The sequence below is a fragment of the Anaerobacillus sp. MEB173 genome, from assembly GCF_052119505.1.
In the GTDB taxonomy this organism is placed as follows: domain Bacteria; phylum Bacillota; class Bacilli; order Bacillales; family JBJMAU01; genus JBJMAU01.
In genome coordinates, this window is the sequence record NZ_JBJMAU010000001.1 from 805,649 (window position 1) to 862,373 (window position 56,725).

The following is a 56,725-nucleotide window of genomic DNA, read 5'->3' on the forward strand; positions in this document are numbered from 1 at the left end:
TTAAGGAACCTATCGCAAGCTTATATACAACCGATCCAAATGTTTTACAGTTAACGCAACACTTTTTGATTTATGCAATCTTTTTCCAATTATCAGATGCCCTTGCAACTCCTATTCAAGGTGCATTGCGAGGCTATAAGGATGTTAATACGGCATTTGTCATTACGTTAATCGCTTATTGGGGCATCGGCTTACCGTCAGGATTCATTATCGCTACCTTTACGTCATTTGGACCGTTTGGTTATTGGCTCGGGTTCATTATTGGACTGGCCTTTGGTGCAACAGGACTTTTATACCGTCTGCTCCTTATCCAAAAACGTGAGAGAAGGAAAATATTCAAAGAATTAAAAACCACGTAGATCGCTACGTGGTTTTTAACATGATTATCTTATCGCAACTTTTACTTCAAGTTCTTCGCACTGCTCTTTTAATCTGGCCTTTTCAAAGGATAAAGCAAACGCTGAGAAATCTGCTGAATTAATCTCTGGTATGTCCTTTATAATTTCTACGAGTTCCCTGCTTAATAGTGCCATCTCTTGACCCTCTAAGAGCTTCTTTTTATAGCGATTAAAACGCTTGTCTAACTGTTCAAGCTTGTCATAGATTCCTTGAATCGTATTATACTGCTGTATTAATGGAAGTGCAGCCTTTTCACCAACTCCTGCAACTCCCGGAATGTTATCACTCTTATCACCAAGCAGTGCTTTTACGTCGATCCATTGATTTGGAGAAATGCCATAGTCATCTTGAAAGTGTTGCAACGTATAGATAACATCACCTTTTTTATTTATCGAAATAATCTGTGAAACATCCTGATTTAAAAGCTGAAGTAAATCACGGTCATTACTGTAAATTAGACATTCTTTGTTATATTCATTACTCCACCTTGACGATAATGCGCCAATTACATCATCAGCTTCATATCTTGGAACCGAAAGTTGAGAGATACCAATCGTCTCAAATACTTTCTTACTCGTTTCATATTGTTGAATAAGCGGCTCTGGCAGTTCCCCTCTTGTCCCTTTATAACCTTCGTACATTTCTTTTCTTATCGTTTCGTTTCTCTTTACATCCCATGCAATCACCATATGTGATGGCTGATGAGAATCTATCAAATTAACAAGCTTCTGAAAGACAACTCTTAGTGCATTCGTATATAATCCATCTTTGTTACGTGACAATTGATCTTCACTTCGCCCATAAGACGTTGCGAAATATCCTCTACTTAACAAATTAAAGCCATCTATTAATAATAAACGATTCGGTTCCATTACCCTGATCTCCCTCTTTCTGTGAAAGACATACAATTGCTAGTATAACAGAATTCGAGAATAATTACTTCATCTTCAACTTGGCATATCTATCCTATGTACGAGCATTTTGATCATAAACTAAAGAGGGAATACAGGTCCATACTGTATTCCCTCTAGTAATTCTTATACTAAATAGTAAATAACCAAGGAGCAGCTGGTTTTCGCTCATCTGCACTACTCTCAGGCGGATATGAAATTACTTGTTCATATGGCGGTGGTGGTAATATTGCATGTTTATTATTTCGATATGGAACATCTAACTTTTTTCGACTTGAATCCCGTTGTTTACTAATTAATGAAACAATGTGCTTTCCAATCTGTCTGCCTAATCGAAGACCTTCATGATTATCGACTGGAAAATGAACACCCGCATATAATCTGGATTCAGATCCCTCTTCAGCCAGCTCTTTCAATCGATTTGATTCAGCTGGAAAGAAATAACTTAATATAACTTCCGCACAACCTGAAAAAACAGAATGCCCGGATGGATAAGCCGGAAAGTGAGGTGTAGGGAGTTCGGTTTCTAACTCTGGATCTAGTTGGTTCGGTCTGGCAATATCCAGAATATATTTGTAATCCCATGTAATCACCATCGCGTCATTCATCGCTGCTTGTGCCACTCCTAAAATACGTGCTGATCGAACAGGAGATACTTCATACGTGTCAATGAGGCGGTCAATAATCGGTGTCCATTGTTTTGTAGGAGGACCAAATCCAAAATATTTTGCACTATCAATTTGCCCGGTCGTTAGCTGTTTTTTCGCTTTTTTAACAAGCTCTAACTCTTTCGTAAAATTAATATAATATGGATTGCGCAGTTTAAAAGAAACTTTTCGACCGAGACGATCACGGTACATTCCTGGGGCAATTCGTCTAAAATATTGCATTGGCCAAGACCCAGCTGTAGGTTCAATAGGTTTTAGCTTACCTTTGTTCAGCTTTGACCATTTTGGAGGTCGTCTTTTTTTGGGATGTTGTTTGTTCATTCAAATATCCTCCCATTCATGTTATATACTAATTTATGAAGAGGAATGATGAGATGTGCTGCGGAGATCCCAACGATTAGCAGCAAAAAGGGAATGTCACTTAGAGACATCCCCTTCACGATAACGTTAGAATATTTTTTCTTTTTTTCTTTCAGAAACATAAACCAGTTCATTATATGTTTCATCAAATAGAAGGCCTTGAACTTTTATCCTTTTTGGGATGAGTGGGTGTTTTTTTAAGTTCGAGACACTTGTTACTATTTTTTCTTCCATTGATTTGTCCTCACCTTTTAACCATGAGTACAGGTCTTTACCAATGACAAATTTTAAATAATCCATTGTTCGGATTGTATCGTCAGCAACTCCATCAGCTTTCATTTTTTCCAATAATTCCTCTTTAGTTAGCGTAAATCCCTGATCATCTTTTTCACCAATAACATAAATAGCAGAAACATCTTCTTCATAAATTGATTTGACTATATTTCTTACTACAGAATCGTACGATTTATCGATCACTGCATCTTGACAATAGTGAATAATTGCTTGATCTTTCGTAATCCCGAACTCCTGAAAAATGATTTCGTCTACTTTTTGCTCCATCCCAACGATGAATAGCATTTTGTGAGAATCCATGTTTCTCGTCTGCATTTCATATACTTTCATTTTTCAAAACCTCCATTTCATTATTGAATCCACCCGGCAATCGTATAAAACAATGGAATTCCTACAATTAGGTTAAAAGGGAACGTTACTCCTAATGCTAATCCTAAATAAATTGATGGATTTGCTTCAGGCACAGAAGCTCTTAGTGCTGCAGGGGCAGCAATATACGAGGCACTCGCTGCTAATATTCCCATTAATGTCATCCCTCCAAGTGACAACCCCACAAGATTCCCAACAATGACTCCTAGAATCCCGTTAATCACTGGTACAGTAATTCCAAATAGCAGTAATTTAATACCGTGCCTACGAACAACTGCTAATCGTTGTCCTGCTACGATTCCCATATTAAGTAAAAATAAAATGAGAAAACTATTATATAAATCCATAAATAAAGGCTTTACAAGCGGAACTGCTTCCTTCCCAACAATTAATCCAATGAACAAACTACCTAATAATAATAAGACGCTTTTACCGAAAAGACTTTCTCTTAAAACCTCTTTATCAATAAGTGAAGTTGGACTGGCAATAATACCAACTTGCCTTGTTTGCACATAAGAATCGGCTCTTGTTTTTTCAATTAATCGTAACAGAATAAGTGATACAAGAATTGCTGGGATTTCCATAAGTACAACAAGTGCATTCATATAACTTTCATAACTTACACCGTAATTCCCTAATACAGAAATTCCAGCACCAAATGTAACAATACTTACTGATCCATATGTTGCCGCTAATCCAATTGCGTTTTTCAAATCTAACTTCATAGTTAGACGAAGGAAGATTAATACAATGATTGGCGTAATTACACCAAGAAATAACGTACCGATAATCGGTTGAAAAACTTCATTGATGCTATAATTCGAAAGTTCAATACCGCCTTTTATACCAATAGCCATTAACAAGTAAATGCTAAGTGTTTCACTTAACCCTTGCGGAAACTTTAAATCTGATTTAAAGATTGCTGCTAAAATCCCTAAAACAAAGAATAAGACAACAGGTGATACTAAATTTTGCGTAATGATTTCAATCATATTCATTCCCCTTTTTACTATAAATAATAAGTTCGATGGAAACCATTGATGTGACTAACTTTGAACTAATTGAAAACAATATTATCACTTAAAAATAATTCACAAAGTTTTGAGTAACAAAAAAACCGGTAAGGTCCAGAAACTGAATCATTCAAATGAATGAAAGATTCACTTAATCTAGACTTTACCGGTTTATCTTTAACGAACTGCGTAAGTTTTTTAAAGATCTCCCTTATCCAATTAATTTCTTTCCTAAATTTTCACTTAAGATAAAGATGATGATTCTTTCCCCAGATCTCGTGCTTACATCTGTGTGAAAACTTACTACATCCTCGCCCGTTAACTCTTTAATGATCCCTTTTAAATATTCTTTCCCTGACTCGACCAGCTCGTTACGATTTTGTTTCACAGAAATCATTCCTTGATGTGAAGAGTTGACGAGCTTTTTTTCTGCGGGAGACAAAATACCTTTTAAATTCACGATGACCATTTGATCAACAATTGTTGTTTTAACATGTGTTGGCCCTCGACCAAGGTATTCTTTTTCCCACTGCGTTAGTTTTTTACTGATTTCTGCTTCAAGAAGACCTTTTTTTAAAGTTGCATTTGTTATTGTCATCATGTTTTCCCCCCCTAATAAAAAACGGTATAAATCTCCCGACTACACGGAAAGAAATATACCGACATCTGTAATCTCAACCATCTTCTACTTGCACTGCTTTTTCATTTTGCCAATTTATTAATTAACAAAATGCTAAAGCATTTCAAATGAAGCTAGTTATTATTAAGGACCATTCGGAACTATGAATTTAAATTCATTTTATAATGGCTGCTTACGTTTGTCAATAACAATTATAATTTATTTTTTTGTTCTATTACAATATTAATTATTCATCAAATAAGTAAAGAAACTCTCCATATCCCTCTTTTTCTAAATCTTCTTTTGAGATAAATTTCAATGATGCTGAATTAATACAATACCGTAAGCCACCCGTTTCAATTGGCCCATCTTCAAAAACATGCCCTAAGTGAGAGTCAGCTGCTTTACTGCGGACCTCGGTCCGAACCATATTGTGACTCACATCCATTTCTTCTTTAATAAGGTCTTCATTTAACGGCTTTGTAAAACTAGGCCATCCACAGCCCGAATCGTATTTATCCTTCGACGTAAATAAAGGCTCACCTGAAATGATATCTACGTAGATTCCTTCTTTTTTATTATTCCAATATTCATTCTGAAATGGTGGTTCAGTACCGTTATTTTGGGTCACCTCATATTGTATTGGTGTCAACCTTTGTTTCAATTCCATATCCTTGCTCTCATCTTTCCAATGCTTCTTAATAAAATCATCTCTTCCAGATCCTTTACGATATAACTTATATCGAAAAGCATTCTTCTTGTAATAGTCTTGATGATAATCTTCAGCAGGGTAAAATGTAGCAGCCGGTAAAATCGCTGTAACAATTGGTTTTGAAAAACGACAGCTCATTTCCAGGTCTTTCTTCGATTGTTCCGCTAATTGTTTTTGTTCATCATTATGATAAAAAATGACTGTTTGATACGAATGCCCTTTATCATGAAACTGTCCTTCAGAATCGGTAGGATCAATTTGCCGCCAAAAAATATTTAATAATTTGCTATATGGATATATTGTTGGATCAAACGTAATTTGTACAGCTTCATAATGCCCGGTTGTTTCCGAGCATACTTCTTTATATGTAGGGTTATCTTTATGCCCACCTGTATAACCCGATACCACCTTAATAATGCCTGGTTGTTCATCAAAAGGCTGTACCATACACCAAAAACACCCTCCTGCAAAAGTTGCTATTTCATATTGAGACTGAACATTTTGCATGTCTTCACTTCCTTCTTCTTATTCTTTACTGTATTATACCCATCTATTGTTACACTGAAAAAAAATATGCTTACTATCTCCACGAATGTTTTGACAATCATTGGATATTAATAAGAGTACCATCTTAAGAAAGGAAGAGGTCCAAATGATCAAAAGAAGTAAGGAAAAGGAAAATACAGAACAAAATTTGTTGGAACAATCTATTCCAAACGAAAATGAACACAACCAGGAATATATCAACATTTATTGGGATGAATGGCGCGACGAAAATTTGAAAAAATAGAGAGCATTCTCTGTTCTCTATTTTTTATACATTTTTGTCGAAATATGTATCTTTTTATTTTGTTTTCGATTATTATTAACTATTGAATGAATGTTAATGCTAATGAAAAAAGGTGATATGTTCACAAATTTTTCATTAAAAAGTTAAAGAACATTACGAATTGAGTACGCCACTGCCTTTCGACATCATTCATAATAAAAGTATAGAGATCAAGCACAAAGGAATGGAGAGGTTTTTTAAAATGTTAGCTGGTTTCAAAGAAACATTAGATTCAATTATTAGTTTATTAAATGACCATGAATTACAGGCACATTATTATGAAGAGGAAGATGGACGCTTTTTTATCCGAATTAATGAGATGATGTGTGATCCTGGTTTGGCCTACGATAATATTGCCTTAGATATGTTTTTTGATGAAAATGAAAAAGTGTTGTTTATTGGGTTACTACGATTACCAGCAACACTCAGAAAATCAGGTCTTGGCTCACGTATCGTAAAACTAATTAAAAATTATGCTGACGAACACCATTTTTATATCTATGTAGATGCTTGCAATGACTCTCAGCCTTTTTGGACTTATAAGGGCTTTAAGCATATGTTTTATGACCGCAACTATTTTGACATGATGGGATATTCAGGAGATAATGAAGATATTTTTTTAGAGTGGGAGGCATTTAAACGTACAAATGTATTCCATTGTTATCTCGAATGTCATAGCGTTTAAACAGTTATATGGGAGTCTCATAAGTAACAGTTACCCGATTATTTTTAGTTAACATTCGGTGAGAGCTGTCACTTATGAGGCATCCCTTTTTTGTTATTAAAAAGTCGGCAGGTTATCTAAATTATTTGTTGGATCACCGTCAGCATTGCTTCTTAAGTGCGGCTCGCCATCTCGTCCATTAAATACATTCGCACCAGCAATTACACCATTTTGGACCTCTTGTTGGGCTTGTTTATAGTCGAGTACTCTTCCACTTGATGTTTTTAATTCAACAATGTCACCATCATTATTTTTACGAACAGCAACAAAAGTTTCACTTTGATTGTTATTCATGCAGATCATCCCCTTTACTTACTACGATAACCAAACTAAACGTCAATAATTCCTCTATCTAACAAATTAATATTTGTATAATCTTTATAAAAAAGTACAAAATGAAAAAGATTACTTTACGGAAAAGAGGTTACTATTGAATGAATATCAATCGTGCAAAGCAAATTATTTCCTCTCCAAAGAAAACGACCGTTCTCTATCATGGAGTACCTGTATGGTTGAAAAATGTAAATGAAGGAACTCAATCGGTCAGTGCTTTTATGGAAACAGACCCAGATGAGGTAATGGTGTTACCAATCGATGAGTTAGAGGAAAAATAAGAATTAAAAATAGTCAGAGTACAAATAAGTACTCTGACTATTTTTCTTACCAAAAGAAAAACGGAGAAAATGCAACTCCTAAGGCAAATCCGGCAATTCCTGCAAGAGCGATTGGAAAAATAGGTCTACGATAACCATATCCACCACCATACCAACCGTAACCATATCCTCCTAAATCAGTTCTGCCTCTCTCAGATTCTAGATAGACAAATTGACGATCAACATCAACGATTTTACCATAGTAACTACGACCACTTTTATCATGAATATGAACATACTTACCTTTATGTTGACAACACAAGCCGTAATAGTAGTTTGACATTTACTTCCCTCCTATCCTACCATTTACGTTATTTTATTTATTTCTGACTATTTTGCTTGTACTAATGACCATATCAACAATAAGTCAGAACACAAAAAAACTGAGCCAGAGACTCAGTTTTCCTGTGGTGTAATAAAATTTTGTGTGAAGTAAGGGATATTTGTTCGGTAAGCTACTCCTATTCCCACATCAGTAAAACGGTCGCTGAGAATATTTTGACGATGTCCGAATGAATTCATTAATCCTTCAAGTGCAAATATTGAACTGTATTGCCCCATTGCTAAATTCTCACCGGCTATTTTGTAAACAATCCCTCCGGCTGTTATTCTCTCAAAAGGTGATTTCCCTTGTAAATTTGTATGCGCAAAATAATTATTTACTGCCATATCGTGACTATGTTTAAAGGCAACAGATGCAACTTCACTGTTCCATTTCAGTGGAGATTTACCATATTTCACACGTACAGCATTTGTTAAATCAAAAAGCTGTTGTTCAAAACTTGCTCTAAGTTGCTCTGTAGACTCACCATAAAAACCTTTTTTCATATGTTCAATGTCCTTGCGGATTAATTGCAAACCAGAAATTTGATAGTCTAAAAAACTATCGTAAAAAACTGTGATATAATAATCATCAATAAAAAATAAGTCCTGATCTTTTGATTCATAGAGATATTTCGTTGTACCTTTATTAATTGCATTACTGGGTGTTCCATATTTGAACTGAACATCCTTTTTTGTGCTTGTTACCGGCAACTGGGATTTTGTCTTAAAAAGCTTATCATTTGTGTAGAGAGCAACAACAGTGTCGTTTTTTATCCCAACCTGATAATAGTTTTTAAATTCATTATGATAAACGTTCCAAGTAAATCCATATTCACTTTTGTATGTTGTTACAGGTTTCCCCGCGAGTGCCATTACTTTGCTTTCTTGATCACCGATTTCAATTCCCAAAATGGAAAATTCTTTCTGCTGGCGGTGATTCACCAAAACAATGAGCGTTTTTTCACCTGCCTCAATTGTTACGGTACGTAAGTTCTTGTCCCAATGTACGTCAGCTCCTAATGCATCACTGACAAACCGTAACGGAACATACGTCTTCCCTTTTACTATTTGTGCTGGTACATCAATTGAAATGGCGTTTTCATTTACGAACGATTGCTTAGACCCGATTTTCAGTGTGACTGTGATCATGTCTTTGTATGCAGTTACCGTTCGATCTGCTGAATTCCATTGTACCGTTGCTCCTAATTCCTCAAATATCGCCCTCATTGGTACGATGGTACGGCTCTCAGAAAGAGTCCCCCCTTCGATGATAACTCTATCCTTTGATGCCTCTGCACTGTCATACCCACTAACAGAAAAGATGAACAAAACTGTAATGATGAAAAACCATTTCAATAATCGCAATGCCTCACCTACTCTCTATACTACTTAAGTTAAATATTACCAAATAAACTCAACGGTTTATACTGTGAAATGAAACAAATCTTTTACTATTCTGTTAATTATTTTTAAATATTTTTTTACTTTCACAGGTATAATTTTAAAATTTCAAAATAGATTCTTTATACGTTACTAAATAACTTCCTCACGGTCCTCTATTCACCTCCAATTTTCTTTCGTCAAATCTCGTTATTTATTTATAAAATTTATCGAAAAAGAATTATGATTAATAGTTGTCATCTGAGGTTTTCTATGTTATCATCGTAAGTAACTGGTAAATGTAGCTTAATTGTTCATTTACGTATTAAACCTTCCTTTTTTGTTTGATAAGGAAAATTACTATTATGACTGAAATGTTTACTAGGGATTTACGTTTTAGTGGCTAACTAGGGGGCCTTGTGTTAACACACATAATTGTAATTTTCAATGGGAATTAGGATAACTGATGCCTTTTCAGAACGCCTAAATAAAAAAGCTTCCACTTGTGTGGAAGCTTTTTTATTTAGTTAGTTTCAGTACTTTTCGCTCTTCTTGAGCTGTCGTTAGCATAAGCTGGTGAATTCCCTAACGGACTGACATTTCCACCATGCTTATTTTTCCCTTCTTTTCTTGGGTTCATTTTTCTCTTAGTCATCTCTTTTCACCTCCGTCTTTTCATAACTAATTTCTCCTAAACGTGATTCGATATTCTTACTCTTTCGGATGAATCATGTCTTCCGGTTTGACGATCTCTTCAAATTCTTTTTCTGTTAATAACCCCGAATTTAGTGCAGCCTCTTTTAATGTTATCCCTTCCTTATGTGCCGTCTTTGCAATATGTGCTGCATTTTCATACCCTATATGAGGATTTAAAGCTGTTACCAGCATTAATGAATTTTCCAAATGATCCTTAATCTTTTCATGATTTGGCTCAATTCCAACAGCACATCTGTCATTAAAGGATAGAATAACATCAGCGAGTAATGTCGCTGATTGAAGAAAGTTATAAATAATAACTGGCTTAAAAACATTCAGCTCGAAGTTTCCCTGACTTGCTGAAAAAGCAATTGTAGCATCATTGCCAAATACTTGAGCAGCAACCATTGTCATCGCTTCACTTTGAGTTGGATTGACTTTCCCGGGCATAATTGAGCTCCCTGGTTCATTTGCAGGGATTGTAATTTCACCAAGCCCAGAACGAGGCCCACTCGCTAACCAGCGAACATCATTCGCAATTTTCATTAAGTCGGCTGCTAATGCCTTCATCGCCCCATGAACGTAGACAATTTCATCATGGCTGGTTAACGAATGAAATTTATTTGGAGCAGAAACAAACGTTTTACCAGTTATCGCACTAATCTCTTCGGCAACCTTAGCCCCAAAATCCGGGTGTGCATTAATCCCAGTTCCTACTGCTGTACCACCAATTGCTAGTTCTTTTAAAAAGTTTGTGCTTTCTTTTATCATTTGTTCAGTTTTTTCCAGCATACGGTGCCAGCCGCTCATCTCTTGTCCTAACGTAAGTGGGGTTGCATCTTGAAGGTGGGTTCTTCCAATTTTTACAATATTGTTAAATTCATCAATTTTATCTTTTAATGTTGATTTAAACTTCTCAATTGCAGGAAGAAGTTTTTCCTCAATTTTAAGAACCGCAGCAATATGCATTGCAGTTGGAAATGTGTCATTTGAGCTTTGAGATCGGTTCACATCATCATTCGGATGGATACGAACTTCAGCCTTCTCTTCTGTCAGCATTTGATTTGCCCGAAAAGCAATAACCTCGTTCATATTCATATTCGATTGTGTACCGCTGCCTGTTTGCCAAACAACAAGAGGGAAATGCTCAAAAATCTCCTCATCTAAAATTTCATCCACAGCTTTGGCGATTGCTTGGGCCTTGACCTCTTCAAGTTTTCCAAGTTTTTGATTAGCAAGTGCTGCCGATTTTTTTAATATGGCAAAAGCCTTAATGACTTCAATGGGCATTTTTTCCGTTCCGATTCGAAAATTTTCTAAACTTCGCTGTGTTTGTGCTCCCCACCATTTCTTGGCACATACCTTCATTTCACCAATCGTATCTTTCTCAATACGATAATCCACCACAAAAACCTCCTTGCTGATTTATCCAATTTAATCTTTTTCATATAAAATTGAAATTGCTAATAATGAATAGTGTTTTCTCTATTTAACTTTCATATCCAAAATGGACAATTTGAACTGATCGGAAGTTATTAATGCCACAAAAAGAAAACTACGCATAACATATGCTTAGTTTCAACTGGTATAACCTTTATTCGACTTTTACATTGATTGTTTGAATAGCATTATAGCCATATCCCTTGCGGTTCCAAAAAGGTTCTTCCTTCTGTGTACGCCCTTTCGAATCAGTTGCTCTTACTTTTATCGTAAATTCCCCTTTTTGATCGATCTCCCATGGATAAGACCAATTAATCCATGTATATCTGTTATTATTATCTTTTATCTTCACACTTTTCCATATTTTTCCTCCATCAAAACTAATTTCAACTTTTGCTACTTTCCCGCAGCCAGTGTATGCAATACCTTTAATGATATGAAGCCCACGTTTCAAGATTGACTGATCGAGAGGTTGTTGAATTATCGAATTTATATTTATTGTTGTTACTGGCCTTTTCCCCTTGTCACTATCTTTCTCAGGGAAATACACATAATCTTTTACTTGAAAAGGTCCCTGGAATTGATGATTAATCACTGTTATCTTCTGTAACCATTTTACAGATGACATCGCATACCATTGCGGAACAATCAAACGAAAAGGAAAACCATGTTGATATGGAATTGGTTTACCGTTTAGTTTATAAGCAATGAGTGTGTCTGGATGAAGTGCCTTTTCTAATGGTAGGCTTCGTTCATACGCAAAAGTACCTTCCATGTCGTCTCTTTCCCCTTTATCCCTACCTTGAAAGACAATCTCCTTTGCATTTAAGTTTACTTGTGTAAGCTCAAGTAGATATCGAAGTTCAACCCCTTTCCAAATTGCTTGACTAATTGCCCCTTCTTCCCATTGCTCCCCATATACTTTTGGACGAAATTTCCCCCTTTTGTTACCTGCACATTCTAGCATGACTGACAGTTTTTTTTCTTTAATAATAGGAAAAATCAGGTACTAAAAGTAAAAAAGGCCACTACTCGTTAAGTAGTGAACCCTCTTTGTTATTCAACAAGTGTAGCGATAAATTTCTCTAATCGGTTACATCCTTTTTCAAGGACATCCATTGAATACGCATATGAAATTCGAATATACCCTTCACCAAATTCCGAAAATGCATCGCCAGGAACGACAGCGAGTTTTTCCTGTTCAAGTAATTTAATAGCAAAATCATATGAGGAGAGATTGAATTTCTTAATCGACGGAAATAAATAAAAAGCTCCATTAGGCTTAACAACTTCAATCCCCATTTGAGTAAGACGCTCGTATACATAGTTAAGCCTTTTATCATATTCCTCTCTCATTTTAACCGCATCATCTATACCGTGTGTTAATGCTTCTAACGCTGCATGCTGTGAAACCGAACTTGCACAGCTAACATTGTATTGGTGCACCTTCAAAATATGCTTTGTTAAATATGCTGGAGCAAAAATAAAGCCAATTCTCCAGCCAGTCATCGAATGTGATTTAGAAAGGCCATTGATCACAATTGTCTTTTCTCTCATTTCAGGAATGGAGGCAATTGAATAGTGGGAATGACCATAGATTAATTCACTATAAATTTCATCAGACAAAACAAAGATGTCACGATCTTTTATTATCTCAGCAATTTCCTGTAATTCTGTCTGTTCTAGAATACAACCTGTTGGATTGGAAGGATAAGGTAAAATGATACACCTCGTTTTTTCTGATAACTTCTCTTTTATCTGCTCTGGACGCATTTTAAAGTTAGTATCACGTGTATCGACAAATACCGGCGTTGCCCCGCATAAACGAATAATCGGCTCATACCCAGGATAGACTGGCCCAGGTAAGATCACTTCTGACCCGGGCTCAAGGATCGTTCGCAGCGTAATATCAATACCCTGACTCGCTCCAATTGTTGTAATGATTTCTGATTTAGGATCATATGTAAGACCATACTTCTTTTCTACAAAAGTGGAGGCAGCTTGTAATAATTTTGGCAAGCCCGCATTTGGTGTATACGTTGTCTGATTTTCTGATATTGCCTGCTGTCCAGCAGCCTTTATATGCTCAGGTGTTGGAAAATCTGGCTGTCCAAGCGTTAACTGAATCGCTTCTGGATATTGCGCTACCATATTGAAGAATTTTCGAATCCCTGATATTTGGATCTCTTGTACTTTACTATTGATTAAATGTTCCATTACATGTCGTTCCTTTCTTTAATCGCTCTTCCTTTCACATAAGTAATAAACCCATCAATTGTACCTTGGTGGCTTAGCAGCTTACTAACATAGTATGAATCAGCTAATAAACCACTTTGTTTTGAACTTTCAATAATTGGCTTATATCGTTCATGTTCTACTAACTCTCTAAACCATTGTTGTTCTTCGAGTTTCGGCATTAGCTCCTCAATTGTGGGATCCTTAATTTTTAGCACATACTTTTTGAACAAGTCAATCATCATAGCAATACCTAAAATAAAAAGCAACAATAATTTCAACATAGGTTCCCTCTTCCAAAAACATTCTTACTCCATTATTGTACCTTAGAAACTCTTATAAATGAAAGCTAAAAAAAGACCCTAGATACCCAAGGTCTTTAACTATTAACTTTCAACTTTTAACTCTTAATATAAAGCTCCCTCGGAAAGTTTGCTAACGTTTCGATTCCTGTTTCGGTTACACGAAACGTCTCACTAATTTCAACTCCATAATCATCATACCAAATACCTGGAATGAGATGAAAGACCATATTCGGCTGAAGTACGGTATGATCTCCCTTTCTTAGGCTTGCTGTATGTTCTCCCCAGTCCGGTGGATAGCTAAGCCCGACCGAGTAGCCGATTCGTGATTTTTTTTGGTATCCTTTTTTTTCAATCGATTTGCGCCATACTTCTTCAACCTCTTCACATGTTAATCCAGGTTTAATTGCGGCCAGCGTTTCATTTATACCTTCAAGTACTACCTGAGAAAGATCTGACACCTTTGTAGATGGATTCCCAATCACTAATGTTCTAGCCATTGGAGAATGATACCTTTTATAACAGCCTGCAAGCTCTAATATAACCGTATCACCATGCTTGTAGCGTTCATCACTCCAAGTTATGTGTGGCGTAGATGTTTTTATTCCTGATGGTAACATTGGAACGATAGCAGGGTAATCGCCTCCAAATTGATCTGTACCTTTTACTTGAGAATGAAAGATATTCGCTGCTACATCACATTCTCTTACTCCGACATTAATTGTTTCATAGCCTTTTTGCATGGCTAATTCAACGATATTAGCCGCCTTTTTCATATATTCGATTTCTGAGTCAGATTTTATAATCCTAACCCAATTCACTAATGTACTCGCATCAAAAAAAGACGCATCCGGTAACTTGCTTTGCAACCGTTCATATGATCGTGCCGAAAAATAATGAGTCTCCATTTCAACACCGATGTTTCTCGTTGCCTGCCCAATTTCTTTCAATATATTAGCAACAAACTCCATTGGATGTTTCGTAGTGGAGTGAATATAGTCATCTGAATAAGAAATAATGTTGTCTTGACCGATCCATGTTGTTAACTTTACCCCATTAGCGTCCATTTCTCTCCCGATCCAAATTGGTTGTTCTTCGTCAATAATTACAACGAGCATTTGGTGAACATAAAAGGACCATGCATCATATCCGCTTATATAATTCATATTTGAGGGATTTGTAATAAGTAATACTTCGATTCCTTGTTCATTCATTCTTTGTTTAATTTTCTCCATCCGATCACTATACTCAGAGATTGAAAACACAGATACCAACCCCTTTCAACAAAGACATGTTATGATTGTTCTGCATCTCCTGGATTGTCATAGAATGAATTTATTAGTTATATTCCTATCATACGTTCTCCCAATCTAAATCGTTCAGTATTTTGTCATAGATGAAAGCATTTATTTGAATTTCTTTTACGACTATTCTGAAACCCTATTTTGTAACGCAAAACAGACAACTTTAGGTTCAGTCATTTCTTCGATTGTAAATTTTATCCCTTCGCGGCCTAACCCTGACCCTTTTATACCCCCAAAGGGCATAGCATCAATTCGATAGTCGCTGCTATCATTAATCATAATACCGCCAACATTCATTTTGTTTATTGCAGAAAAAGCTTTATCAATATCCTTCGTAAAGATGCCAGCTTGTAATCCATAATTGACATGATTCGATTCTCTTATTGCTTCTTCTAAATTAGAAACCTTAAATAAGCTAACAACTGGACCAAACACTTCTTCACTTGCTAATTTACAATCTTTCGGGACATCAGTTAAAACAGTTGGCTTATAATAAGCACCATGGCGTTGACCGCCACACAGGCAGATTGCTCCTTTATTAATAGCTTCCTTTACCCATTGTTCTATTCTCTTTGCTTCTTGTTCAGAAATCATGGGTCCAATATCTGTTTCTTCTTCTAATTTACTGCCTGATTTAAGGTTTCTTGTTATTTTCACATAAGAATGTACAAATGAATCGAATACTTCATCTTCAATATAAATTCTTTGTACCCCGATACAGTTTTGCCCGGCTGCTGAAAAAGCACCTTCGACTGAAGCTTTGACAGCTAGCGGGAGATCAGCATCCTTTAAAACAATGACTGGTGAATTTGAGCCTAATTCCATACTAAGTTTTTTTATCCCTGCTTTCATTGCAATATCACGGCCAGTTTCCAAGCCGCCTGTAAAGGAAATCATTCGGACATCATTATGTTGAACTAACTTATCACCTATTTCTCTTCCATAGCCAGTAATGACTGATAATACTTTCCTTGGAAGTCCAGCATCATCAAAGGCTTCTGCTAACTTCAGCGCACTTAACGGGGTGAGTGTGGCTGGTTTGATAATAATTGCATTTCCTGACGCTATTGCCGGTCCTACTTTATGCGCAACTAAATTTAACGGATCATTAAATGGTGTAATTGCCGCAATGATTCCGATTGGAAAGCGGTAATAATAACCAACACGATTCTTACTTCCCGGCATTTGATCAAATGGGATCGTTTCTCCATGGATTCGTCTCGTTTCCTCTGCACTGATTCGGATCGTTTCGATGCAACGTCGAACTTCCCTTCTAGCTTCCTTAATTGTCTTACTCCCCTCTAAAGCAATAACTTCTGTGAACTCATCAAAACGATCGCTTATTAGTTCTGAAACTTTATATAAAATAGCCATCCGTTCATTTGTTGCTAAATTTGCTGCTATTTCTCTTCCTTCTTTAGCAGATTTGATTGTATTGATCATGTCACTCACACTAGCTGCAGGAACGGTGGCAATGATTGACTGATTCTCGGGATTTCTTACCTCTATTTTCTTATTCCTTTCAACCCATTTCCCACAAATGAACATCTTTTTTTCAATTCCATGTTTTTTCATTAGCCATTCTCTCCACCTTTCTGTTTTAGAATGGGTGCTAGTCAATATTGATGAGAAAGCAAACTGCCTACTTTATAGTCAGCAGTTTGCTTCATGGAAATATATCGCTATTCTTTGTCAGTTATATAACGAAATGCTTGTTTTAAATCATCAATTAGATCATCACAATTTTCAATGCCTACTGAATACCGGACCAAACCTTCTGGAATACCCAGCGCAGCTCTTTCCTCTGGTGTGCACTCAACATGACTCGTTGTTCTAGCTGGACCTACCGTTGTCTCTACTGCACCTAAATTCGCTGCTCTATTGGCTAATTTTAGCTTCGGAAGAAATTCACGAACAGAGTCTATTCCGCCTTTGACTGCAAAACTGAGCATCCCGCCAAACTGCTTCATTTGCTTTTTCGCAATATGATGGTTTACATGCGTTTCTAATCCTGGATAAAATACTTCCTCAACAACATCCTGAGCTTGTAAGAATCGTGCTATCTTCATGGCACTCTCACATTGCTGATTAATCCGCAGATGTAATGTTTTCATCCCTCTTAGTAATAAATAGGCAGCCATTGGGTCTAGTGTTGCACCATTGATTTCACGGTAATGATAGATTTTTTCTACTAAATCACGGTCATTGCTGCAAACGATACCACCCAGAGCATCAGCGTGACCACCCAAGAATTTCGTTGCACTATGAATAACAAGATCCGCACCTAATTCAAGTGGGTTTTGCAACAATGGTGTAGCAAACGTATTATCAACAAATACTAGTGCCCCAACTTTATGAGCCTCTTTGGCTAATTGTTCAATATCAGTAATTTTAACGGTAGGGTTTGTTGGACTTTCTAAATAAAGCAATGTACAACCTTTAGCAATTTCTTGTTTTATTTGTTCATGATTTGTTGTATCACAGCAATATACATCAATATTTAAACGTGGTAGAAATTCACTGAAAATTTTATTCGTCCCACCGTACGTATCCTTAATTGTCACTACTCGATCTCCTGGCTTAAGAACTGTTAAAAGTGAGTTTGAAATAGCTGCCATCCCTGTTGAAAAACTAGTAGCGCTTTTGGCACCTTCTAAAATCCTTACTTTCTCCTCAAATGCTTCGACTGTTGGATTGGTATTCCGACCGTATATATGTCCTTTTCGTTTCCCGATAGCCACTTCAAACCATTCATCAATATCATCATAACCATAGGAGACACTATGAACGACGGGGACTTGCGTTGCCCCATGAACAAGATAGTCCTTCTCACCTGCCCAAACAGATTTTGTTTCCTTTGATACATCCTTGTTGTTATGCTGCATTACCCTCACGCTCCTGTAATTTTGTAATCCCGCTTATTTAAACAGCATCTAACAATACATTTGGTACAGTTGAAAATGTATCTACTTCCATTCTAGTAAACTGCACTCAAAAAGAACATTCACCAATCTGTATGAAGTTTTTTTGAAACATTTCATCATTTTTCTTAATACTTCTATTTATCTATAATATACATACTACAAACCCTGCCTTATTTCGTTTGCAAAGGGGGCAAATAGATGTTGATAACAGTAGAAGATGTATGTCGATTGCCTGTATTACAGGAAGCTAATGTCAAGACATCGCATCGGTTTTTAGATCAAAAACAAATCGAATGGGTGTCTGTTATCGAAACACCTGTTGAAGACTTTGTCAGGAAAAATGAATTTGTATTAACAACAGGAATCGGCTGTGGTCATGACCAGGACTTATTTATAAAATTCGTAAAAGAGGTTATTGATTCTGGGGCAGCTTGTATGGCGATCGCAACGGGGAGATATATAAAGCACACACCAAAAAAAGTAGTACAACTTGCAGAACAACATCAATTCCCTATCCTTGAAATCCCGTGGGAAATTCGTTTTGCAGATGTGATTCAAGAAATCATGACATTACTGAATCAAAAAGAAAACAAAGTATATTTACAATCTGAGTATATTCGAAAAAAATTACTTAACATGATTTTACAAGGAGCTGTAATTTCAGATATAGCAAATTTTATGTATGATATGATTCATTTACCTGTTCTCATTACTGACAAAAGAGGTATAATCAGGGGGCACAGCAAAAAGACGGAACACTTAAAAGAAACTGAGAAACACCATGTAACTGTCAAGGTCCTCCCTAATAAAACAGAGACCTTTTCTCATTCAAATTTACAATTGGTTACAATTGCAAACACAACTGCACTGCAACTTCCAATCCAAACCACTAGTGAAATACAAGGCTATCTATATATTTTCCTCATTCACAATCAAACAACTGACATCCTCGACCATTCATTACTTCACCTACTCGAACATGCCGTCACAACGATTGCACTATGCTTCTTACAGGAAAATACTATTCGTGAGACTGAAATGCGACTTCGTGATGATTTTGTATGGAGTCTGGCTAAAGGTAGTATTACTTCTCCGGATACCATATTATCCCGGGCAAAAACTCTTGGTTACAATGTTAGTCTTCCATATTTATGTATAATAGGTTTTCCGGAAAACTTAAAAGAAGTATTCCACAAAACAAAAGAAAAGGAACCTTCTTACGAACATTGGCTTCAAAATATCATTTGGAGCATTGAACGGGAAATTTATTTTGCAGAAAAAAAAGTATCGCTAAAAACGATGGCCACATTCCAAAGAGGAGAAATAATTATTTTTATTGAATACCCAACTGAAAACAAAAAAGAATTACTCGATCATTTTATTCAAGTTGTTGAAAAAGGGGTAAAGGACATTGTACCTGACTTAATTCTTTCTTGGGGGATTTCAAAACAAGCAGGAATTCAACTTTTTCATGAAAGTTTCTCTGAAGCACATCTTGCTCTTACTATTGGAAGAAGACAAAAAGGAGCCGGAAATAAAAGTACGTATTCAGAGACAAGAGTAGACCGCGCATTGATGACCTTATTAGAAAATCAAGAGCTTCAAACGATTACCCACTCGACAATCGGAGCACTCATTGATTACACACAAGAGAGAGGGATTGACTTAATTCATACCTTCATTGTCTATAATCGTAATCGTGGAAATGTTAGTCAAACTGCTCGCGAACTTAATTTACACAGACAATCACTGTTATACAGATTGCGAAAAATTGAAACATTAACAGGCTGCTCCTTAGATAATCATGAAGATAATTTCTTGATTGAGTTAACGATCAAATTATGGACACTTGGAATTTTGGAGCAAAAATAAAGCGGTGATTTAGAAGATGAACGTTAATAAGCCACAATCATTGAGTGATTGTGGCTTTCTTATCTAATATAAACTAACCTATATGGGTAACCAATCCCATAAAGGAGATACCTAATGAGATATAAAGGTATTTCACATATTTTGAGTTCTCTCTTTTTCGAAACGTTTGAACAATAAAAACCGTTAAGTAAACATAGAATAATAAAAATCCAGTTAATAAAAAGACAATACCCAAGGAAATGACCTCCCTAATTAACCTTTCTGTTCTTTTCCTTAGTTATATTATCTCTCTATTTTTCTTGAAGTGATAAACACTTTGTGACAAATTAATGAACTAATTAAATAACTACTTTTAATTAATAATAATTTTTGATATCATTATATTCTTTTGATTTTCTGCTTTTCATTTCAATGATACTGTACTGCCCGATTGATAGCTCTAACCATTCTCTCAATTGCAATTTGATTATGAAGTGACAGAACTTCTTTCTCTCCTGATAATGTATTTAATACGAGTACATACACTTTTTTATTAATAACAATAGCACTATTAATCGCTATTATAATAGATAGTACACTTATCGGAATAGAATATATGTACTGATCCAGGAACAAAAGACAAACGACTGCCATTATTGTCCAGAATACGACTACTTCATATCCAAAGCTAACATCATTATTTCTTTCCGACAAAGAGGCGGAGTGAATGATTGAGGTATTAAATTTTCTTCCATCTATAATGATTCTCTGATTAGATATAAATATATAGCGATCTGGATCAGAGAAGAGTAATTGTTCTGCCAAAGTATTCCTCCCTTCACAACCATATTCTTCACTAATTATACATAATTTTCAGATTTTTTTGAACATTATTACTCAAAATTCTATTTTAAAATATGTATGTTAACATGTATGTTTTTTATCCAAGAATATGAAGAAAAAAAGTGCTAGAGAATCGGTATCCTCTGGCACTTTTTTCTAACTCGCTGCTAATATGAAGTTCAGTTTAGTAATACGGAGAAATCATTAAATAGATAATGACTCCTGTTAAACTAACATAAAGCCATAGCGGCATCGTCCATCTTGCAATTTTTCGATGCTTCTCTACCTTCATATTGAATCCGAAGGCAACTGTCGTTAAGGCAAGCGGTACGATAATTGCTGCTAATACAATATGTGTGATTAAAATAAAGAAATAGATGTAACGAACAATACCTTCCCCACCAAATGGTGTTGATTCAGCAAGGTAATGGTAAGACACGTAAGAAATTAAAAATAGAGCCGTGGTAGAAAACGCCGCTAAAATATAACGCTTATGAAGCGAAACATTTTTCTTAATAATAGAGATTAAAGCTAGTACTAGAAATGTAAAGGTAAAGCAATTAAAGATGGCATTTAACATTGGTAGGATTTTAATGTCAAAATGTTGAAAGTCACCATTATATCCTGGTAAAAAGAATAATACTGCAACTAGAGCATTAATTACAATTGTTAAAATAACGATAATTGGTGTGTAGTTTCGCTCTTTCACTGAATTTTCTACTTTTTTCATTTTTAACTCCTCTAAACTTAAAATAATTTTAATTACTATATAGAGAATACGAAAACTTTAGTGAAAGAGCAACAAATAAAGTATGAAATTATTGTGGATATTCTGGGAAACAATAATTAGTTTGGTAACCTAAGGGAGATCGTTAAGATAATCAAGTGCATTTGAAACACTGATTTCTCCGTATCCATAATATTTATCATAACCCTCCTGACCAAGATCGACTGCTGTTTTCTTAATAATTTCTACAACCTCAGTATTTCGTAAATCCGGTCTAATTGAACGAATTAATCCTGCCAATCCAGCAACATGTGGGGCTGCCATTGAGGTACCTGACATATACACATAATGATTTTCTGGGAATGTACTTGGAATGTGTTCCCCAGGTGCAGCTACATCAATATAATTACCATAATTTGAAAAAACTGCCTTATTTCGATGATAATCTACAGCCGATACCGCTAATACCTCTTTTAAACCCGCAGGATACATCGGTTGCTCAACATTATCATTTCCAGATGCTGCAATAAGAACAACATCCTTATTATAGGCGTAACGTATCGCATCATGGATTACACGGGAATAATGTGCGTCACCCAGACTCATATTTATGACTTTTGCTCCGTGATCTGTCGCCCAACGAATTCCGTTCGCAATCTCAAAGGCACTTCCTTCTGCATTCTCATCTAATACTTTAATTGGCATAATTTGGTTATGCCATGAGACTCCGGCAATTCCTGTTATATTATTTGTTAAAGCAGCTGCGATTCCGGCAACGTGCGTTCCATGGCCATGTTCATCCATATGATTATTCGATTGATCAAAGGCATTAAACCCTTCTGTCATTTTCGCAGATAAATCCTCATGATCAGGATCTACTCCAGAATCAATAATCGCAATAATGACTTCTTCTCTCCCAGATGAAATATCCCAACCACGCTCAGTCTCGATCTGTGATAAGTTCCACTGATACGGCTGAAAAAATTCATCATTTGGAATGGTTACCGATTCTGTTGCTTTATCAGAGCGATTCATCTTATTTCGATCTGGCACTTGCTTCGTCAGAACATAATTTGGCTCTGCTGATTCAATATTTTCTTCGGATTCAAGCATTGTAATGAGCTGTGGTGTCGTTCGTGTTTCGTCCCTAATAACAATATACGGACCTCCGTTTTTAACCATTTCTATCGTTGGATGTTCATTAATCCATGCTTTCCCCTTCTCTTCATTAATAAAGATAACAACTGCTTCATGTTCATGATAATGCTTTCCCTCATCTGTCGGTTCCTCAGAACGAACGACAACTTGCCAACCTAATTCGGGTACAAGCTGGCTTGGTTGACTTTTTATTGCTTCATCAGCGGACTCCCAATCCACTTCTGGATCCTCTCCGGAAATGAAAAAGTTACCGTTCGCATCAGCAACTGCTGCTGTATTATTGACAAATCGTTTAACAAAAGACAGATCAATTTTTCCTACTACAGATTCTTTGGTGTCGTTTTCTTTTTTCTTCGATACGAGAAAATACTGCTTTCCATTTTCTGTATAAGGATCAGAGTACATTACACCATCATGTGTGTGTACTAACTTTTTAACTTCTTCTGCCGTAATCTCACCCTCAGATGTCACGATCTTCTTATTATCATTTACTACTGCAAAAGCATGAAAATGCGGATGTTCATTTAATTCTTCCGTAAATTTCTTATGTGCTGTAGGATCATCAAAATCTTGTTCAGACCAACGATCGAGCTGTCGATTCAACTTTGCCACAAATAATGAGGTTGTCATGGACAAATCATCAGCTAAAACCTGATCCATTACTGCGTGCTCTACTTGTCTATTTTGTCCTGTAAGCTTTTGCTCATTTTCATCATTTAAAAACAATAGTGGTCCAGCTGCTACGATTAGTAAACCACAAAGTAGCAAAACGGTTACCGTTACCTTTCTCATTCCATATATCCCCCTTGCGTCGTTGTTCCACTCTGTTAGGATGTACCAACATAAGTAAAATCATTACAGAAACGGAGAAATCGCTCGAATAAAATCTACCCCTACTAACAAGCCTATTAACAAACACATAAAGGATAGGTGAATGTCTTTGAAGCTAAAGTTAATGAGTTTTAATATTCACCATGGAAAAGGTACAGATAAGACTGTAGATTTGAAGCGGATTGCCCAAGTAATACGAAATAGTAAATCAGACATTATCGGATTAAATGAAGTTGACAGACATTTTTCAGCAAGAACAGAATACATAGATCAACTGGCCTGGCTTGCCGAAGAGTTAGAGTTAAACGCTGTATACGGCCCCTCTATTACTCTCACATCCTCTGTTAACAAGCAACAAAAGCGACAATATGGTAATGCACTATTGAGTCGATTTCCTATTACTGAAAGTTCAAACCATCTTTTTCAATCAAGTTTTGCAGAGAATCGCTCTCTTTTAGAATCTAAAATTTTAATTAATAATACGATCATTAACGTATTTGTTACCCATTTCAGTCTTAATTCCTATATACAAAAAAGACAAACACGTTTTTTCTTGTCACATATTAAAAAAATGAACGAACCGATCATTCTTCTAGGGGATTTAAATATAAAACCTCATTCAAAAAGATGGGAAGAACTGCATAACTATCTTATTGATTGCTGGAGCGTAAATAAAACTTACAGTGGATTTACTTACCCATCAAAAAGTCCCAAAAAACGGATTGATTATATCTTTGTCTCACCAAATCTCCAGATCGACTTAGCATCGACGATTATGGATTACCCAACAGCATCAGATCACCTGCCTTTACAGGCTTCGATTAAGATATAAAAATATATTTTAAAAGAATATATTGCAGTAATAATTTGCTTGTTTTCAATATACTCCTTTACTCCTTCAATACAAAAAAATGGTATTGACATAGACGTAAAAGCACCTTACAATAAAACCAAGTAAACTAATATGTTTTGTATAAATTAGTGATAATTTTGAAAAGGATGATGCAGGATGAAGATAAAAAATATAATGTTTCAAGTTAATGAAAAAAATCTTTCTGGTGCAATTCATATACCTGGAAATAGCGGTTTACATAGCCATCCTGCCATTATTCTCGTCCATGGTTTCGTTGGCAGTAAAGTCGGTGAACATCGACTATTTGTAAAAGCAGCAAGATATTTTTCTCAATTAGGATATGTTGTTTTTCGCTTTGATTTTAGCGGTTGTGGAGAAAGCGATGGGGATTATGGTGATGTCACTGTTTCAAATCAAATCGAAGAACTTAAAGGCGCTATTGACTTTGTTCTTTCACAAAAAGAAGTTAATAAAAACAACCTAACCGTGATTGGTCACAGTCTTGGTGGAGCTGTATCTGCACTTACTGCAGGACTCGATGATCGAATTAGCCAATTACTCCTATGGTCACCTGTTGCCAGACCTTATGAAGATATTGTTCGTATAACTGGAGATTTCGCTGTCAAACATGCAAAAGAAACTGGATTATACGATTATAACGGATTTAACTTGAGTCATACATTTTTTAGCGATTTACAAAATCATAAACCACTTGAAGATATTAAAAACTTTAATGGACTGGCGTTTATCATTCATGCCTCCCATGACGAGGATGTGCCAAATATAAATGCTGCAGACTATACAAAAGCAATAAATCAATCGATGCCAACACATTTGTCGACATCAACCCTATTAGAACATGCTGACCATACATTTTCTTCATACTCGTTTGAAAATGAATTATTTGAACTTTCATCAAACTGGCTCTCAAATAACAGCTTATTACCCAACCAAGAACGACAACTTGTTAAATAAAAAACGGACCATCTGCCAGTCAGATGATCCGTTTTTTCAACTTTAACTTTCAACTTTAACTTTCAACTTTCAACTCTTAACTAAAAACCATTCCCTCGTCTCCGTACATTCCTCTTTAAAATAGCGATAAATCTCACTGGAATAATCCTTTAACCAGTTTGTTGCGAACTTTTCTTTATGCTTGTTTTTGGCATACAGTACGTTCATTTCTTTTACCTCATCATCTGAAATCTTGATTTCGAGTTTTATTTTTGGATAGTTCTCATGGTCGAATTGAATGACTAAGTCATCACCATTTTGCAAAACTTCAATATCTTTTATTCTTTCAAAATATACAGCTTTCATTTCAATCACTCCAAGCGTTTATAATTTCACTTAAGCCCTTCTATCTCAGCTTTTAATTTCTGATCCACGACTTCAGCGTCCTCGATATGTTTTACAATCATTTCATTTGCCTGGTCAAATATAGCACGTGTATGATGGATTTCTTCTTTAACCTCATGACTGAATTTTTCCTGATTATCAATTGTTAGAAGAACATCTGAAACCTCATTTTGAACATTTTGAATTACCCTTAAAATATCATCAATCCCTTCAACAGTTTGGTTACTTAATTGAATACCATTATTTACAGCTGACAAACTATTTTTTGAATCATCGAGTGCTTTGTCAATTTCCTTTTGAATGTGCTTAATTAATTCATCGATCGATTTCGTACTTTGGGCAGTATTTTCAGCAAGCTTTCGAACTTCTTCAGCAACAACTGCAAAGCCTTTCCCGTGTTCACCTGCTCTTGCCGCTTCAATAGAGGCATTAAGTGCCAATAAATTAGTCTGAACAGCAATTTCATTAATGACCCTAACGATACCCTCTATTTCTTTTGAACGTGAGCCCAATTGGGTCATACTACTTGATGTTTGTTTTGCTTCTTCACCTAAATGATTAATTAATTTCTGAACTTGTTTAACTGACTCTTGACCTTCTTTAGACTTACTTACCATTTCTTTTGTTGATTCAATCAAACCTTGGCCTTTCTCGGTCATAATCGCTGTATTATCATTTGACTGTTCACTAATTTCCTCAACCCGGTCAAAACGACGTTTTATGTCTTTAACGATGTCTCCTAATTGAAAATGTTGTTCATTCACGTGATCATGTTGTTCAATAATATCTACAAGACTGCCTTTTAAATCAATTATAAATTGCTGCATTTCCATTTCTTTCTCTTTATACTTTTGCTCAAGTTCAGTAACTTGTTGCTTTAATTTCTCATTTTCAGTTCTCACAGCTTTCGTTGAGACTGTATGTGAAGAAAATAACATTGCGGTTCCCCCTAGTCTTTCGCTAAATCTATCTATATTACTTTCGTCCGTATTCTCCATATCTACAGCAGAGCCATTATTTACTTTCTCATGTTTTTACTACTCCTATATTACTAAGGTTTATAACATTTTCCTGTGATACGAGTCACAAGGTACAGGAAACATTTTCAAATCACTGAGACAAATGAAAAAAGCCGTCAATAATGACGACCTTAATAACTCTATTTCCTTCTTATGTTGTCCACTCATCATGAATTAACGCTAGAATATACCATTCTCCTGTATGAACTTCTTCAAAAACAAGATGCAGGCTACGCCAATCCATTCCAGCATATTCTTCAGTTCCTTCTATGAAATATTCAATAAAAATCGCATCAGGATACACTTCTCTAACGTTTTTAATTGTATTTCCCCGTTCAATTACTTCATTAAAAACAACCTTATCATAGCTTGTATAGTCATGATCAAAAACAAAGCGTTGAAAATACTCTTTTGTTGTTAATTCAATCGGGGTTCCTATTCCATCATAAATTCCCCATATTAAATTCTCCTCTTTCGCAAAAAACTCAGCAACTTCATCAGAAGAAAAAATTAAATCATCATCAGTCATATAGCCATATGGAGAAAACCTCAAGCCTTTTTCAGGATGAACATAATTTGCTAAAGTTTGAAAATCTTCCTCTTTCAGAAGCTCCAAGATCTCTTCACCCTTGTTCATTATTATTTCTTCTGTTGTTAATTCTTCTTCAGGTTGCTCATTCTCTGTTTCTTCATCTTTATTATTTTCTTCAACCACCTGCTCATCATCTGTTTGTTCATTTTCACTCTTATCATTCGTTATACCTTCTTCCTCAATAGGACTGCAAGCAGCCATAAGAAAGGTAAGACATAATAAAATAAGTATTCTACGCATATAATTCCTCCTCAATAATTATTAATTATTTTATCTGTACTAAAATCATACCCATTATATACATGATTTAAAATGATCAATAGAAATCCGGCGTCCATACTTGGCTTCACTCATGAATCATTTACAAGTTTCATATAGTGTTAAATAGAGATCTTATATTCGAGCACTGATTCTTTTGCTAAAATTACTTATATGAGGGGAGGAAAGTAAGATGACAAGCAAAGAAATAAAAACAATTTGCGGTTATTGCGGTACTGGGTGCGGACTCGTGCTACATGTAGAAAATAACCATATTATAAAAATCAGAGGAGATAAAGAAGCTCCTGTTAACAAAGGCCAAACGTGTGTAAAAGGCTCTTTTGCTTATAAATATGTACATGCTAAAGGTCGATTAAAGCAGCCGCTATTACGAAAAGATGGCAAATTAACACCTGTTTCGTGGGATGAAGCATTAACATTCATTACTAAGAAATTAACTGACATAAAATCAACATTCACTCCTGATGCGATTGCAATGTTTGCATGCGCCAGAGCAACAAACGAGGTAAATTATGTAACACAGAAATTTATGAGAGCAGCAATCGGTAATAACAATATTGATGGCTGCAACCGTACTTGACACGCTCCTAGCGTCGCCGGTCTGGCGACTGTATTTGGAAGCGGTTTTCCTACAAATACTGTTGAGGAATTTGAAGAAACCGATGTTATATTACTCATGGGCTCTAACACATCAGAGGCTCACCCGATCATTGCAAACCGTATAAAAAAAGCAGTTAAAAAAGGTGTTACACTTATTGTCATTGATCCTAGAGAAATCGATATGGTTAAGTTTGCTAAGTCTCATCTTAAAATAAATGTTGGCAGTGACATTGCACTAATGAATGCATTTCTTCATGTCATTATAAAAGAACAATTGTATGACGCTAAGTTTATCGAGAGAACATCAATGAATTTCGATCAACTTAAGAAGCATGTAGAAACATATACCCCTGAGTATGCTGCTTCGATTACTGGTCTTTCACCAGAACAAATTATTAAAGTAGCAAGAACCTATGCGTCAGCACCAAATGCGATGATTGCCTATACATTAGGAATAACAGAACATCATTGTGGCGTAAATAATGTTTTTGATATTGCTAATCTAGCACTGCTCACTGGTCATATTGGAAAGAAAGCAAATGGAATCATGCCGCTAAGAGGACAAAATAATGTTCAAGGTGCCGGCGACATGGGCTGCTTACCAAATCAGCTTCCAGGTGCCCTAAGTCTTTCAGTCAAAGAGAATCGAGAAATCTTTGAAAAGGCTTGGGACGTAGAACTTAATCCAAATGTCGGGAACACGCAAACACGTATGCTGGAACGGATGACAAATGGGGAAATTAAAGCGCTATATGTCATCGGAGAAAACCCTATTATTGCAGATGTTCATATGTCCCATACAACAGCTGCATTTAAGAACCTTGATCTGCTGATTGTCCAGGACATTTTCTTAACGGAAACGGCTGAAATAGCTGATGTTGTCCTCCCAGCTAGGTCGTGGGGAGAAGTTGAAGGAACGTATACGAACACAGATCGTCGAATTCAACGAGTTCGTAAAGCGATTGAACCTGAACCAAGTATAAGAGATGATTGGGATATATTATGTGAACTATCTACTCGTTTAGGCTACCCTATGAGCTATAGCAACAGCGAGGAGATTTGGGATGAGCTTCGAACTCTTGTCCCTCATATGTATGGCGGTATGCCTTACTCTCGTTTGGATCAAGAGGGGGGATTACATTATCCTTGCCCTTCGACAGACCACCCAGGAACGTTTGTTATACTTGAACATTTCCATAACGATACATTTACTAGCAAAAAAGCACCGTTTACACCTGTACACTATACACCTCCTATCGAACAGCCTGATAAGGAGTACCCGTATACATTAACTACAGGCAGACGCTATGAATCTTATAATACACACACACAGACAAAGTATTATGCTGATGGTGTCAAATTAAAACAAACTGAAGAAACGATTGATATACATCCTGAAGATGCCAAGAAGCTCGCTGTTTCAAATGGTGATCTAGTAGAAGTTAGTTCTCGACGCGGTTCGTTAACAGTACCCGTAAAGGTTACTGAGCAAGTTGCACCAGGCTTGGTCTTTATGAGCTTTCACTGGTCTGAGGTCCCAACAAATATACTAACCATCGATGAATATGATCCAATTTCAGGAACAGCAGAATTTAAAGCGTGCGCAGTGAAGATTCGTCCCATCTAAATGAATAAAGCAGGTTGCCCACGATGGCAATCTGCTTTTTTTCAAAAAAGTTTTTCCTTCCGACTGCAAATTCGTGATATATATCACACTCCTTCACCTCCGGAAGCTTTAAGATATGAGTAAGGAATCCATAGTTTTTGAATGTTCAAACTTCAAATTAAACCAACTATACATAGAATAACATTTTGGAAAGGGGAGCAAATCGATGGACTTAAGTAATTTTATAGTATGGACAATTTATCCATATGTCGTAGTGTTTATCATGATCATTGGATTAGTATGGTCCTATGAAGAAAAAGAAATGAAAACGTTCAAAAGAATAAAGACTGAAAATAAGTTCATCCTGCTGTTTGTTGCTTTTCTTCTAATTACTGGGCTAACTTCCCTATTTATTGTTGACGGTACTGTTGTGATCATTGCTCAATGGCTGATTGGCCTTACACTGCTTAAGCCAGACATTATAATGATAACTACTGCCCCTTTCATTTTACAGCTTCATCTATTTAGTGTCATAACATTTTTTGGATTATTACCATTTTTAAAAACTTATCGCTCATTGATTCTACTGCCGATTGATGTATACCAATATGTTACAAAAAAAAGACTATCTACGGTATGTGAAGATAAAGATAATATCATCTAATTTAAAAGGGGATGTCTCCAGAGTAACAGCTCTCCTCGGTTCGAGGTGACTGTTACTTAGGAGACATCCCTATTCAATCTTAGTTCGAAAATATAAACACAGTATTTTCATCCTTTTTCCATTGTACTCTAGCCCCAAGTGACTCACTAATAAAACGAACTGGAACGTAAGTCGTACCGGTTCTTACTTGTGCAGGTACACTTACATTAATCGTTTGATCATTTACTTTTGCTTCATTTGAACCGACAACTAATGTAATATTTGTGCCGTCCTTAGTCGCTGTTATCGTTTTTGTTTCTTGATTCCAACGAACTGTTGCTCCTAATTTTTCAAATATACCTCTTAATGGAACCATTGATGTTCCATTTAAAATAAACGGACTTTGTGAATATGACTGTAGCTCATTATTAATCATTACTTTGATCGGAATTAATTCCGGCTGCTTTGGTTGAGTTGTCTGCAAATTAATTTTAATTAACCTTTTTTGACTATCAACACTGACTGTTGCTCCTAATGCTTCTGTTACAAATCGAACTGGAACCATTGTTCTATTGTTTACCAATTGGGCTGGAACATCAAGCGTAACATTCTGACCGTTAATTGTTGCATTTCTTGATCCAAGTTTTAATGTAATATTTCGATCTTCTTTTGTAGCTGTAATTGTCTGCGTCTCTTGATTCCAACGTAACGTTGCACCAAGACTTTCAAATGTTTCTCTGAGCGGAGCTAATACCCTGTTATTAATAATAACCGGATCCTGATCAAAGGATTGCAGCTTCCCATTGATTTCTATTTGATAAGGAGGGGTCATTTGGTACCCGTTAGCTTTGGCGATCTCTGGAAAACTATTATTTGAGCGTAAAATAATAACCGGTGTGTTAATTTTCACTTGATCAAATAACCATCGAATTTCTTCATTATGCATACGAACACAGCCGGCACTTACATAATTACCGATAGAACTTGGATTATTATTACCATGAATAGCATAGACATTCCCGCTGGTTCCACGAGCATTTATTCCTAACCATCTGTCACCTAAAGGGTTTCTAGGGTCACCACCCGGTATATTATTCGTATAGTAAGGTCTATTTTTTATTTTATTAACGATTTTAAAATGCCCTTCAGGGGTTAGTTCATTCGTTCTTCCAGTGCCGACGGAAAAGGTTTTGACAAGTTCCCCATTATTAAAAAATGCCAGCTTATTGTTGGTTTTATTAATAATAATTAACTGGTCATTCGTCGCAGTATAGCCAGTATTTATTTGAATGACAAAGCTAGAAATAAATAAAAATGTAAATAAAAGAAGAATTTTTTTCAATAATTATCAACCTCTTTCTCATCCATTCTTTATTATGAAAGAACCACTAATCAATAGGATTCTTTAACACAAATGTAAGAATAGAATTATATTAATCTACTATAAATTTCTTCCAAACTATGTTAAAACCCTTTTTATTTTTACAATAAAGTTACAAAAGAAATTATTTTGTTAATTCAAAAAAAAAATCAAGCAATCGGTAAATGATTGCTTGATTGCATTCATTTTATTCACTTAGAACGAGAAGCTAACCATTTCTTGACAGTAGGATATGTCTTTTTCTTTGCTTTCGGTCCAAAGCAGACGGACACATGTCCTGTTGGCATAACTTCATATTGTTTGTCTTTACTAGAAATCACATTCATTAATGCTTCAACTTGATGAGGCATAGCAATATGATCTCTTTCAGCCGATATATTCAATACATTTGCATTAATTTGTCTTAAATCTACTCTCCTTCCACGAATTTCGAGTTGGCCATTGATTAGTTTATTTTGTTGATAAAAATCTTTTATCCATTGTCGATACGCTTCACCAGGAAACGGAATACCGTCTCCAACCCACTTTTGCATATACTTCCAATTTGTAACAAAACTATCATTTGTACTATTCTCTAGAAGTGATTTATACGGACCATAAAAATTTGTAATTGGCTTTAACATCTTATTACCAAAATCAATCATTTCAGGTGGGATATTTCCAAGGACATCCACTGCTTTATCAACATTAAAATAGCGTTCATCGACAAAATTTGCATATAATCCTGTATCAGCAAAATCAAAAGGGCTCGTCATAAATATCAGATTTCTAATTGGCAAATGTGTATAGATTGAAGCAAAAATGGCTGTCATTGTTCCGCCCATACAATAGCCCAGGATTGAAATTTCGTCAGCTTTTGATGTTCGTAATACTTTCCCTACTGCTCGCGGCATATATTCTATAATATAGTCATCGAGTTTTAAATGACTATCTTCTAGCCCTGGTGTACCCCAATCAAGCAGATAAACATCAAAGCCTTCGTTCACTAAATACTCTATAAAGCTATTACCTTTCTTTATATCGAGAATATATGATTTATTAATAAGAGCATAAATCATTAATAATGGTGTCTTATATTTTTGGGGCCTTTTAGAAATATATCGATATAATTTTGTTTTGTTTTTTGTCCAAATAACTTCTTTTGGTGTCTGACCAACCTCTGGATCAGCATCCGTTGTTAACACTTCTAATGTACGTTTGTACTTTTGATATGCATCTCCAATCCCAAGAGGGTGACTTTGTAATAACTTTTCCCACTCTTTGACAATAGAAGTCATCATTCTCTACCTATCCCCTACCTTTCATCGATAATTGAAAGGACATTTTCATATATGCTTTTTTTACTTTGCCTTTCTGCTCGGGGGATTACTTGTTAACATTTCGATGATATTTGTTAATGTTGTAATTTTCTCAGTAAGATCTTTCACTTCTTTTCTTAACTCAGCTACTTCAAGTTTTACATCTCTTTGTGTATCTTCAACCATAACTTCTAAATCATCTACCTTTGCCTCAGTGTTGACAACTAATGAAGCAACATTAGCTATATCTTCTTTTGAAGGCAAATTCATCTGATTTAAATAAGTATTTGCATATTCTCTAATCATTTTTTTATACAAAAGATTCATGTCTAACATCTTACCTAACATTGCTGAAAAATCTTCATGTCCTATACTTTCATCTACGATTTTGCTCCAGTAAGACTCAGAATAATCATACAACTCTTTTGCAAACATAAATGGATCATAAGAATTTTGTTCCTTCAATTTATATTTCTCCTCTCAACAATATTCACTTTAGCTTATGTCCGTTCTCTTTATTCAAGAACTAAAAATGATTGCATATTTTTGGATCAAGTACTTTTCCAAGAAAGCATTTTTATGAGTTTGATAAATATACATATAAAAAAATATTTGACAAAGATAACCATATAGGTGTAAATTACACATAGATACATTTTTCCAACAAATGTTACATATGTATATATAAACTAGCAATGAATTGGAAAAAAACACAACATTACTATTCAATCATGTAATCAATTAATTTTAAATTTTTAAAATTCTTAGGGGGTATTAATCATGTCAACAACAAAGCAAAAAGAAAATCAGGAACTTTTTGGTCACATTGATACAATTTGGGATTTTTGGTTAAATAGTGTTTCTAATGCTTATTCTTCTCAAAGTGCAATTGAAAATAATGCTGTTCATTTCTTTGGACAACAAAATGAACTTTGGGCAAAAACAAGAGAAAATATTGAACTCGTTGAAAAGAACCTTCAAAATACTATTGATGAAATCCGTAAACGCGTTCAGGAAAGTGCGCAAGCTTTTACGGGTGAGCAAAAAGGTTATCAATGGGATCAATGGAGTGAGCAACTAAATGACATTGCAGCTCGTATTGAACAGATTGCACTAACTCCTGGTCAGGCAAATATTAAAGTGATAAAGCAATCGATTGACCAAATGGAAAAAAACACAAAAGAATTCGTATCACAACAACAACAAAACCGTGAAGAAATCCGTACTTTGTTCGATCAGTATTTCTTAAATGTGCGGGACACTCAAAAAGGTATGTTACAAAGAATGAATCAAAATACAACAGAATGGATTAGTGCTTTCAAATTATAATTAGTTCCTCTCTGTCTATTCCCATGTCACTAACAGCTTCTTGAATTAACATCTTAAGAGAAATGGGGAGATTCATTTGAATATTTATGAGAAAGCAAGAAATGTAATTAGTAAACCATATGCACAGATACAGGTTGGAGAACAAGCAACCCTAAGTAAGACAATAACAAATGAAGATGTCTTTGAATTTGCAAGGATAACTGGAGATGTAAATCCTATTCATTTGGATGATGAATTTGCCAAAAAGACATTCTTTAAAGAACGGATTGCACACGGTATGCTAACAAGTGGCTACATTTCTGCAATATTAGGAACAAAATTACCAGGTACAAATTCAGTTTACTTATCTCAAGATTTAACGTTCAAAGCACCTGTAAAAATTGGTGATACAATAACTGTCATAGCTGAAGTGATCCAAAAACGAGACGATAAACGGTTGATTACCTTACAGACAAATGTATTTAATCAAGAAAATAAGAAAGTTGTCGAAGGTAAAGCAACGATAATGAAACGGGAGTAGCTTAGATGCTACTCCCCTTTTGCATTTCGATGTTATAATAATGGATAATATTGTCTGACATGAACCCCACTTCTTTGGTTCATCATAGTTGATAAGGAGGTGGATAACATGGCAAGCAACAACAGTAATTCAAACCAATTAGTTGTTCCCGGCGTACAACAAGCTCTAGATCAAATGAAATATGAAATTGCTCAAGAGTTTGGCGTTCAACTTAATGCTGATTCTACTTCTCGTTCAAATGGTTCAGTAGGTGGCGAAATTACAAAGCGTCTTGTTCAAATGGCTGAACAACAATTAAATGGTTCACAACAATTTTAATGTTTAAACAAAATAATTTCATATTGATGGCTATTGGGGATGTTTATATCACATCCCCTCATTAATTTTCATCAAAAATTGGAGGAAAACATGACAAAACGAAAACATTTTCATAACGCTGCCCAGAAAAACAATATGACACCAACGGAAAGTATGTTCAATGAGGAAGTTGCCAGTGAAATCATACCTGACGATCATAAAAAAGGCAAAAAGAAAAGAAGGAGCTAGATCCTTCTTTTTCTTTTGCAATTTTTCTCACGTGTAATAATCTTAAATTTTAAATTTAGAAACTAGTTCTTTAAATTGTCGTGCAAGATCCTCTAAATGGCTTGCAGAATTGCTAACCTCCTCCATTGTCGCTAGCTGTTCCTGGGAAGAAGCAGCGATATGTTGAGTACTATTTGAAGATCTTCTTGCGATTTGAGCAAACTCTTGTACTATTGCACTAACTTGTTGTGAGCCTGCAGAAAGCTCTTCTGATACTGCGGACATCTCTTCGATTTGGATCGATATTTCTTGTTGAGAATGAAGGATTTCTGCAAAAATAGTTGCTACATTTTGAATATCCTCTATTCCTGTTTCCACACATTCCTTGTTCGTATTCGTTGCATTAACTGCTTCATTTGTATTTACTTTAATATTGTGAACAAGGTAATTAATTTCTTCCGTTGATTTCGCAGTTTGGTTTGCGAGTTTTCTAATTTCATCAGCAACAACTGCAAAACCTTTACCTGCATCACCGGCTCTAGCAGCTTCTATCGCAGCATTTAGTGCTAATAAATTTGTTTGGTCAGATACATTTTTAATTACCTCAAGGAATGCTTCAATTTGTTCAGATTCTTTTTTTAAGGCAAGGATGGCATCAGTCGTACTTTGTGCACCATCTTGGATATGCTGCATTTGTTGAAGTGATTTTTGAACAACATGATTCCCTTTATTAGCTTGATCAGTCATATTATTTGAAAATTCGGCAACAGCAGAAGCCGTGTCTGCTAATTTTGCAATCCCGACTGTCATCTCTTCAATTGCTGTTGAACTCTCTTCCGCACTGCTTGTTTGTCCTTCTGCTCCTCTAGCCAGTTCTTCAGTAGCAGCAGCAATTTGAGCATTTGCTTCATTTGTATATTCTGCACTCCTCGTTAGTTGCTCAGCTGAATGTGAAACATCTTGTGCACTATTTGTAACTTTCTTGATCATTGCAGACATATTATTCGTAATTTGATCAAATACATTCATCAATTTTCCAATCTCGTCTTTCTTTTGTAATAAATGATCAGGAATGTTTTCGGAAAAATCTCCAACGGCCATTTTTTGACCATGATGTACTGCATGTGATAACGGTTTCACGATTGCTGTATTTGTAAACATAATAATACAAATTGTACTAATAACAACAACAGCAAATACGAATAGTAATGTAATGTTACGCTTTTCTTTGATAATCGCATCGACATCATTAACATAGACTCCTGTACCAATAATCCACTCCCATGGCTCAAAGCCTGCAACATAAGACAACTTTGGTTCTACCCGATTCGTATCTGCATAATATTGCCATTCATATGGAACATATCCAGCCCCATTTTTCTCAACTTCATGGACAAACTCGACAAATAAATTCAAGCCATTTGGATCTTTAATATTAGTTAAATCTTCTCCATGAAGATCGGGACGAAAAGGATGCATAATCATTCTCGGATGAGCATCATTAATCCAAAAGTAATCTTGGTTCTCATCACCAAACGTCATACTTCGAATTGCACCTATTGCTTCCTGTTGGGCTTCTTCCCGGGTTAATACTCCAACTTGTTCAAGGTTGTAATAATGATTCAAAATTGACATGCCTACATTAACTAATTCTTTTGTCTGCACTTCTTTTTCATTATAAATAGCATCCTTTGTCGAAGGTAAAATATAAAAAAAGCTTAGTAACATAAATAAAACAATCGGTATAAAGCCAAGAAGCAACAATTTTCCTTTCACACTATGAAAGAACATCCCCGATCCACCCCACTATATCCAAATTAATATTCATTTCGACAAAGATAGAGTAAGATCCTGCTTAATAAGCACCTAGTAAAATAAGATCAATAATATTTATTCCTTTACTAATAGCTTACCTAGTTTTGTTTACTGAATTTCAGACCAAAAAAACTACACCTCCAATTGTTAGACTGTGTCTAACAATTGGGGTGCAGTTCAGACCCTTGTGCTTTACAGTTTTACAACTGTTCTTCCCTTTACTTTTGCTTGTAATATGTTTGACAATACTTCAGGAAGTTCTTCTAGCGAAATTTCATGAACTAAATCATTTAGCAGCTTTTCTGGTTTTAAATCAGTAGCCATTCTTTCCCATACTTGTAATCTCTCATCCATCGGACAGTAGACAGAATCAATCCCTAGTAGGCTTACACCTCTTAATATAAATGGAAATACAGTTGTATTTAGTTTATGCCCACCTGTTAATCCACTAACAGCCACAGCACCACCATACTTTGTTGTACTTAATGCATAAGCTAATGTATTGCCTCCAACAGGATCAACAACACCGGCCCATTGCTGCTTGTCAAGAGGACGGAATTTCTCTGGTGAAACTGCTTCCCTGGATACAATTTTCTTTGCCCCTAACGTATGTAAGAAATCATGCTCCGATTCCTTCCCTGTACTCGCAGTTACATCAAAGCCTAAATTTGCAAGCATTGACACAGCTACACTTCCAACTCCACCAGTTGATCCTGTTACAAGAACCGGACCAGATTCAGGCGTTAATCCATGAGCTTGAAGACGTTGTACAGATAAAGCTGCCGTAAACCCAGCTGTACCATAAATCATCGCTTCCCTCATCGTTAATCCTTTAGGTAGAGGGACTACCCACCCAGCTGGAACTCTGGCATATTCACTGAAACCACCAAAATGAGATACACCAAGTTCATAACTAGTTACAATCACCTCATCTCCTTCAGTGAATTGTGAACTCGTTGAGGAAACAACTGTTCCAGCTAAATCGATTCCAGGTACGAATGGATATGAGGTGACTATATTTCCGTTTGCAATAGACGCTAGTCCATCCTTAAAATTAACACTTGAGTAATGTACTTTAACCAATACATCGCCTTCAGGGAGATTATCTAGAGATAATTCTTCAATATTTATTGTGACATTTTCCTCTTTCTTATCTACAACTAATGCTCGAAATGTATTCATTCGTTCCCCTCCCAATAATATTGTTATAAAACATTGCACATCCATTATAACGTATTTACCTACTTTTCAGAATATTAATTCAAAAATTAATACAATAAACTAAGCATTGCTTAGATAAATTTATTCAATACTCTCACTCATGTTAAATCTTCTAACATAGTTTTTTTCTTTTACACTTGTTTATAATTTTTTCAAATGGAAAAAATATAGATATTCTCAAAGAGGAGTGATGATAATGGAAGTCAATATGAGTGCAAATGATGTCATTAATCAAATTAACCAATTACATGATACTGGGGAACCGCTCAATAAGAAAAAAATCAAAAAATCTCATCCGGAATTAATGAAAAGTGCTCTTTATTATTTTCCAAGTTGGGAACATGCGCTACAAGAAAGTGAAGTAGAAAAATCTTCGTAATGAAAAACCGGAACACAAAAAGGCAAATGTCGTGTTATGACAAGACATTTGCTTTTTTGTGTTCAATTTTCATCGAGAAAGAGTAAAAAAGCTTGTTAAGGAAAAAGTATAACAACAGGGGGTGATGGTAATGGGTAAAAAAAGAGACAATGGAAAAAAAGCGGCTAAAAATCCTGGCAACCAAAGTGTCAATCCTCTCGGCAATTCTCCGGATACTGAATTTGCAGGAGAGGTGTATAGCCAAGGTGCAGAGGCCGCCAAGAAAAAGAATACGAAATAAATATGATAAACGAGTATCTGTTCAGGGTACTCGTTTTCATGTATAACTATATGTTTGATAGATTAAAGTTGCTTTTTTATCGCGTATCTGCTTCACTGAAGAAAAAGATATATCGCTTAGGGGGAAAATGGTGTATTTATTTATTATCAATAAAAAATCAGCTCACGGTAAAGGGGAAACAGTCTGGAGGAAGGTCGAAAAGGAACTTCTAAACTACCCATACGAGTACGATGTTGTCTATACAAATCTAAAAGGAACGATTTCAATTCCAAATAAAAGTTATCATTCTATTATTGTTGTAGGTGGAGATGGAACAATCAATGCAGTTATTCAAGAATTAGCTAACAGAAAGATTCCTCTTGGAGTAATTCCCGCTGGATCCGGGAATGATTTCGCACGGGCATTGAACATTCCCTTTGATCATAAGCAAGCCTTAGAAAAAATAATAAATAGTAAAAACAAGCAATCTTTAGACTCAATCATAGTTAATGGAAATACCTATTGTATTACTGTTGTAGGGGTTGGATTCGATGGGTTAGTAGCCAAAGTGACAAATGAATCAAAACATAAAAAGCGATTAGGAAAATTTGCTTATTTGTTTTATGTGATTAAATTGTTATTTCAATTTAAACCCACAACCGTAACCATAAAATATGATGATAAAGTTGAAGTATTACACCAAGTATGGTTTATTGCTGTTGCAAACCTTCCATTTTATGGTGGCGGCTTACATATTTGTCCGAGCGCAATTGGTTATGATGGCTATCTAAATGTATGTATTGTTAAGGGTGTTTCGAAATTTGAGATTTTACGTGTCTTGCCAAGGGTATACTCAGGAAAGCATATTACTCATCCCGCAGTACATATGAGGAAATGTAAAAAAATGGAAATCTTAGCAGACGTACCTTTGTATGTACAAGGTGATGGTGAGTATATTCAAACAACACCAGCAGTCATTGAAATTGCGGAAAAATCCATTTATTTTAAAAACTAGATTGTGTTTAAAACTAAAATAACTGAGCGAGCTATTCTCACTCAGTTATTTACTCAAACAGATGAATTATTAAAAGCATCACCAGAAGCCCAATAATGAATGAATATGTTGCTTGTGTTGCATGACCGTCTCCATGACTTTCTGGGATTAATTCTTTATAGACAATATATAGCATTGCACCGGCCGCAAAAGCTAACCCGTAAGGAACTAAATTGGACACATAGTCCATTAAGAAATAGCCAATGATTGCAGTGATAATTTCAACAGCACCAGTAAGAGTTGCAATGATAAATGCCTTTAATTTACTAACATTTTGTTTTACTAAAAAAAGAGCGACCAGTAATCCTTCTGGTGCGTTCTGTACTCCAATTGCAAAAGCAATTAATGGACCTAAACTCTCATCGCCACTCGCATAACTGACCCCAACTGATAACCCTTCAGGAAGGTTGTGCAACGTAATCGCTGCAATGATGAGTAAAGCCTTCTTATCAAAAGATATTCCTTTCACATTATGTCCGATATCAATATGAGGAATATACTTTTCAAGAATGGTAAGCACAATTGTACCGATTAATACACCAATTGAAACGGTATAGAAATTACTTGTCTCAAATGCAGTAGGAATTAAACTGAATGTTACAGCTGCTACCATAATTCCAGCAGTAAGAGCTAATAGAATATCTCGCCAGCGGTGAGTAATGTTTTTGAAAAAAAAGATTGGCAACGCACCTAGCCCTGTAGCTAAGGCTGAGAGTGTACTGCCTAAAAGTAAAAGTTCCATACTGCATCTCCAAAACTAGATTATCCCGCATTAACGCGTAAGCCCTCCACTAATGGAAGGTTTATTCCTTATTTTAAATTGTGAAGAAAAAAAAGTCCAATATTTTGGACTTTTTTCGACATATTCCTATCAAACTTATGACATCCACTTTGGCGGGGTATTTTTATCCCAATAGATCTTTCCAAGTTCGTGATGATTTTCATAGTTATCAAAAACCGTATGGTAATGAAAATTAAACCAGTGCCCTTGCTTTGGCGGATGGTCTCTTCTAACGTGAAAACGAACTATATCTTTTCCATTACGGCCATCATAAATATGAAAAATCTTCTCTGATATGCCGCTGGAAGGAAGTTCAGTTACAACTAAATTGCGCAATACTTCCTCTTCCACTTCATTACTTAACATAGCAATTACCTCTTCAATTTTCGGTAAAATTTCTTCACGGTATTGCTCTCCTACACGGTCGCTAATGATTGGTCCAAATTTTTTAAATGCTTGAACATCAGCCTGTTGTACACTGTAAGATACTAATTGGGTAACAAGTTCATGTTTATCATCTATTTGTGCGGCAATATCCGGCCATTTGGAATCCTCTAGGGTATCGGTACTATCATGTTCAGACACTTCATCTATATGATCGTTATGGTTAACGTCAATATCTTCTACAGTTGGTGAAACTGCTTCTGCTTTTTCTTGATACAAATGCGTTGGTGTTATGATACCTAATGTTACGATTGTTATAATAACAAATGCTGTTTTTCTTAACCAAAGGGGCATTTTCCATTCCCTCACAATCTAGTAATAATTTATCTTACAAGTGCAGAGAAACGATCTACTAATCTTGTAATCTTCTATTACTATTTTAACAAAAATTTCGGCAAATACGATATTACAATTTTACAACATTTGCACAGTTTTTTAAAAAAAAGAAAAAATTCGCAGATGTCTGGCTTCAGCCCCCAGCCACTTTCGCTTTTCAATTAATTCACCTGCATTGATTGGTTTTTAAGATGCTCTTTCTCAGCAGTTGCCTTTCTAATCGACCAATAGCGGTAAAAAAGGAGATATGATAGAACCAGAAATGTTGAGGAGAATAAAAACATATTATTATATCCAATCAATGGGATAATAAAGCCAAAAATAAAAGCACCCAATCCGATTCCAACATCAACCATAATAAAGAAAGTTGCTGTTGCAGCACCAAGTCGATGACTTTCTGCATCTTGAATGATCATAGCTTGATAACTTGGTTGCAGGCTTCCATAACCAACCCCAATTACAATAGCAGCCAAATAAAATAGGAAAGCACCACTTGCTAAGCCAAGAAATATAATCCCGATAAAATATAAAACTGTTCCTATCGTGATAATTAAGAAGGGGCCGTTTCGATCAAACCATTTCCCGGCAATCGGTCTTGTCAAAACTAATGAAATTGCATAAATCGAAAAATACACACCAGCCATTTTGGCATCTCCTAATTCAACCGCATAGAGTGCGATATAAGATGCAATCCCTCCAAAAACAATGGATATAAACATCATGGCTACTGCCAAACGCAATGCTTTCTTTTCAATTAATGTATTAATCCAATAAGAAATATCCTCTTTCCTTCTTAATGAAAACTTTCGTTGATTTTTATGTGTAACATACTGTTGATTTGGCGACCGCAATAACAATGACAACAAAAATCCGATTAATGCAGCACTTATACAGATGATAAACATAAACGAATAGCTTATTTGTTCTGCCAAAAACATTCCAACTATCGGACCAATACACATAGCAATCATCCCAAACGTTCCAAAGTAGCCGATTCCTTCTCCTCGACGATTCTTTGGAATCCATTCAGCAGCCATTGTCCCGGCAGCTGTAGTTGCCATTCCAAAACCAAAGCCATGAACAAATCTAAGAAGTAATAATAATAAAACAGTATTTACGAATAAATAACCAGATGTAGCAATTAGTAAAATAATAATTCCAATTAAAAAAATCTTAATTTGGCTACTTTGATCCATTAGATAGCCGGTGTAAGGTCTTGAAATAACGGCAGCAATTGTAAAAATACCAATAATGAGTCCAACTTGACTTTCCTTAGCATGTAAAAATTCAACTAAATAAACAGGTAATGTGGGTAATAACATAAAAAAGCTCATAAAAAAAAGAAAATTTATTACACAGAGAAGAATAAACCGTTTCGTCCATAATTGATTCGTTTGTTCATCTTTTAACACTCACTATCCACCTCAATTTTTACAAATGGGAAGCCCAAATTTATTTAGACTTACGAAATATTATTATAAAATAAAAAAGCTCTTTCGTAAAATATTTCAAAATAGTTTTTTTCTCGATGATACTTCTTTTGTTACAACATAGCTCTTCAAACATTGGTCTAAATTATGAAGCTCAACAATATAGATAGCTTATACCCGATCATTTCGTAAGTAAAGGAGGCTATTTTATATTGGTGCGTTACTTTGAGAAATTACAACAATTTTTTACCTCTGAAAACTCTCGAGACTCTGCAATAATTAGCCTGTTAGCATTTATTGTTTATCTATTTATGATTTGGTCAATTTTATATATTTCATAAAACTGGTTTGAAATCGTTGCTAAACAAAAACAGGGTCAAATGAATTGGACAAGCTCATTTGACCCTTCAATTATTATTTGAATTTTTTCCAATCTAAATTACTTTCTTCAAATAACTCTTCAAACGATTTATTTTTTTCACGTTCAATTCTTTCTTTAATTTTTTTCTGACGTAAAGCTTCTTCTTTTCTTTCTTCCTCAAGCTTTAAATTTTTCTTAGTATCCTTAAGTTTTTCCCATATACCCTTATCAATTCGACTTTCAATATCAAGTATATTTTCATTCTTCTTCATTATGTTCCCCCTCTTTTAACCACATTTACTGGTAATACTAACATTTATTTTCGTGTACAAGTTGTTTATGTTTTGGCCCATTATTGCACATGATACGTACATAAGTCAAAACTGGAGGTGCAACAAGTTCAATGGTATTTATTCTGTTTATAATTGCGGCAGTTATCACTGTTTTTGTTGCCATCAAATTATCAACATATGCCGATGTGATTAGTGAGAAAACTGCAGTGGGAGGCATGCTAATCGGTGCAATGCTGCTTGCAGGTGCTACATCATTACCAGAAATTACAACGAGCTATACATCAATCATGTTGGATAGTCCCGATCTAGCTGTTGGTAATTTAATTGGAAGTAATATGTTTAACTTATTAATACTGGCTGCTTTAGACCTATATTTTCGAAAAGAACAAGTATATGACAAAGTGTGGATACAACATCGGTACACAGCGATTATCGGTATAGCCCTATCGGCTTTAATATTGTTTTCATTACGAAATGCACCAATGTATTCGTATTTAGGCATTGGACTTGATACTTTTCTTATGTTACTGATTTATATTGCAGGGATGGCATTACTATCCCGCTATACACAATCACCAAATAAAAAAGTAACCAATTCAGCTACCGAAAAAACAGAGCCGGAGTCACCAATAACCGTTAAAAGGGCCATGATTGGCTTTGCCATCTCTGCTATCATCATCTTAGCATCCGGTACAACATTAACGATTGCCGGTGATCAAATTGCAATCATTACCGGTATCGGTGCAAGCTTTGTTGGAAGCTTTTTAATTGCATTGTCAACTTCTTTACCGGAAGCCGTTGCCTGTTTCGTCGCATTTCGTATTAGAAACTTCAATTTAGCAATTGGTTCAATTTTAGGAAGTAATTTATTTAATGTATTGATTTTAGCTGGAACAGATATTTTCTATCGACCAGGTGCAATATTATCGATTGTTCAACCAGTACATCAAATCACTGCTGCACTCGTCATTGTTTTGTATTCGATTACCTTCTTTTCTTTAACACAAGTACAAGTGCTTCGACCAAGGCTATATTTCATACCTTCAACACTTGTTGTTGCCTTATATTTAGTTTCAAGTTACTTCATTTTTATTTACACCTAATACTTGAAGGAATATCGAACCGTACTCGTATCATTCCGATCAAACGTCCTTTCCGTATATGTAATACGATTATGGTTATCAATCATTAAAACGGTTGATGACCTTGTTCCATAATTAGGACTTTTTATAAAAATGGGTGAGAGCTGTCGCTCAAGGACAATACCAACACCTGTTTCAGGCAGCTCCTCATCGATTGCTTTCGTATTATCAGTTAAAGTATGTAATAAACATTCTTCATTTTCATCAATCTCACTATCAATACATGACCGTAATAACTGCTTCCCTTTTGTTACTTTTGGCCATGAGGTATCTAAATAGGCATTACTTAAGCCGTACAGCCCAGCTGCTAACTCAGTGATCTTAGTTTCTCTGTTGGAGTAGTAAAAGAGTTTCGATTGATCAGCAACAAGGAGATTAAAACCGTTATAGAGATGGCCTTGCGATTGAATTCTGGTTAAATAGTCATATGGTGATTCATCTCCAATTAAAAATTGACTCACTAATTCACCACGTGTCCTCGCATTAGCGATAGTGTTTGTTTCCCTGAAATTAGTTAAAGCTGCAAATCGCCCGTTCTTCGTTACACCCATCCAAGTTCCAAGCCCCTCCATGTCACGCCCTGCCAATATATGTGGAAAATCACCCCAATAATGAGCTTTTTCTGTCGGTCTCTCATAAAACTCATCTCTATTTGCTGCAACAATTAATCGATAATTATGATGATAATGATATGCAAAATTAATTAAACACATAGTTGCACCTTCTCCTACTCAATCATTTATATTTTTCATTTTATTGCAGATTACAAATACTGTAAACAAAAAGAGGAGAGAGATTTAGAACTCTCCCCGATCACCATCCGTATTGCTATAGCCAAATTCTAAATGGTTAGGTAAAAACAGTGATTCATTATTCATTGCAGCTTTAATTTGATCCACACTATACCCATTTGTCTGTATTTTCATTTCTTCTTCAATCTTCCTTAAATCATCCTCAAGATTGTCTGTAGGTAAATTTACGGCCTTATACTCATTATATTTTTGGATCAAAGTTTGATGTTTTTCAGTTAACATATTGACCTTTTCCATTTTTTCAAAATATGTCTGCGGTTGATTACTCACTCTCACCATCCCCTTACATATTAAGATTCTTATTATTATACCCCTAATTTTATGTTTGGATGAGCATGTTTCTATTAACCACTGAGTACATTGAATTATAACTTTTTTTAGGGGGAAAATAGATGGAAGAAAAAAAGCTGCAGGGACTGTTATTTTTAGCGACATGTTGTGAACGAACTTACGATCAATATGAAAACAATGGCGATTTCGTAATTCCAAAAGGGTTCGAATTAATTACTGGTTTTAAAGCGACCGCATTTAGCTCAACGGAATGGTTTGGTTTTATTATTGAATCAAACAAGCATATTATTGTTGCTTTTCGTGGGACAATTACAGATCCTGATTGGGTGGCCGATGCTGAGGTAAATCAAGTAAACTTTCCATTTGCCCCGAACACCGGTAAGACTCACTATGGATTTACAAGTATTTATCAGTCTTGCCGAGATGAGATTATTAGCTCATTAAAGAAAAGACCAGCTCACAAAAAATTATATTTTACTGGACATAGTTTAGGCGCTGCACTTGCTACATTGGCTGTTGTCGATGCTGCTGAAAACACACAATTTACCAATCCGATGATTTGTACTTTTGGCAGTCCCAGAGTGGGAACACCTTATTTTTCAAAAAAGTACAGTTCAATGATTCAAAAAAGTATCCGCGTTGTTAACATTTTCGATCTCATCCCTATGGTTCCTCCAGCTCAAATCAACATACCATTTTCATCAGTTACGTGGAAATACAAGCATGTACCTTCAGCATTGAACATTTATATTCAAACTGGAAATGTACATGGCAATCATTCCCTGGCTACGTATAAAAAAGGACTCATATCTTTACCACTGAGTTCATTAAGAAAATAAGCATGCTTTCCGCATGCTTATCGACCGTTTTCTTCTTTTGCTTCCTGACCAGGCTTTCGATTTTTCATTTCTTGACCTTCACTATTATTTGTCGGATGGTTTTTCCCTTTTGAACCATCTTCTTTTCCAGCATTATCTTTATTATTTGATGGATGTTGCCTGTTTTCCTGATCTGAATTGTTTTCTCTCATTTCTTGACCTATATTACTCGAGTTGCCCCGTTCATTGTTTTTTGCATTTTCTTGACCAATTTGGTTATTTGGAGAGTGTTTCTTTTGATCATTGTTTTGATTGTCTTTTACCTCATCTTGTTTCGGATTATGTTTTTGAGAATTACTGTGACTAGGTACTTGCTTTCCTTCTTCCTTTTTCTCTAACCCTTTCGATACATTCTTCTTCCACTGTTCTGCTTGTTTTTTCGTTACTTTCTCATTAACAATCTGATCTACTGGACCAATCTCGCTTGTAATTTCGTTAATCGGGGTCTTCTTTACTTCTTCAATATTTAAAAAGTGACCTTGTGCAGCTGATGCGATCATTAAACCATATTTCCCAGGAGACATATTATGCTTTTTTGCCTCCTCGTTAATAAAAAGATCATTCTCAATAGTTGCTGCATCAACATGATGCTGTTTCTCTAACTCTGTCACCTTGCTAGAAATCAGATCAGATAAAACTGTGTCTTTACCCTTTTCTGTAACAGTTGTTGAAAACAGAATTTCCTTTTTATTTTTCAAATAACCCTGTTCCATACTAAGTTTGACGATTTCATCGGTAACCGTCTCAAATGGTTTTCCTTTCCAATCTGTTAGGCTATTGAGTAAATGATCTCCTTCTTCATTAAATGCTGACACCTCAATGACCTTCATCTTTTTATTTAGCGTTAGCTCTACACTTGGATTAATATCAATCGATACATACCCGTATACCTGTTGACTCGTAAAAACAGAGAACACGGGCATAAGTGCAAGGAGCATAACGAAACTTGCAAGAGTGACAGCCAGCTTCCCTTTTGTCAACCATGAAAACCATTTAGAAGGAGTGGGGTCAGCTTGCGGAAAAAAACTGATTTCTTCACCTATCATTACTTCTTGATCGGTTTTTCTCGTTTTACAAAACTGACCGTCAGGAGTAAGAACAACCACCTCTTTATTTGTAATTTGAATGACGACCCCTCTTTTCAATTTAACCACTCCTTTAAATACTCCTTAATATATAAATAGTCTTCTAACAAAACAATTGTTAAAGCAATAATATATTTTCTATTTCTCTCTAATGTTTTTCGACTTACTGTCACATGCTCAGAAAGTTGTTTTATTGGAAGTTTTTTCTTTTCTAACATCTGTTTTTTTATCTCTTCATGTTCAATAATTGTTTTGGCCACTTGGATCATGTTTTCTCTAGCATCCTTGTGCTTTGGACTCTGCTCAGGCAATTCGGAAAAAGAAATTTTGAATTCTTGTAATCGATCACGAAAATGGAGAATTTCCTCTCTACGGTATTCGTCCTCTACATCCGCTTTATGACTTTTCACTGATGCGGCTACTTCAGCCAAATTATCTAAATTATCACCATCTTCTGTTGTTTGATCCAGTGAAAAATTAACCTTTCTTCTACTCTCATAGCGGATATAGTCGATCACTCTTCTGCGAATAACTAGACTAGCAAAGGATAAAAAAGAACTTCCTTTTTCTGTTGAATACTTTTGGATAGCTTCATCAAAAGCAATTAAACCGATACTATACTCATCATCAATTGCCACATCAATATATCGTTTACATACTTTTGAAACCGTAGTACGTATAAATGGTTTATATTGATTAATTAGTTCGTTGTGAAGAGATGTATCACCAGCTTGAATCTTCTCGATTAGTAATTCGAGATCTTGATGCTCTGTTCGCTTTTTAAATAAGCGCTGTAACACACAAAATACACCTCACTCTGTACAATCATAATTATTAATTCGTGTCTAAATTTTAATTCATGGGGGTTGTTTATATAAAAATATACTACTCTATGTACAACATACAATCAAAGTTAATTACTAACAGTTATTTTACAGTAACATAACATAAGAATCATTCATACAGTTGATAGATTCCGAATAATCTGTGTCTTTTATTAACAGATTTGTTATAATAATCTTATAACTATGAAAAGGGTTTCAAAATGAACATAGGGGGAACACAATAATGAACTCAAAACCAATTAACCTCGGCAATCGCATCCATTTGATTGATGGGTATGACCTCGGGATGCCTGCAAGAACCGGAACATATGTTATTCAAGAAGAACAACTAACCTTAATTGAAACCGGCCCAAGTCCATCAGTTCCATATATTTTAAAAGGGTTAAATGAACTAGGTCTTAATCCACACGATGTAAAGTATATCATTGTCACTCATATCCACTTAGACCATTCTGGCGGTGTTGGCTTACTATTAAAGGATTGTCCTAACGCTACAGTTATCGTGCATCCGAAAGGAGAACGTCATTTAGCAGATCCAGCTCGTTTAATTCAAGGGGCAAAAGCGGTTTACCGTGAAAAATTTGATGAATTGTTCAACCCAATCCTTCCTGTACCACAGGAGAAATTATTGGCGAAAAATGATGGGGAAACGTTAACAATTGGGGCGAATTGCACGTTAACATTTATTGATACACCAGGTCATGCTAACCACCATTTTAGCATTTATGATCCTGTCAGTAACGGAATCTTCACTGGTGACACAATTGGAGTCCGGTATGAGCCATTAAGCAATGAAGACTTTATGCTCTACTTACCATCAACATCACCAAATCAATTCAATCCAGATGCGATGCTAAATTCAATGGAAAAAATGAAGCGCCTGGGGGTGGAACGAATATATTTTGGACACTTTAGTGTTTCCAACGATGTTGAAGATGTTTATGAGCAAATTAGCCATTGGTTACCAATCTTTGTTAATACAGGGAAGCAGCTCTTAGCAGAAGGAAAAAATGATACAGACCTAGCAGAAGAACTGCTTTCTTTAGTAAGAGAACATTTACGTAAATTACATGTATCTGATGACCATCGTGTATACAACATTCTTAAAGTTGACCTTGAAGTATGTGCAATGGGTATTGTTGATTACCTTCAAAAACAACAAGCAAAGCATAATTAAGCAAAAAAAACAGCTACATTAGTAGCTGTTTTTTTGCTTAAGCCTATTGTTTTTCAGCTTTCTTCTGTTCTGCTTTTAATTTCAAATAATGTTCAATCGTGTTAGTTATTTCAAAAGCAGTGTGATCAAGCTTGTAGTTTTCAAATGCATGCTCACATTGTTGACGATACTCCATATCTTCATCATAGTGAGCCAAGTGTTGAGCTACAATGTCAGGAGCATCTCCTCTCTCCTCTTGTCTTGCTTTAACTGTATCACGATCAGCATAGACAAATAGACGAACAACTTTATCTCCATATAACTTTTTCACAATGTCAGAACCTTCTGGATTTAAGACAAGATATATACAACCTTTATTCTTAAATGTCTCTTCTACGTCCTTTTCTTTTATCCCATAGAAATTTCCATCAATTTCTACACACTCAAGAAATTCTCCATTATCCTTTGCCGCCATAAACTCTTCACGTGAAACGTAATGATAGTCTTGTCCTTCTGTTTCATAATGACGACGTTCTCTTGTCGTGTAGGAAATAACCCCTTTCATATGTAACGTATTGCGAATTAATTTGGCCACGGTTTTTCTACCTGATCCATCTGGACCAGTAAATACAAAAATCATTTCTTTTTCCTTTAAGTTATACATAATAGTAGCCTCCTCTATTAAAATAATTATTTTCGTTTCAGTACCATAAAATGTCCAGTGCTGGTAGCAATAACATTTCCTGATTCATCTACTGCTTCTCCGTTAACAACAATGATTCGTTTCCCTCGTTTTACTACTTTAGCCTCACCAAATAATGTCTTTCCAAACATCGGTCTTAGAAAAGATACATGCAAATCAATCGTTGAACTAAATTCCATATCATCCAAGGTAGTTGTTAATGCTGCTGACATTGCCATATCAAGAACAGTCGAAATAATACCTCCATGAATCACGCCGTATGCTTGCTTTAATTCGTTGGCTACAGGCAATTCAATTTTGGCTTGTTCCTCATTTGCAAAATGGACACTTATATTTAAATGCTTCCAAACCGGTCCTTCTATTAAAGATTTCACTCTTCCATGGATAGGAACACTCATTTCTCCTGATTTCCCCTTCCATATACAGGTTTCCGCTTATCTTTAATTGCTTGAACCGCTTCTCGATGATCGGGATGGTGGACCGCAATTGCCATAAAGGAAGAAACTAAGTCTAATGACTGCTTTAACGAAAGTGTTCTACTTTCATAAACAGTTCTTTTCATCATCCGTATGACTTCTTGTGGTCCAGTGGCTAACTGGTGAGCAAATCCCATGACTTCACCATACAGTGAATCATGTTCGATCACCTTGCTTACTAAACCAATGTTAAGCGCTTCATCTGCTGTTAGAACTTTTCCAGTCCATAATAACTCTAAAGCTTTTTCGATCCCAATTATACGGGGTAAATAGTAAGCTGCTCCATCTCCAGGAACAATTGCAGCATTTATATACCCTTCACCAAGCTTAGCCTTGGCGGATGCAAATCGAATGTCACACATTAGAGCCATATCCAATCCTGCACCAATTGCAGGACCATTGATTGCAGCAATCATTGGTTTATCAATTTGTTCCATAAGGAGAGGTATCCTTTGAATATGTTTCCACAAGCTGTTTTTTACATGAATTGGCAAACTTGTAAAATCATCCGTTTCTCCTTTTGACTGTGCCATGAAACCGTTGCCATTCGCCATTGTTTTTGTATCTCCGCCTGCACAGAATGCCCGTCCATTTCCAGTCACTATTCCGACAAAAATATCTTCATTATCTCGAATCTCTTCAAGAGCTTCAATCCACAATGAAATCATTTCTTGACTAAACGCGTTCAGAGCTTCTGGACGATTTAATCGAATAATTCCAATATGATTAACTATATCCAATTGTAAATCACTCAAAACCTCTCCCCCTCAAACAACATCAAATAACGAATTGGTTTTGACAATGTCATATTATTTTTATTCGATAACAATTCAATAGAATCCTGCAAAATGATATAAAATTTAACAATTTTTATGTTAGATTAAGCCTATGGTCTTGACACGACAAATTCCAACATTCTATACTTACATTTTACTAGGGGATCTCTTCATATTATAATAGGTATAGTGAATAAATAGGGGGGATTAGATGAGCAATTGTAAACTTGACCATAGTATAGAGGATGTACGTAAAAAATTAGATGAGCAGACACCTTTTTTACCTACCGACTTGGTCACTGAACTTACTGCATTTTTAGAAAAAGACCTATCACAACAATGTTTAAATGAACTATTTCACCTTTTAAAGAAATACGACCTTTCTTCAAAAGAAGAGCAAAATGTTCGAAATGAAAAACTTAAGGCATTAATCAAGTAATGTATTACAAGAAAAGCACAGGCGCCTTGTTCAGCCACTCGAGCTAAACAGTAAAAATAGCTGCTATTCGCTAGTTGTCGTCAAACATACTATAATATATAGATAGACAATGAACAAAGTGAGGGTTTACATGAATCGTAAAGAAGCACAAAATCATATTGGAAAATTAGTTCTCGTTGATGAACTAATGGATGGACGTTATATCGGAGAATTGTTAGAAGTTAATGCTGAACCTCGTAAGCCATGGCGAGGAACGATCAAAATTGTTGCAGTTGATACATATCCACAGCATGTTATTGATAAAAATGGATCAATACAATTACCTAAACCTGTATACGAATACGGGAATATCCATGAATTTCAAAGTTCAAAAATTGAACCTATCGCCGAAGAAGAATATATGAAGTATGATGATTCTGTTTACAAATCACTTCAAGAGGAAATTGAAAAATATCAAACTGAAAGAGAATACTTTACTTCTGTACTTAAGGTTTTACATGAACGAATCGCATCCTTTCAGCCTGAAACCGATTCCATTAAAGAACTGCAAGAAACTGACACTATTAATGATACGCAGGCAAATGAGTATGTTTATTACACAATCAGCAAAGAAAATAATCAAATGATCTTGATTGAAGAGGAAAATCAGCAAAACCTTGCTCTGGACGGGTGCCCGTTTGAGTTTGAATTAGAGGTTAATGATGAATGGGAATCAGGTTACTATATAAACAATGGTAAATTTGAAACAAAGAATGGTGCATCATACTCATTAAAAGAAGGTCAAATCGTTCGATTGCATAAAAAACAATTTGATCCATACCATATTCTCATTAATGAGTTAGAAAAGCCTGCTCTACAAGCTCTTGAAAAAGGACTTGATACATTTGGCATTGACCATGAACAATGTATCCAATGTCATAATACGTTACTAATTCAACTCCTGAATACTCATCAGCAAACTGTATTTAAAGGTGTGAATTTTATAACGTATCACAACGGTCGTCAGGTACTCCTCGTTCAACATCACTATGAGCGTGAAATTATTGAAGATGGTAATGATATTACATTTGACCGCTTTGAATTCACATCAGACAATGGCAAACGAACAATTACAACTTACTCAAATGAGTATACAAAAGGGAAATAACAAAAAACAACCAGACCTGACTGGTTGTTTTTTACAAGTTTAAACTCAAACAAACTGCCCGAAGTTCCAAAAGCACTTTCAACTATTAACTTTTTCTAACTACATCCAACAGGTTACCAGCTTCTTTCACGTCCACATCCTTCACTTGAAACTTTTTACCTGAAATACTTGATAGGATCGCTACAGAGAAAGTAGCTAAATTTCGTCGTTTTTGAAAAAGGACTTGGCGAAATTCACTGGCTTGGATCGCTTTTTTAGGAATAATAACGACTGTTTGGCTAATCGTTCTGAACCGGAGCCACATGTAATTCTCTCTTTCGCCATAGCCTGCATCACGATACTGCAAATAACCCCATAAAAAAATAAATGGTAACAAAAGTAACGAAAACGCCCCATATGGGATCATATAGCTGATGATACTAATAAGAGCTATAGCAGGGACAAGAACTCTTAGCAAATAACGAGCGAGTGCCCTTTTAGGTACTGGATTCACCTGAATGTCCATGGCAAATTCAGGTGCAATCTGCTGTAGAGTTGATGATATATCATGATTACGTATAATTGGAAATAATACGGTTGACAACTGCTCTTCCTTCGATCCACCTCCAGCACTCTCAACATATATCGCCGCAAAACCCAATGGCTGCCTAAATACATTGCGTACAATCCGAAGGCCGGTTACCCTTTTAAGCGATAATGTTAATTGGCGCTGTTCAAGAATACCGCGTGATATCACTAGCTCATCACCTGTTTTACTAATTGAAAAGTTCCCATATTTCAACATCGTAATCAGAATTGAGAACATCCAGGCAATAAAGATAATTACAATAATCAGAAAAACAATCGACATGATACTAGTTCCAATAATGGCCCCAAATGTGTCTTCATAAAATGAATCAGGAAAGAACTGTTCTACTTGTGAATACAATGCACCAACTGCTGAGATCGCAAGTCCGATTCCACTTGATGTAAGAGCGGCGATAAATAAATCTTTTCTAGGCAACTGCCAAAACACTGTATCTTTTCTATCGGTATTTTCAACGGTTGTGTCATGATTACTTTCAAGTTCTTTTGTTAACAAAATTTGACGCAGTTGGCGGGCATTTTCTTTTGTAACTGCAATAAGCTTAACTTCTGGTTCTTTACCACCACCTGCTGTTTCTACTCTAACCTGTACTAACTTAAACAGACGTTGAATAATACCGGCTGAAATATCAATACTTTGAATTCTCTCTTGACGGATAAACCGTTTCTTTTTCACAAATATACCTTGACGTATTTTCAATTCGCCATGACTCACTTCATAAGTAAAAGAAATCCACTTCAATAAACCTGATATGATCATGACTCCTAATATGGCAAGCATAATATATTGAATACTGAAGAACGAGTGGCCCTCTCCACCCCTACCGAAAAATATAAGTACAACAAGTGGAATGAGCATTTCTCTTAACCCAATAATAAAAGAAACTGCGATAGCAGCAGGATGAAGCCGGCGTCTACTCATATTCATCAGCTACCGTAGCTAAACTGGCAATTAAATTGCGTAATTGATCAGCTACATCTTCAGATAAAGCAGGAATTTGATGCGTTGTAGCTGCTGTTGAAATTGTCACAGAAGCTAATTTATATCTTCGCAATAAAGGACCTTGTTGTGTGTCAACATGCTGAACTCGAACCATTGGAATTAATACTCTCCGTACAATGAATACACCGTATTGCAGTTCAATTTCTGTTTCGAATACTTCATAGCGCCATTTTTTCCATCGTAAGGTAGGAATTACAAAAATATTTAAAAATGCCACGATTAAAAATAAAAAAAGCAAAACATAGAAAATCCATATTGGCCACTGAAAAAAGTAGACGAAGAGCCAATAACCTATTGGAATACAAGTAAAGAGCAATGATTCAAGAAATGCCGTAAACCTCCATACCTTTAATGCCTTTATTGAAATTTTTTGCGCAGGAATTGGACGCAAATAATCCTCCTCCATTCCTTCAGTAAACATTATGCGTTATTGTCTGATTCTTCATCATCTGTAACATAAATAATTTCCACACCTAAACTTTTTAAGAGGGAAATCACAGCCTGATTTAATGTTTCATCATAAAGCAGTCCAATCGACTCAACAAGCTCAAGTTCCTCTAAATGACCAGATTCAGCATCTTCAATTAGTTCAATAATGTCTTCTAGTCCGTTTTCTTCCAGTTTTGTTATGATTTCTTCTCTTTCCATTTTTAATTTCTCCTTTAATGTTTATGTACTTTACTTTAGTATTCCAACAACATATTGGAATATAGAACAACTATGATGAATTTACCAAATTTCCAACAGAGATGAAAGGGAATTTTTGTTACAAGCAGCTGTATTTAGTATAATTTTAAGATACAGGAAAAAAAGATTGATTAGTAACAAAAAATTAAAGGAGGATTTTCAATGAAACGGATTGCTTTTATTTCGGATATTCATGGGAATGCTGTTGCTTTAGATGCAGTGTTAGCTGATATAAAACAAAAAAATATCGATCAAATTATTGTACTAGGTGATATTTGCTACCGGGGACCAGAACCAAAACGTTCCTTAGAGATTATTCGCGAACTAAAAACCGACGTCATTAAAGGAAATGCTGACGAGTGGGTTGTTCGAGGGGTGAATAAAAGGGAAGTACCAGATAAATTCCTTGAGATGATGAATAAGGAGAGAGAATGGACAGTTTCCAAGCTTGATGAACACGACCTTACATATCTAAAACAACTTCCTGAACAATTAGAAATCAATATAACTGAAGACATAACGATTTATGCTTTTCACGCTACACCAACAAGTCTCTTTGATATCGTACTTCCTAACACTGACAATAGTGAGCTAACTGAAATAATGTTGTCACACCATCAACACGCTTCCCTATACATATATGCTCATATTCACTTACCATTTATTCGCTATATGAATGGTAAATGTGTAGTGAATATCGGCAGCGTCGGCTTACCTTTTGACGGACTCGCAAAAGCCTCTTATGCGATTGTAGAAG

65 protein-coding genes (2 of these 65 cut by a window edge) are annotated in these 56,725 nt (G+C 35.5%); 22 read left to right on the forward strand and 43 right to left on the reverse strand.

Going from position 1 to position 56,725, the window contains the following annotated elements:
• On the forward strand, positions 1-359 hold the 3' end of the coding sequence (locus tag ACJ2A9_RS03985) for an MATE family efflux transporter (protein ID WP_441420302.1). It extends 1,015 nt beyond the left edge of the window; only the last 359 of its 1,374 coding nucleotides appear in the window; its start codon lies beyond the left edge, outside the window; its stop codon occupies positions 357-359.
• A gap of 24 nt (positions 360-383) precedes the next feature.
• Here ACJ2A9_RS03985 and ACJ2A9_RS03990 read toward each other — a convergent pair whose 3' ends face one another.
• From ACJ2A9_RS03990 to msrB, 6 genes are all read right to left on the reverse strand, one after another.
• Positions 384-1,271: a 5'-3' exonuclease gene (locus ACJ2A9_RS03990; RefSeq protein WP_441420303.1), complete on the reverse strand. Its 888-nt coding sequence runs from the start codon at positions 1,269-1,271 to the stop codon at positions 384-386.
• 170 nt (positions 1,272-1,441) lie between these two features.
• Positions 1,442-2,299, reverse strand: coding sequence for a vanadium-dependent haloperoxidase (locus tag ACJ2A9_RS03995; protein WP_441420304.1), 858 nt, complete (start codon positions 2,297-2,299; stop codon positions 1,442-1,444).
• 126 nt (positions 2,300-2,425) lie between these two features.
• Complete coding sequence (locus ACJ2A9_RS04000) at positions 2,426-2,962, reverse strand: hypothetical protein (protein ID WP_441420305.1); 537 nt, start codon at positions 2,960-2,962, stop codon at positions 2,426-2,428.
• A 20-nt stretch (positions 2,963-2,982) separates the two neighbouring features.
• A complete protein-coding gene (locus ACJ2A9_RS04005) occupies positions 2,983-3,993 on the reverse strand; it encodes a sodium-dependent bicarbonate transport family permease (protein WP_441420306.1) in 1,011 nt (336 codons plus the stop codon).
• A gap of 232 nt (positions 3,994-4,225) precedes the next feature.
• The gene (locus tag ACJ2A9_RS04010; protein ID WP_441420307.1) at positions 4,226-4,615 is read right to left on the reverse strand and encodes a DUF2294 domain-containing protein; all 390 of its coding nucleotides are present in this window, start codon (positions 4,613-4,615) and stop codon (positions 4,226-4,228) included.
• Between the two features lie 265 nt (positions 4,616-4,880).
• The gene (gene msrB, locus ACJ2A9_RS04015; RefSeq protein ID WP_441420308.1) at positions 4,881-5,852 is read right to left on the reverse strand and encodes a peptide-methionine (R)-S-oxide reductase MsrB; all 972 of its coding nucleotides are present in this window, start codon (positions 5,850-5,852) and stop codon (positions 4,881-4,883) included.
• A 145-nt stretch (positions 5,853-5,997) separates the two neighbouring features.
• Between msrB and ACJ2A9_RS04020 the strand changes: the two genes are divergently transcribed.
• Together ACJ2A9_RS04020 and ACJ2A9_RS04025 are read left to right on the forward strand one after the other, a co-directional pair.
• The gene (locus ACJ2A9_RS04020; protein WP_441420309.1) at positions 5,998-6,135 is read left to right on the forward strand and encodes a hypothetical protein; all 138 of its coding nucleotides are present in this window, start codon (positions 5,998-6,000) and stop codon (positions 6,133-6,135) included.
• A gap of 241 nt (positions 6,136-6,376) precedes the next feature.
• Positions 6,377-6,859, forward strand: coding sequence for a GNAT family N-acetyltransferase (locus ACJ2A9_RS04025; RefSeq protein ID WP_441420310.1), 483 nt, complete (start codon positions 6,377-6,379; stop codon positions 6,857-6,859).
• Between the two features lie 96 nt (positions 6,860-6,955).
• On the opposite strand, the gene ACJ2A9_RS04030 is transcribed toward ACJ2A9_RS04025, so the two are convergent.
• On the reverse strand, positions 6,956-7,192 hold the full coding sequence (locus ACJ2A9_RS04030; RefSeq protein ID WP_441420311.1) for a DUF3892 domain-containing protein: 237 nt from the start codon (positions 7,190-7,192) through the stop codon (positions 6,956-6,958).
• A 140-nt stretch (positions 7,193-7,332) separates the two neighbouring features.
• Between ACJ2A9_RS04030 and ACJ2A9_RS04035 the strand changes: the two genes are divergently transcribed.
• The gene (locus ACJ2A9_RS04035) at positions 7,333-7,512 is read left to right on the forward strand and encodes an H-type small acid-soluble spore protein (protein ID WP_441420312.1); all 180 of its coding nucleotides are present in this window, start codon (positions 7,333-7,335) and stop codon (positions 7,510-7,512) included.
• Positions 7,513-7,558: 46 nt separating this feature from the next.
• On the opposite strand, the gene ACJ2A9_RS04040 is transcribed toward ACJ2A9_RS04035, so the two are convergent.
• The 10 genes from ACJ2A9_RS04040 to ACJ2A9_RS04085 form a co-directional block, all read right to left on the reverse strand.
• Positions 7,559-7,834, reverse strand: coding sequence for a hypothetical protein (locus ACJ2A9_RS04040; RefSeq protein ID WP_441420313.1), 276 nt, complete (start codon positions 7,832-7,834; stop codon positions 7,559-7,561).
• 113 nt (positions 7,835-7,947) lie between these two features.
• A complete protein-coding gene (locus ACJ2A9_RS04045; RefSeq protein WP_441420314.1) occupies positions 7,948-9,240 on the reverse strand; it encodes a stalk domain-containing protein in 1,293 nt (430 codons plus the stop codon).
• A gap of 538 nt (positions 9,241-9,778) precedes the next feature.
• Positions 9,779-9,910: a hypothetical protein gene (locus tag ACJ2A9_RS04050; protein WP_441420315.1), complete on the reverse strand. Its 132-nt coding sequence runs from the start codon at positions 9,908-9,910 to the stop codon at positions 9,779-9,781.
• 56 nt (positions 9,911-9,966) lie between these two features.
• A complete protein-coding gene (gene fumC, locus ACJ2A9_RS04055; protein WP_441420316.1) occupies positions 9,967-11,355 on the reverse strand; it encodes a class II fumarate hydratase in 1,389 nt (462 codons plus the stop codon).
• A gap of 190 nt (positions 11,356-11,545) precedes the next feature.
• Positions 11,546-12,397, reverse strand: a complete 852-nt coding sequence (locus ACJ2A9_RS04060) for a sulfite oxidase (RefSeq protein WP_441420399.1) — start codon at positions 12,395-12,397, stop codon at positions 11,546-11,548.
• A 50-nt stretch (positions 12,398-12,447) separates the two neighbouring features.
• Positions 12,448-13,608, reverse strand: coding sequence for an aminotransferase A (locus ACJ2A9_RS04065; protein ID WP_441420317.1), 1,161 nt, complete (start codon positions 13,606-13,608; stop codon positions 12,448-12,450).
• A complete protein-coding gene (locus ACJ2A9_RS04070) occupies positions 13,608-13,910 on the reverse strand; it encodes a hypothetical protein (protein ID WP_441420318.1) in 303 nt (100 codons plus the stop codon). The genes ACJ2A9_RS04065 and ACJ2A9_RS04070 overlap by 1 nt, the downstream gene beginning before the upstream one ends.
• Positions 13,911-14,026: 116 nt before the next feature.
• A complete protein-coding gene (locus ACJ2A9_RS04075; RefSeq protein ID WP_441420400.1) occupies positions 14,027-15,163 on the reverse strand; it encodes a M24 family metallopeptidase in 1,137 nt (378 codons plus the stop codon).
• 192 nt (positions 15,164-15,355) lie between these two features.
• Positions 15,356-16,807 carry an aldehyde dehydrogenase family protein gene (locus tag ACJ2A9_RS04080; RefSeq protein ID WP_441420319.1) on the reverse strand — a complete coding sequence of 484 codons (1,452 nt, stop codon included), beginning with the start codon at positions 16,805-16,807 and terminating at the stop codon, positions 15,356-15,358.
• Positions 16,808-16,914: 107 nt separating this feature from the next.
• Entirely contained in the window at positions 16,915-18,117 is a 1,203-nt protein-coding gene (locus ACJ2A9_RS04085) for a cystathionine gamma-synthase family protein (protein ID WP_441420320.1), read from the reverse strand.
• A gap of 237 nt (positions 18,118-18,354) precedes the next feature.
• On the opposite strand from ACJ2A9_RS04085, the gene ACJ2A9_RS04090 reads away from it, so the two are divergent.
• A complete protein-coding gene (locus ACJ2A9_RS04090) occupies positions 18,355-20,028 on the forward strand; it encodes a PucR family transcriptional regulator (RefSeq protein ID WP_441420321.1) in 1,674 nt (557 codons plus the stop codon).
• A gap of 73 nt (positions 20,029-20,101) precedes the next feature.
• Here ACJ2A9_RS04090 and ACJ2A9_RS04095 read toward each other — a convergent pair whose 3' ends face one another.
• The 4 genes from ACJ2A9_RS04095 to ACJ2A9_RS04110 all read right to left on the reverse strand — a co-directional run bounded on the left by ACJ2A9_RS04095 (position 20,102) and on the right by ACJ2A9_RS04110 (position 23,527).
• Positions 20,102-20,263: a hypothetical protein gene (locus ACJ2A9_RS04095; protein WP_441420322.1), complete on the reverse strand. Its 162-nt coding sequence runs from the start codon at positions 20,261-20,263 to the stop codon at positions 20,102-20,104.
• Positions 20,264-20,436: 173 nt separating this feature from the next.
• Positions 20,437-20,832: a DUF6232 family protein gene (locus ACJ2A9_RS04100; RefSeq protein ID WP_441420323.1), complete on the reverse strand. Its 396-nt coding sequence runs from the start codon at positions 20,830-20,832 to the stop codon at positions 20,437-20,439.
• 202 nt (positions 20,833-21,034) lie between these two features.
• A complete protein-coding gene (locus tag ACJ2A9_RS04105; RefSeq protein WP_441420324.1) occupies positions 21,035-21,580 on the reverse strand; it encodes a DUF420 domain-containing protein in 546 nt (181 codons plus the stop codon).
• A 129-nt stretch (positions 21,581-21,709) separates the two neighbouring features.
• A complete protein-coding gene (locus ACJ2A9_RS04110; protein WP_441420325.1) occupies positions 21,710-23,527 on the reverse strand; it encodes a S8 family peptidase in 1,818 nt (605 codons plus the stop codon).
• Between the two features lie 142 nt (positions 23,528-23,669).
• Between ACJ2A9_RS04110 and ACJ2A9_RS04115 the strand changes: the two genes are divergently transcribed.
• On the forward strand, positions 23,670-24,398 hold the full coding sequence (locus tag ACJ2A9_RS04115) for an endonuclease/exonuclease/phosphatase family protein (RefSeq protein WP_441420326.1): 729 nt from the start codon (positions 23,670-23,672) through the stop codon (positions 24,396-24,398).
• Between the two features lie 177 nt (positions 24,399-24,575).
• Positions 24,576-25,394, forward strand: a complete 819-nt coding sequence (locus tag ACJ2A9_RS04120) for an alpha/beta hydrolase family protein (protein ID WP_441420327.1) — start codon at positions 24,576-24,578, stop codon at positions 25,392-25,394.
• Between the two features lie 69 nt (positions 25,395-25,463).
• Here ACJ2A9_RS04120 and ACJ2A9_RS04125 read toward each other — a convergent pair whose 3' ends face one another.
• From ACJ2A9_RS04125 to ACJ2A9_RS04135, 3 genes are all read right to left on the reverse strand, one after another.
• Positions 25,464-25,739, reverse strand: a complete 276-nt coding sequence (locus tag ACJ2A9_RS04125) for a hypothetical protein (protein ID WP_441420328.1) — start codon at positions 25,737-25,739, stop codon at positions 25,464-25,466.
• A gap of 26 nt (positions 25,740-25,765) precedes the next feature.
• Positions 25,766-26,716, reverse strand: coding sequence for a methyl-accepting chemotaxis protein (locus ACJ2A9_RS04130; protein ID WP_441420329.1), 951 nt, complete (start codon positions 26,714-26,716; stop codon positions 25,766-25,768).
• Between the two features lie 232 nt (positions 26,717-26,948).
• Positions 26,949-27,629 (reverse strand): hypothetical protein, encoded by a 681-nt coding sequence (locus ACJ2A9_RS04135; RefSeq protein ID WP_441420330.1) that lies wholly within the window; start codon positions 27,627-27,629, stop codon positions 26,949-26,951.
• Positions 27,630-27,840: 211 nt separating this feature from the next.
• Between ACJ2A9_RS04135 and fdhF the strand changes: the two genes are divergently transcribed.
• The gene (gene fdhF / locus ACJ2A9_RS04140; RefSeq protein WP_441420331.1) at positions 27,841-29,895 is read left to right on the forward strand and encodes a formate dehydrogenase subunit alpha; all 2,055 of its coding nucleotides are present in this window, start codon (positions 27,841-27,843) and stop codon (positions 29,893-29,895) included.
• Positions 29,896-30,100: 205 nt separating this feature from the next.
• Positions 30,101-30,538 carry a respiratory nitrate reductase subunit gamma gene (locus ACJ2A9_RS04145; RefSeq protein ID WP_441420332.1) on the forward strand — a complete coding sequence of 146 codons (438 nt, stop codon included), beginning with the start codon at positions 30,101-30,103 and terminating at the stop codon, positions 30,536-30,538.
• A 79-nt stretch (positions 30,539-30,617) separates the two neighbouring features.
• On the opposite strand, the gene ACJ2A9_RS04150 is transcribed toward ACJ2A9_RS04145, so the two are convergent.
• The 3 genes from ACJ2A9_RS04150 to ACJ2A9_RS04160 form a co-directional block, all read right to left on the reverse strand.
• Complete coding sequence (locus ACJ2A9_RS04150; RefSeq protein WP_441420333.1) at positions 30,618-31,859, reverse strand: L,D-transpeptidase family protein; 1,242 nt, start codon at positions 31,857-31,859, stop codon at positions 30,618-30,620.
• A 230-nt stretch (positions 31,860-32,089) separates the two neighbouring features.
• Positions 32,090-33,175 carry a class III poly(R)-hydroxyalkanoic acid synthase subunit PhaC gene (gene phaC, locus ACJ2A9_RS04155; RefSeq protein WP_441420401.1) on the reverse strand — a complete coding sequence of 362 codons (1,086 nt, stop codon included), beginning with the start codon at positions 33,173-33,175 and terminating at the stop codon, positions 32,090-32,092.
• 63 nt (positions 33,176-33,238) lie between these two features.
• On the reverse strand, positions 33,239-33,661 hold the full coding sequence (locus tag ACJ2A9_RS04160) for a polyhydroxyalkanoic acid synthase subunit PhaR (RefSeq protein ID WP_441420334.1): 423 nt from the start codon (positions 33,659-33,661) through the stop codon (positions 33,239-33,241).
• A gap of 315 nt (positions 33,662-33,976) precedes the next feature.
• On the opposite strand from ACJ2A9_RS04160, the gene ACJ2A9_RS04165 reads away from it, so the two are divergent.
• The 4 genes from ACJ2A9_RS04165 to ACJ2A9_RS04180 all read left to right on the forward strand — a co-directional run bounded on the left by ACJ2A9_RS04165 (position 33,977) and on the right by ACJ2A9_RS04180 (position 35,591).
• Positions 33,977-34,525, forward strand: a complete 549-nt coding sequence (locus ACJ2A9_RS04165) for a hypothetical protein (protein WP_441420335.1) — start codon at positions 33,977-33,979, stop codon at positions 34,523-34,525.
• Between the two features lie 76 nt (positions 34,526-34,601).
• Positions 34,602-35,045, forward strand: coding sequence for a MaoC family dehydratase (locus tag ACJ2A9_RS04170; RefSeq protein ID WP_441420336.1), 444 nt, complete (start codon positions 34,602-34,604; stop codon positions 35,043-35,045).
• 108 nt (positions 35,046-35,153) lie between these two features.
• Positions 35,154-35,363, forward strand: a complete 210-nt coding sequence (locus tag ACJ2A9_RS04175) for a small, acid-soluble spore protein, alpha/beta type (protein ID WP_441420337.1) — start codon at positions 35,154-35,156, stop codon at positions 35,361-35,363.
• Positions 35,364-35,453: 90 nt separating this feature from the next.
• Positions 35,454-35,591 (forward strand): hypothetical protein, encoded by a 138-nt coding sequence (locus ACJ2A9_RS04180; RefSeq protein WP_441420338.1) that lies wholly within the window; start codon positions 35,454-35,456, stop codon positions 35,589-35,591.
• 42 nt (positions 35,592-35,633) lie between these two features.
• Here the strand turns inward: ACJ2A9_RS04180 and ACJ2A9_RS04185 are convergent, their stop codons facing one another.
• A complete protein-coding gene (locus ACJ2A9_RS04185; RefSeq protein WP_441420339.1) occupies positions 35,634-37,361 on the reverse strand; it encodes a methyl-accepting chemotaxis protein in 1,728 nt (575 codons plus the stop codon).
• Between the two features lie 216 nt (positions 37,362-37,577).
• Entirely contained in the window at positions 37,578-38,567 is a 990-nt protein-coding gene (locus ACJ2A9_RS04190) for an NADPH:quinone oxidoreductase family protein (protein ID WP_441420340.1), read from the reverse strand.
• A gap of 235 nt (positions 38,568-38,802) precedes the next feature.
• Here ACJ2A9_RS04190 and ACJ2A9_RS04195 point away from each other — a divergent pair, with 235 nt between their 5' ends.
• The 3 genes from ACJ2A9_RS04195 (at position 38,803) to ACJ2A9_RS04205 (ending at position 40,259) form a co-directional block, all read left to right on the forward strand.
• Positions 38,803-38,985, forward strand: a complete 183-nt coding sequence (locus ACJ2A9_RS04195; RefSeq protein WP_441420341.1) for a hypothetical protein — start codon at positions 38,803-38,805, stop codon at positions 38,983-38,985.
• A gap of 130 nt (positions 38,986-39,115) precedes the next feature.
• Positions 39,116-39,265, forward strand: a complete 150-nt coding sequence (locus tag ACJ2A9_RS04200; RefSeq protein WP_441420342.1) for a small, acid-soluble spore protein L — start codon at positions 39,116-39,118, stop codon at positions 39,263-39,265.
• A gap of 130 nt (positions 39,266-39,395) precedes the next feature.
• Positions 39,396-40,259 carry a diacylglycerol/lipid kinase family protein gene (locus ACJ2A9_RS04205; RefSeq protein ID WP_441420343.1) on the forward strand — a complete coding sequence of 288 codons (864 nt, stop codon included), beginning with the start codon at positions 39,396-39,398 and terminating at the stop codon, positions 40,257-40,259.
• A gap of 49 nt (positions 40,260-40,308) precedes the next feature.
• On the opposite strand, the gene ACJ2A9_RS04210 is transcribed toward ACJ2A9_RS04205, so the two are convergent.
• The 4 genes from ACJ2A9_RS04210 to ACJ2A9_RS04225 all read right to left on the reverse strand — a co-directional run bounded on the left by ACJ2A9_RS04210 (position 40,309) and on the right by ACJ2A9_RS04225 (position 43,922).
• Complete coding sequence (locus ACJ2A9_RS04210) at positions 40,309-41,040, reverse strand: ZIP family metal transporter (protein ID WP_441420344.1); 732 nt, start codon at positions 41,038-41,040, stop codon at positions 40,309-40,311.
• Positions 41,041-41,175: 135 nt separating this feature from the next.
• On the reverse strand, positions 41,176-41,817 hold the full coding sequence (locus tag ACJ2A9_RS04215; protein WP_441420345.1) for a YpjP family protein: 642 nt from the start codon (positions 41,815-41,817) through the stop codon (positions 41,176-41,178).
• A 203-nt stretch (positions 41,818-42,020) separates the two neighbouring features.
• On the reverse strand, positions 42,021-43,271 hold the full coding sequence (locus ACJ2A9_RS04220) for an MFS transporter (RefSeq protein WP_441420346.1): 1,251 nt from the start codon (positions 43,269-43,271) through the stop codon (positions 42,021-42,023).
• A 432-nt stretch (positions 43,272-43,703) separates the two neighbouring features.
• The gene (locus ACJ2A9_RS04225) at positions 43,704-43,922 is read right to left on the reverse strand and encodes a YqkE family protein (protein ID WP_441420347.1); all 219 of its coding nucleotides are present in this window, start codon (positions 43,920-43,922) and stop codon (positions 43,704-43,706) included.
• 131 nt (positions 43,923-44,053) lie between these two features.
• Here ACJ2A9_RS04225 and ACJ2A9_RS04230 point away from each other — a divergent pair, with 131 nt between their 5' ends.
• Complete coding sequence (locus ACJ2A9_RS04230; RefSeq protein ID WP_441420348.1) at positions 44,054-45,046, forward strand: sodium:calcium antiporter; 993 nt, start codon at positions 44,054-44,056, stop codon at positions 45,044-45,046.
• Here ACJ2A9_RS04230 and ACJ2A9_RS04235 read toward each other — a convergent pair.
• Together ACJ2A9_RS04235 and ACJ2A9_RS04240 are read right to left on the reverse strand one after the other, a co-directional pair.
• Entirely contained in the window at positions 45,043-45,798 is a 756-nt protein-coding gene (locus ACJ2A9_RS04235) for an NRDE family protein (protein ID WP_441420349.1), read from the reverse strand. The two genes, ACJ2A9_RS04230 and ACJ2A9_RS04235, sit on opposite strands and share 4 nt — an antisense overlap.
• A gap of 84 nt (positions 45,799-45,882) precedes the next feature.
• Positions 45,883-46,167: a hypothetical protein gene (locus tag ACJ2A9_RS04240; protein ID WP_441420350.1), complete on the reverse strand. Its 285-nt coding sequence runs from the start codon at positions 46,165-46,167 to the stop codon at positions 45,883-45,885.
• 122 nt (positions 46,168-46,289) lie between these two features.
• Here ACJ2A9_RS04240 and ACJ2A9_RS04245 point away from each other — a divergent pair, with 122 nt between their 5' ends.
• Positions 46,290-47,027 (forward strand): lipase family protein, encoded by a 738-nt coding sequence (locus tag ACJ2A9_RS04245; protein ID WP_441420351.1) that lies wholly within the window; start codon positions 46,290-46,292, stop codon positions 47,025-47,027.
• Between the two features lie 17 nt (positions 47,028-47,044).
• Here ACJ2A9_RS04245 and ACJ2A9_RS04250 read toward each other — a convergent pair whose 3' ends face one another.
• Together ACJ2A9_RS04250 and sigI are read right to left on the reverse strand one after the other, a co-directional pair.
• Positions 47,045-48,220, reverse strand: a complete 1,176-nt coding sequence (locus ACJ2A9_RS04250) for an anti-sigma factor domain-containing protein (protein ID WP_441420352.1) — start codon at positions 48,218-48,220, stop codon at positions 47,045-47,047.
• Positions 48,208-48,951: an RNA polymerase sigma factor SigI gene (gene sigI, locus ACJ2A9_RS04255; protein WP_441420353.1), complete on the reverse strand. Its 744-nt coding sequence runs from the start codon at positions 48,949-48,951 to the stop codon at positions 48,208-48,210. The genes ACJ2A9_RS04250 and sigI overlap by 13 nt, the downstream gene beginning before the upstream one ends.
• A gap of 265 nt (positions 48,952-49,216) precedes the next feature.
• On the opposite strand from sigI, the gene ACJ2A9_RS04260 reads away from it, so the two are divergent.
• On the forward strand, positions 49,217-50,173 hold the full coding sequence (locus ACJ2A9_RS04260) for an MBL fold metallo-hydrolase (protein ID WP_441420402.1): 957 nt from the start codon (positions 49,217-49,219) through the stop codon (positions 50,171-50,173).
• A 43-nt stretch (positions 50,174-50,216) separates the two neighbouring features.
• Here the strand turns inward: ACJ2A9_RS04260 and ACJ2A9_RS04265 are convergent, their stop codons facing one another.
• Genes ACJ2A9_RS04265 through ACJ2A9_RS04275 form a run of 3 tightly spaced genes read right to left on the reverse strand, consistent with a single transcriptional unit; the run spans position 50,217 to position 52,086 of the window.
• The gene (locus ACJ2A9_RS04265) at positions 50,217-50,816 is read right to left on the reverse strand and encodes a guanylate kinase (RefSeq protein WP_441420354.1); all 600 of its coding nucleotides are present in this window, start codon (positions 50,814-50,816) and stop codon (positions 50,217-50,219) included.
• Positions 50,817-50,842: 26 nt separating this feature from the next.
• Positions 50,843-51,253, reverse strand: a complete 411-nt coding sequence (locus ACJ2A9_RS04270) for a PaaI family thioesterase (protein WP_441420355.1) — start codon at positions 51,251-51,253, stop codon at positions 50,843-50,845.
• Positions 51,250-52,086 carry an enoyl-CoA hydratase-related protein gene (locus ACJ2A9_RS04275; protein ID WP_441420356.1) on the reverse strand — a complete coding sequence of 279 codons (837 nt, stop codon included), beginning with the start codon at positions 52,084-52,086 and terminating at the stop codon, positions 51,250-51,252. Before ACJ2A9_RS04275 ends, ACJ2A9_RS04270 begins: the two co-directional genes overlap by 4 nt.
• A gap of 232 nt (positions 52,087-52,318) precedes the next feature.
• On the opposite strand from ACJ2A9_RS04275, the gene ACJ2A9_RS04280 reads away from it, so the two are divergent.
• Both ACJ2A9_RS04280 and ACJ2A9_RS04285 read left to right on the forward strand, forming a co-directional pair.
• The gene (locus tag ACJ2A9_RS04280) at positions 52,319-52,546 is read left to right on the forward strand and encodes a hypothetical protein (RefSeq protein ID WP_441420357.1); all 228 of its coding nucleotides are present in this window, start codon (positions 52,319-52,321) and stop codon (positions 52,544-52,546) included.
• Positions 52,547-52,676: 130 nt separating this feature from the next.
• On the forward strand, positions 52,677-53,693 hold the full coding sequence (locus ACJ2A9_RS04285; RefSeq protein WP_441420358.1) for a DUF2777 family protein: 1,017 nt from the start codon (positions 52,677-52,679) through the stop codon (positions 53,691-53,693).
• Between the two features lie 85 nt (positions 53,694-53,778).
• On the opposite strand, the gene ACJ2A9_RS04290 is transcribed toward ACJ2A9_RS04285, so the two are convergent.
• Genes ACJ2A9_RS04290 through ACJ2A9_RS04300 form a run of 3 tightly spaced genes read right to left on the reverse strand, consistent with a single transcriptional unit; the run spans position 53,779 to position 55,929 of the window.
• Positions 53,779-55,200 carry a PH domain-containing protein gene (locus ACJ2A9_RS04290; RefSeq protein WP_441420359.1) on the reverse strand — a complete coding sequence of 474 codons (1,422 nt, stop codon included), beginning with the start codon at positions 55,198-55,200 and terminating at the stop codon, positions 53,779-53,781.
• The gene (locus tag ACJ2A9_RS04295; protein ID WP_441420360.1) at positions 55,193-55,672 is read right to left on the reverse strand and encodes a PH domain-containing protein; all 480 of its coding nucleotides are present in this window, start codon (positions 55,670-55,672) and stop codon (positions 55,193-55,195) included. The genes ACJ2A9_RS04290 and ACJ2A9_RS04295 overlap by 8 nt, the downstream gene beginning before the upstream one ends.
• A gap of 29 nt (positions 55,673-55,701) precedes the next feature.
• Positions 55,702-55,929, reverse strand: coding sequence for a hypothetical protein (locus ACJ2A9_RS04300; RefSeq protein ID WP_441420361.1), 228 nt, complete (start codon positions 55,927-55,929; stop codon positions 55,702-55,704).
• 201 nt (positions 55,930-56,130) lie between these two features.
• On the opposite strand from ACJ2A9_RS04300, the gene ACJ2A9_RS04305 reads away from it, so the two are divergent.
• Positions 56,131-56,725 carry the 5' portion of a metallophosphoesterase family protein gene (locus ACJ2A9_RS04305; protein WP_441420362.1) on the forward strand. Its footprint extends 143 nt past the window's final position, so only the first 595 of its 738 coding nucleotides appear in the window; it begins with the start codon at positions 56,131-56,133; its stop codon lies beyond the right edge, outside the window.

What these genes read in the sequence shown, in the direction of transcription:
- ACJ2A9_RS04040 (WP_441420313.1), bottom strand. Translation starts at nt 7,834, where the DNA reads ATGTCAAACTACTATTACGGCTTGTGTTGTCAACATAAAGGTAAGTAT.
- ACJ2A9_RS04065 (WP_441420317.1), bottom strand. Translation starts at nt 13,608, where the DNA reads ATGGAACATTTAATCAATAGTAAAGTACAAGAGATCCAAATATCAGGG.
- ACJ2A9_RS04270 (WP_441420355.1), bottom strand. Translation starts at nt 51,253, where the DNA reads ATGAGTGTTCCTATCCATGGAAGAGTGAAATCTTTAATAGAAGGACCG.
- ACJ2A9_RS04200 (WP_441420342.1), top strand. Translation starts at nt 39,116, where the DNA reads ATGGGTAAAAAAAGAGACAATGGAAAAAAAGCGGCTAAAAATCCTGGC.
- ACJ2A9_RS04280 (WP_441420357.1), top strand. Translation starts at nt 52,319, where the DNA reads ATGAGCAATTGTAAACTTGACCATAGTATAGAGGATGTACGTAAAAAA.
- msrB (WP_441420308.1), bottom strand. Translation starts at nt 5,852, where the DNA reads ATGCAAAATGTTCAGTCTCAATATGAAATAGCAACTTTTGCAGGAGGG.
- ACJ2A9_RS04230 (WP_441420348.1), top strand. Translation starts at nt 44,054, where the DNA reads ATGGTATTTATTCTGTTTATAATTGCGGCAGTTATCACTGTTTTTGTT.
- ACJ2A9_RS04025 (WP_441420310.1), top strand. Translation starts at nt 6,377, where the DNA reads ATGTTAGCTGGTTTCAAAGAAACATTAGATTCAATTATTAGTTTATTA.
- ACJ2A9_RS04125 (WP_441420328.1), bottom strand. Translation starts at nt 25,739, where the DNA reads ATGAAAGCTGTATATTTTGAAAGAATAAAAGATATTGAAGTTTTGCAA.
- ACJ2A9_RS04225 (WP_441420347.1), bottom strand. Translation starts at nt 43,922, where the DNA reads ATGAAGAAGAATGAAAATATACTTGATATTGAAAGTCGAATTGATAAG.
- ACJ2A9_RS04005 (WP_441420306.1), bottom strand. Translation starts at nt 3,993, where the DNA reads ATGATTGAAATCATTACGCAAAATTTAGTATCACCTGTTGTCTTATTC.
- ACJ2A9_RS04290 (WP_441420359.1), bottom strand. Translation starts at nt 55,200, where the DNA reads ATGAGTAGACGCCGGCTTCATCCTGCTGCTATCGCAGTTTCTTTTATT.
- ACJ2A9_RS04285 (WP_441420358.1), top strand. Translation starts at nt 52,677, where the DNA reads ATGAATCGTAAAGAAGCACAAAATCATATTGGAAAATTAGTTCTCGTT.
- ACJ2A9_RS04120 (WP_441420327.1), top strand. Translation starts at nt 24,576, where the DNA reads ATGAAGATAAAAAATATAATGTTTCAAGTTAATGAAAAAAATCTTTCT.
- ACJ2A9_RS04030 (WP_441420311.1), bottom strand. Translation starts at nt 7,192, where the DNA reads ATGAATAACAATCAAAGTGAAACTTTTGTTGCTGTTCGTAAAAATAAT.
- ACJ2A9_RS04085 (WP_441420320.1), bottom strand. Translation starts at nt 18,117, where the DNA reads ATGCAGCATAACAACAAGGATGTATCAAAGGAAACAAAATCTGTTTGG.
- ACJ2A9_RS04145 (WP_441420332.1), top strand. Translation starts at nt 30,101, where the DNA reads ATGGACTTAAGTAATTTTATAGTATGGACAATTTATCCATATGTCGTA.
- ACJ2A9_RS04190 (WP_441420340.1), bottom strand. Translation starts at nt 38,567, where the DNA reads ATGAATACATTTCGAGCATTAGTTGTAGATAAGAAAGAGGAAAATGTC.
- ACJ2A9_RS04180 (WP_441420338.1), top strand. Translation starts at nt 35,454, where the DNA reads ATGACAAAACGAAAACATTTTCATAACGCTGCCCAGAAAAACAATATG.
- ACJ2A9_RS04075 (WP_441420400.1), bottom strand. Translation starts at nt 15,163, where the DNA reads ATGGAGAAAATTAAACAAAGAATGAATGAACAAGGAATCGAAGTATTA.
- ACJ2A9_RS04080 (WP_441420319.1), bottom strand. Translation starts at nt 16,807, where the DNA reads ATGAAAAAACATGGAATTGAAAAAAAGATGTTCATTTGTGGGAAATGG.
- ACJ2A9_RS04130 (WP_441420329.1), bottom strand. Translation starts at nt 26,716, where the DNA reads ATGTTATTTTCTTCACATACAGTCTCAACGAAAGCTGTGAGAACTGAA.
- ACJ2A9_RS04195 (WP_441420341.1), top strand. Translation starts at nt 38,803, where the DNA reads ATGGAAGTCAATATGAGTGCAAATGATGTCATTAATCAAATTAACCAA.
- ACJ2A9_RS03995 (WP_441420304.1), bottom strand. Translation starts at nt 2,299, where the DNA reads ATGAACAAACAACATCCCAAAAAAAGACGACCTCCAAAATGGTCAAAG.
- ACJ2A9_RS04090 (WP_441420321.1), top strand. Translation starts at nt 18,355, where the DNA reads ATGTTGATAACAGTAGAAGATGTATGTCGATTGCCTGTATTACAGGAA.
- ACJ2A9_RS04105 (WP_441420324.1), bottom strand. Translation starts at nt 21,580, where the DNA reads ATGAAAAAAGTAGAAAATTCAGTGAAAGAGCGAAACTACACACCAATT.
- ACJ2A9_RS04210 (WP_441420344.1), bottom strand. Translation starts at nt 41,040, where the DNA reads ATGGAACTTTTACTTTTAGGCAGTACACTCTCAGCCTTAGCTACAGGG.
- ACJ2A9_RS04010 (WP_441420307.1), bottom strand. Translation starts at nt 4,615, where the DNA reads ATGATGACAATAACAAATGCAACTTTAAAAAAAGGTCTTCTTGAAGCA.
- ACJ2A9_RS04115 (WP_441420326.1), top strand. Translation starts at nt 23,670, where the DNA reads ATGTCTTTGAAGCTAAAGTTAATGAGTTTTAATATTCACCATGGAAAA.
- ACJ2A9_RS04000 (WP_441420305.1), bottom strand. Translation starts at nt 2,962, where the DNA reads ATGAAAGTATATGAAATGCAGACGAGAAACATGGATTCTCACAAAATG.
- ACJ2A9_RS04235 (WP_441420349.1), bottom strand. Translation starts at nt 45,798, where the DNA reads ATGTGTTTAATTAATTTTGCATATCATTATCATCATAATTATCGATTA.
- ACJ2A9_RS04050 (WP_441420315.1), bottom strand. Translation starts at nt 9,910, where the DNA reads ATGACTAAGAGAAAAATGAACCCAAGAAAAGAAGGGAAAAATAAGCAT.
- ACJ2A9_RS03990 (WP_441420303.1), bottom strand. Translation starts at nt 1,271, where the DNA reads ATGGAACCGAATCGTTTATTATTAATAGATGGCTTTAATTTGTTAAGT.
- ACJ2A9_RS04215 (WP_441420345.1), bottom strand. Translation starts at nt 41,817, where the DNA reads ATGCCCCTTTGGTTAAGAAAAACAGCATTTGTTATTATAACAATCGTA.
- ACJ2A9_RS04035 (WP_441420312.1), top strand. Translation starts at nt 7,333, where the DNA reads ATGAATATCAATCGTGCAAAGCAAATTATTTCCTCTCCAAAGAAAACG.
- ACJ2A9_RS04070 (WP_441420318.1), bottom strand. Translation starts at nt 13,910, where the DNA reads ATGTTGAAATTATTGTTGCTTTTTATTTTAGGTATTGCTATGATGATT.
- ACJ2A9_RS04165 (WP_441420335.1), top strand. Translation starts at nt 33,977, where the DNA reads ATGTCAACAACAAAGCAAAAAGAAAATCAGGAACTTTTTGGTCACATT.
- phaC (WP_441420401.1), bottom strand. Translation starts at nt 33,175, where the DNA reads ATGACTTCTATTGTCAAAGAGTGGGAAAAGTTATTACAAAGTCACCCT.
- ACJ2A9_RS04020 (WP_441420309.1), top strand. Translation starts at nt 5,998, where the DNA reads ATGATCAAAAGAAGTAAGGAAAAGGAAAATACAGAACAAAATTTGTTG.
- ACJ2A9_RS04135 (WP_441420330.1), bottom strand. Translation starts at nt 27,629, where the DNA reads ATGCGTAGAATACTTATTTTATTATGTCTTACCTTTCTTATGGCTGCT.
- ACJ2A9_RS04300 (WP_441420361.1), bottom strand. Translation starts at nt 55,929, where the DNA reads ATGGAAAGAGAAGAAATCATAACAAAACTGGAAGAAAACGGACTAGAA.
- ACJ2A9_RS04110 (WP_441420325.1), bottom strand. Translation starts at nt 23,527, where the DNA reads ATGAGAAAGGTAACGGTAACCGTTTTGCTACTTTGTGGTTTACTAATC.
- ACJ2A9_RS04265 (WP_441420354.1), bottom strand. Translation starts at nt 50,816, where the DNA reads ATGTATAACTTAAAGGAAAAAGAAATGATTTTTGTATTTACTGGTCCA.
- ACJ2A9_RS04175 (WP_441420337.1), top strand. Translation starts at nt 35,154, where the DNA reads ATGGCAAGCAACAACAGTAATTCAAACCAATTAGTTGTTCCCGGCGTA.
- ACJ2A9_RS04245 (WP_441420351.1), top strand. Translation starts at nt 46,290, where the DNA reads ATGGAAGAAAAAAAGCTGCAGGGACTGTTATTTTTAGCGACATGTTGT.
- ACJ2A9_RS04185 (WP_441420339.1), bottom strand. Translation starts at nt 37,361, where the DNA reads ATGTTCTTTCATAGTGTGAAAGGAAAATTGTTGCTTCTTGGCTTTATA.